The following is a 53973-nucleotide window of genomic DNA, read 5'->3' on the forward strand; positions in this document are numbered from 1 at the left end:
CGGGGTGCAGCGGCAGGGCCAGCTTCCAGTCCACCGCCATCTTGTAGACGGGGGATTTCTGCGCGGCCTCGATCACCGACATCGGCACGCCATCGTTGAGCGCCTGCTCGATGACCTTCGGATCGAAGGGGTCGAGGAACATCTCCAGCTGTTTTTCGTAGAGGTCCTGCTCGTTCGGCGTGCTGGCCACCTCGGCGATGCGATCGGCGTCGTAGAGCAGCACGCCGAGATAGCGGATACGTCCCACGCAGGTTTCCGCACAGACGGTGGGCATGCCGGCCTCGATCCGTGGGAAGCAGAAGATGCACTTCTCGGATTTGCCGCTCTTCCAGTTGAAGTAGATCTTCTTGTACGGGCAGCCGCTGATGCACATGCGCCAGCCGCGGCATTTTTCCTGGTCGATGAGGACGATGCCGTCTTCCTCGCGCTTGTAGATCGCCCCGCTCGGGCAGGAGGCCGCGCACGCCGGATTCAGGCAGTGCTCGCACAGGCGCGGCAGGTACATCATGAAGGTGTTTTCGTACTGGCCGTAGATATCGGCCTGGATCTTGTCGAAGTTCTTGTCCTTGCGCCGCTTGGCGAATTCGGTGCCGAGGATTTCCTCCCAGTTCGGCCCCCACTCGATCTTCTCCATGCGCTGGCCGGAGATCAGCGAGCGCGGTCGCGCCACCGGCTGGTGCTTGCCCAGCGGTGCGGTGTGCAACTGCTGGTAGTCGAAGTCGAACGGCTCGTAGTAGTCGTCGATGCTCGGCAGGTCGGGGTTGGCGAAGATATTCGCCAGCACCCGGAACTTGCCGCCGATGCGCGGGTTGATCGAGCCGTCAGAGTTGCGCACCCAGCCGCCCTTCCACTTGTCCTGGTTCTCCCACTCCTTGGGGTAACCAATGCCGGGTTTGGTCTCGACGTTGTTGAACCAGGCGTATTCCATGCCTTCGCGGCTGGTCCAGACGTTCTTGCAGGTGATCGAGCAGGTGTGGCAACCGATGCACTTGTCCAGGTTCAGGACCATCCCCACTTGTGAACGAATCTTCATGGCATCAAATCCTCAGATATCTTGCGGCAGGGGTTGCGGCAGCTCGTTGCCATGGGGCGCGTCCAGCCAGTCGACCTTGTTCATCTTGCGCACCACGACGAACTCGTCGCGGTTGCAGCCCACCGTGCCGTAGTAGTTGAAGCCGTAGGCCAGCTGCGCGTAGCCGCCGATCATGTGCGTGGGCTTGAGGACCACGCGGGTCACCGAGTTGTGGTGGCCGCCGCGGGTCTTGGTGCTCTCGGCGCCCGGCACGTTCACGATGCGTTCCTGGGCGTGGTACATCATCACCATGCCTTCCATCACGCGCTGGCTGACCACCGCGCGGGCGGTCAGCGCGCCATTGGCGTTGAAGCACTCGATCCAGTCGTTGTCCTCGATGCCGACCTTCTTCGCATCGATCTCGCTCATCCACACGATCGGCCCGCCACGGCTCAGGGTGAGCATGATCAGGTTGTCGGTGTAGGTGCTGTGGATGCCCCACTTCTGGTGCGGGGTGATCCAGTTCAGGCAGATTTCCGGGTTGCCGTTGCCCATCTTGCCCGCCACGTAGCCGGTGGAACGGGTGTTGATCGGTGGTCGGTAGCTCTGCATGTGTTCGCCGAAGGCCAGCATCCACGGGTGGTCCTGGTAGAACTGCTGGCGCCCGGTGAGGGTGCGCCACGGGATGTACTCGTGGACGTTGGTGTAGCCGGCGTTGTAGCTGACGTGCTCGTCTTCCAGGCCGGACCAGGTCGGGCTGGAGATGATCTTGCGCGGCTGCGCCTGGATGTCGCGGAAGCGGATCGCCTCATGCTCCTTGGGCAACGCCAGGTGGCTGTGGTCGCGCCCGGTGAACTGCGACAGCGCGGCCCAGGCCTTGACCGCGACGTGGCCGTTGGTTTCCGGCGCCAGGGTCAGGATGACCTCGGCGGCGTCGATGGCCGTCTCGATCTTCGGTCGGCCCAGGCTGACGCCTTCCTCGCGCACCACATAGTTGAGTTCGCCGAGGAAATCGACCTCGTCGTCGGTGTTCCAGTTGATGCCCTTGCCGCCGTTGCCGAGCTTGTCGAGCAACGGGCCGAGGGAGGTGAACTTCTTGTAGGTGCTGGGATAGTCGCGCTCGACCACGGCCATGTTCGGGCAGTTCTTGCCCGGCAGCGGCGCCTGGCCGGCGGTCTTCCAGTCGCTGCCACCGAACGGCTGCGCCAGCTCGCCGGGGCTGTCGTGCAGCAGCGGCACGGTGACCAGATCCTTCTCCACACCCAGCTGACCTTCAGCCATCTTCGAGAAGGCCTTGGCGATGCCCTTGTAGATCTCCCAGTCGGACCGGGCTTCCCAGGCCGGGTCGATGGCTGCCGACAGCGGGTGGATGAAGGGGTGCATGTCCGAGGTGTTCATGTCGTCCTTCTCGTACCAGGTGGCGGTCGGCAGGACGATGTCCGAATACACGCAGGTGGAGGACATGCGGAAGTCCAGGGTGGTGACTAGGTCGAGCTTGCCGATGGCGCCCTCGTCGACCCACTCGGCCTCGGTCGGCTTGAAGCCGTCGCGCTTGCCGAGGTCCTCGTTCATCACGCCGTTACGGGTCCCCAGCAGGTACTTGAGCATGTACTCGTGGCCCTTGCCGGAGCTGCCCAGCAGGTTGGAGCGCCAGACGAACAGGTTGCGCGGGAAGTTGGCCGGGTTGTCCGGCTGCTCGCAGGCGAACTTCAGCGAGCCGTCCTGCAATGAGCGGGTGACGTAGTCCACCGGCGACAGACCGGCGGCCTCGGCGTCGCGGCAGATCTGCAGCGGGTTGCGGTTGAGCTGCGGCGCGCTCGGCAGCCAGCCGGCGCGCTCGGCGCGGATGTTGTAGTCGAGCATATGCTCGGGGAATTGCGACTTGTCCGCCAGCGGCGAGAGCACCTCGTGGATGCTCATTTTTTCATGACGCCATTGGGATGAGTGGTTGTAGAAGAAGCTGGTGCCGTTCATCTGCCGTGGCGGACGGTGCCAGTCCAGGCCGAAGGCCAGCGGCAGCCAGCCGCACTGCGGACGCAGCTTCTCCTGGCCGACGTAGTGCGCCCAGCCGCCACCGGTCTGGCCGACGCAACCGCAGAGCATGAGCATGTTGATCAGCCCGCGGTAGTTCATGTCCATGTGATACCAGTGGTTCATCGCCGCGCCGACGATGATCATGGAACGGCCACGGGTCTTGTCGGCGTTGTCGGCGAATTCGCGGGCGATCTGGATTGCCTTCTCGCGCGCCACGCCGGTGATCTTCTCCTGCCAGGCCGGCGTGCCCGGCACGCTGGCATCGTCGTAGCTGGCGGCGACGTTGCCGCCACCCAGGCCACGGTCGATGCCGAGGTTGGCGGCCATCAGGTCGAACACGGTGGCGACCTTGACGGTGCTGCCATCGGCCAGGGTGATCGAGCGCACCGGCACGCGGCGCAGCTGGATGGCCTCGCCCTCGGCGTGCTGGAAATGCTCGTGCAGCGTGCCGCCGAAATAGGGGAAGGCGACCTCGGCGGTTTCGCCGCTGTCGATCTGGCTCAGGGCCAGGTCGACCTCGCGCCCGTCCTTGCCTTCACGGGCCTCGATGTTCCACTTGCCCTTCTCGCCCCAGCGGTAGCCGATCGCCCCCAGCGGGGAGACCAGTTCACCTGTGCTGCCGTCGACGGCGATGGTCTTCCACTCCGGATTGTTCTCCTGGCCGAGGTTGTCGGTCAGGTCCGAGGCGCGCAGGAAGCGGTCGGCGATGTGGCTGCTGTCCTTCTCGTTGAGGCGCACCAGCACCGGCAAGTCGGTATAGCGCCTGGCGTAGTCGCGGAAATAGGCGCTCGGTTTCTCCAGGTGGAATTCCTTGAAGATGACGTGGGCGAAGGCCTGGGCCAGCGCCGCGTCGGTGCCCTGCTTGGGGTTGAGCCAGAGGTCGGTGAGCTTGGCGACTTCGGCGTAGTCCGGGGTGATCGCCACGGTCTTGGTGCCCTTGTAGCGCACCTCGGTGAAGAAGTGCGCGTCCGGGGTGCGCGTCTGCGGCACGTTGGAGCCCCAGGCGATGATGTAGTTGGAGTTGTACCAGTCGGCCGATTCCGGCACGTCGGTCTGCTCGCCCCAGACCTGCGGCGAGGCCGGCGGCAGGTCGCAGTACCAGTCGTAGAAGCTCAGGCACACGCCGCCGATCAGCGACAGGTAGCGGCTGCCGGCGGCATAGCTGACCATGGACATCGCCGGGATCGGCGAGAAGCCGATCACCCGGTCCGGGCCGTACTGCTTGACGGTGTAGACGTTGGCCGCGGCGATGATCTCGTTGACCTCGTCCCAGCTGGAACGGATGAAGCCGCCCATGCCGCGCTTGCTCTTGTAGGACTCGGCCTTGCCCTTGTCCTCGACGATGCTGGCCCAGGCCTCGACCGGGGTCATGTTGCGCCGCGCCTCGCGCCAGAGCTTGAGCAGCGGTTTGCGCACCTTGGGGTATTTCAGCCGGTTGGCGCTGTAGATGTACCAGCTGTAGCTGGCGCCGCGCGGGCAGCCGCGCGGCTCGTGGTTGGGCAGGTCGTTGCGGGTGCGCGGGTAGTCGGTCTGCTGGGTTTCCCAGGTGATCAGACCGTTCTTCACATAGATCTTCCAGGAGCACGATCCGGTGCAGTTCACCCCGTGGGTGGAACGCACGATCTTGTCGTACTGCCAGCGCGAGCGGTAGACGTTCTCCCAGTCGCGGGACTCGATACGGGTCTCGCCATGACCGTCGGCGAACTCTCCTTGCTTGCGATTGAAAAAACGCAGCTGGTCGAGCAGATGGCTCATCTTTCTCTCCTTTGCGGGCGCCAGCGGCTGGCGTCCGCGTTACGAATCAGGCATTGCCGGCGAGCGGGCCGCGCCGGCGATGATTGGCTACTTGCTGACGGCGGTCTGTTCGGCGATTGCCAGGTCGACGGATGACACGAAGTACTCTTCGGCGAAGGCGCCTTCGGGCTCCTTCAGCCAGAAGAAGCAGATGACGAAACTGAGCAATGCGCCGGCGGCGATGATCAGGAAGAACTGCGAGGGCGTGACGAAGGTGTAGAGGGTCAGGTAGAACACCGCGCCGACGTTGCCATAGGCACCGGCCATGCCCGAGATCTGCCCGGTGATACGGCGCTTGATCGAGGGGATGATGCCGAAGGTGGCGCCTTCCGCACCCTGCACGAAAACCGAGCAGAAAATGGTGATGACCACGGCAATGAACAGCGGCCAGCTGGAGCCCATCAGCCCCATCAGCAGAAAGCCCAGGGCGATGCCGAGCATGTAGGCCAGCATCACGAAACGGCGGTTGCCGAAGCGATCGGAGACCAGGCCGCCGATGGGCCGCGCCAGCAGATTCACGAAAGCGAAGGAGGCGGCAATGATGCCCGCCGCCGTGGCCGACAGCCCCCAGGTCAGCTCGAAGAACATGGGCAGCATCGACACCACCGCCAGTTCCGCGCCGAAGTTGGCGAAGTAGGTGGAGTTCAGCGCCGCCACCGAGTTGAACGGGTACTTGTCGTCCTCCGGCACGCCCTTGCGCAGGATCGGCACGTTGACCCGCAGGATCTGCGCGATCTGGTAGAGCACCACCAGCACGATCACGCCATGGCAGACCCAGGCCCAGCCCGCATCCATGTAGCCCATGTTCTCGATGCGCCAGACCAGCACCGAGAGGATGCCGACCATGGGAATGGTCCAGATGATCAGCTTGAACATGTCGCCCCAGCTGCTGACTTCCATGGCCGCGACCTTGCGTGGCTTGTGCTGCACGGTGCCCGCCGGGCCATCGGTGATGGCGAACCAGTAGAACACTCCGTAGGCCGCCATCATCAGTGCCGTCGTGGCAATCGCGTAGCGCCAGCCGTCATCCCCGCCGAACGCGTGCAGGGCGATGGCCGGCAGCGTCATGGCCGCCGCCGCCGAACCGAAGTTGCCCCAGCCGGCATAGAAACCTTCGGCAAAGCCGATGTCCTTGGGCTTGAACCACATGGCGGTCATATGGATGCCGACCACGAAGCTGGCACCGATCGAACTCAGCACCAGTCGCGAGATCAGCAGTTGCACCCGCGTGTCGCCCATGGCGAAGGTGATCGCCGGCACCGCCATGGTCACCATCAGCACGGAAAACACCCGCCGTGGACCCCATTTGTCCAGCGCCATGCCCACCAGAATCCGCGCGGGAATGGTCAGCGCCACGTTGGCGATGGCAAACAGGCGCAAATCGTCGCCGGTCAGCCAGTTCGCACTCTTGAGCATGCTGGTGGCCAGCGGCGCCATATTGAACCAGACGAAGAAACAGATATAGAAGGCGATCCAGGTCAGATGCAGCGCTCTTATTTCCGGTTGCCGGTATTTGAACAGGTCCGAGACTTTCATTTATTCGTCTCCTGCGTCCAACCCGGACAGGCCTGTATAAGTACCGGGCACGGTGCGCGCCTGACCAGAAAGGAACTGACGCTGCCAAAGGTCATGTAATTGAATTCATCGACCAGTGCATCTATCGAGTGCGCGATGAAACCTCCACCCAACTCTTCGCAGTGCCTGGAGACAACCAGCAGATCGGGCTTCAGACTATCAACTGCCTTGAGAATGACTTTCCTTGCATCACCCTGACCAATGACGACTTCAACATTCAACCCACGACTACCCACCTTCTCTGCAGCCTCTCTTATCTTTGTGGAAAACTCTTCCTTGGCTTTCAGGTAGTTGCTTTCACTGGAACTGCTGGTATCCAGACTTTCTTCGGCGACGCCAATCAGGATGATCATCGGCTCCAGTCGGGCGAACATTTCCAGGGTGCGTTCAAGCGCATGTCGCGCATTGGGCGAATCGTCATAGGCAATCATGATATTCATGGCGTAAAACTCCGCTTCGCTGCTCTGCTTGAATGATTCAGGGGTTCTTCACGTAGGCGTTGGGCCGCAGGTAGAACCACCAGTTGAGAACCAGGCACAGCGCGCAGAAGCCGGCGAAGCCGTACATCGCCACCTCCGGCGTTCCGGCCTTGATCTGGCCGCCAATGACCATGGGCGCGACGAAGGAGCCATAGGCCGCCACCGCCGAGGTCCAGCCCAGAACCGGGCCGGCCTGCTCGCGGTCGTAGATCACGCCGATGGTGCGGAAGGTCGAGCCGTTACCGATCCCCGAGGCGGCGAACAGCACCAGAAAGAGGATGATGAAGGCGAAGAAGAAGGTTTCCGGCTGAGTGGAGCCATAGGCCTGCTTGAGCACGTAGCCCAGCGCCACCGCGGCGGCGAGCATCACCACCGAGATCACCTGGGTGACGATCGAGCCGCCGAGCTTGTCGGAGATCCAGCCGCCGAAGGGGCGTGTCAGGGCGCCGATGAAAGGGCCGATCCAGGCATAGGTCAGGGCGCTGGGCGCATTGGGGTTGACCACCCGCGTGATGCTGCCGTCCGCCGCGATCTCGTTCATGTAGCCGAAGATCACCGTGATCGACAGCGGCAGCGCCATGGAGAAGCCGATGAAGGAGCCGAAGGTCAGGATGTAGAGCACGCTCATCGACCAGGTGTGCTTGTCGCGGAAGATCCCGAACTGGCGCTTGATGCTCGGTTTGATGCTGCCCGGAATCATCCGCAGCAGGCCCAGGGTGCTGAGCATGATCAGCGCGATGGCCAGCCACATGTTCAATACGCCGAGGCCGAAGGGCTGCGGCAGATAGAGGTACAGGCCCACCACGGACGTCAGGAAGCCGACCCCGTAGAGCCCGATGATCTTGCCGAACGCGCCCAGCGTATGCCCCGGATTGGGCGTGATCGGCAGCAGGTTGTTCATGCCGAACCAGCCGATGAAGGCCAGCGGGACCAGCGCCAGCATCCATACCCAGCCTGAATTCTGAATCCAGGTGTCCGAGCCGGCAGGTATCCGCCCGATCAGTGTGCCGCTGTCCTTGACCAGCACCATCGGATCACCAGCCAGGGCACCGAAGAGACCGGCGGTCATGACCAGCGGAATCACGATCTGCATGGTGGTCACGCCGAAGTTTCCCAGCCCGGCATTCAGCCCCAGCGCCAGCCCCTGCTGGTTCTTCGGAAAGAAGCCACTGATGTTGCTCATCGAACAGGCGAAGTTGCCGCCACCGATCCCTGACAGCAGGGCCAGCAGCTGAAAGACCCAGAGCGGCGTGGTGGTGTCCTGCAAGGCAATGCCGGCGCCCACGGCAGGAATCATCAACAGGGCGGTGGTCAGAACGATGGTGTTGCGTCCGCCGGCGATGCGGATCATGAATGACGCCGGGATGCGCAGCGTCGCCCCGGCCAGGCCGGAAATAGCGGTCAGGGTGAACAGCTGCGCCGGTTCGAAAGGAAACCCGAGGTTGAGCATCTGTACCGTGATGATGCCCCACATCAGCCATACGGCGAATCCCAGCAGCAGGCTTGGAATGGATATCCAGAGGTTCCGTGTCGCGATCCGTTTGCCTGTTGATTGCCAGAAACCGGCAACTTCCACATCCCATTTAGCAATATTCGTCATGGCCGCTCCGCTCCATTAATGCAATCTGGAGCGGAGGCTACGAGCAGTAACTAGGCTGAAACTTGACCATGATCATCAATCATTGGCTCGAACTTTTCCGCAATACCCTTTCTACCTCTTTCGATATACCTATTTAGCGCCTGAATAATTTCAATTGTTTCAAGCATATAGCGCTGTAGCAAAAACAACTTTTCAGACATGCAGCGTCAATTTAACGCGCATGGAGTATATCGATGATCATAGGCAAAGCGATGAACAGCGGGTAACGTGGCACAACTTTGCCAGGCGAGACGCCGCCATGAGTCATTTCGATATAACTCAATCGCCCTTGCGCCATTCCATTATTCAGCACACCACCCTCGCCTTTATTCTGGTTATCGGGGTAACACTGGCGAGCATGCTCGGCGGCATGTATCTCGCGGATTCCATACAGGGCGATGCGGAGGCCCTGAACAAGGCCGGCAGTCTGCGCATGCAGTCCTACCGGCTGGCCCTGCTGGCGCTGGAAGATGAAAGCCAGCTGCTGTCCGAACACATGGAAGAGTTCGAACGCACGCTGCAGACCTACTCCCTGCAACGGGCAATCGGCCACAACCCCAACAGTCCGCTGCACCTGCTGTACAGCCGAGCGGTCACGCGCTGGAACGAATCCATGCTGCCGCTGCTGACGACCTATCCGCCTCAGAAACGCGCGTTCCGTGCCGAAGTCCCGAAATTCGTTGCCGAACTCGACGGCTTCGTCAAAGCCTTGCAGACCAAGTCCGAAGACAAACTCGCCGTCATTCGCGGCCTGCAAATAGGCACGCTGCTGTTCACTGTGCTGATGGCTTTTCTGGTGCTGCTGGGCGTCTACAGCAACCTGATCACGCCGCTGCGCGAACTGACGCGACTGGCCCGGCAGATCGGTCGTGGCGACTTTCGCAGCAAGGCCTATTACGACGCCCGCAACGAGCTGGGACTGCTGGCCAACGCCTTCAACCAGATGAGCGATGAGCTGGCCGATCTCTACGACCACCTGGAACGCAAGGTCGATGAGAAAACCGCCCAGCTGCAGCGCAGCAACAACTCACTGGAGCTGCTGTTCAACAGTGCCCGCAGCCTGTATCAGTCTTCAGCCGACCCCGTGCCGGAACTCGCGAGCCTGCTGCTGCCCGTGCAGCGCTCACTGGGTTCGGGGCCGGTCTCACTGTGCCTGCATCACACCGAGGAGAAAAATTGCTTCCGCGCCCATACCGCCATTACCTCGGAACGCCAGCCCCCCGAATACTGCCGTCTACCCGATTGCGCGCAATGCCCGGTCCATACCGGTAATGGCAAGCTGGCCGGCGGTACCGAGCTGATCAGCTTCGCTCTGCGTTCGGGCACTCGCGAGCTGGGCGCCCTGCGCATCGAGCAAGCGCAGGGCGTGGCCCTGGAAGCCTGGCAGGAGCAATTGCTCGGCGCCGTGGCAGAACTCTTCGCCGCCTCCCTGGGCCTGAGTCAGCTCGCCCAACAGCAGGCACGCCTGGCCCTGATGGAAGAGCGCGCGGTGATCGCCCGCGAACTGCATGACTCGCTGGCGCAGGCGCTTTCCTATCAGAAGCTGCAACTGAGCCGCTACAAGAAACAGATCGCCAATGGTCACCCGCAGGAGGAACTGGATGCCACCCTTGGCGCGATTCAGGACGGGCTCAACGCGGCCTACCGGCAATTGCGCGAATTGCTCACGACCTTTCGCATCAAGCTCGACGTACCCGGTCTGGCAGCCGCCGTGCACGCCACGGTACTCGAATTCAGCAGCCATTCCGGGGTGAGCATTGGCCTGCACTACGGCCTCGAGCATTGCCCGCTGACGCCCAACGAGGAGCTCCATTGCCTGCAGATCATCCGCGAGGCGCTGAGCAACGTGATCAAGCATGCCCAGGCCCGCCAGTGCGATCTGCGCCTGCATCAGGACGAACAGGGCCTGGTGCATATTCGCGTGGATGACGACGGCATTGGCATCGAGGTGAACGACAGCCCCAGCGGTCATTACGGCCTGAGCATCCTTGCCGAGCGGGCCGGCAGCCTGCACGGGCACCTGCGCATCGGCAAACGCAGCGAAGGCGGCACGCGTGTCCACCTGAGTTTCCTCCCGGCCTATCGCCGCATACCCCTGCAATCGGAGACCGACATACCGTGAACGCCCACGACAAGATTCGTATTCTGCTGGTCGACGACCACCCGATGATGCGCAGCGGCATGCGTGCACTGCTGTCCATGGAGGACGATCTGCTGCCCGCCGCCGAAGCCGGAAACGGTGCAGAGGCGGTGCGCCTGGCCAGCGAACTGGATCTGGACCTGATCCTGCTCGACATGAACATGCCCGGCATGGACGGACTGGAAACCATCCGCCAGATGCGCGCGAACGGAATCGATGCGCGCATCGTCATCTTCAGCGTCTCCGACGACCACACCAATGTGCTCGCCGCCTTGCGCGCTGGCGCGGACGGCTACCTGCTCAAGGATATCGAGCCGGAAGACCTGATCAGCCAGATTCGCCTGGCCGCGCAGGGCCGGCTGGCTCTGAGCCCCGAGTTGACCCAGGTGCTGGCCGAAGCCATTCGCGAACGTCCCAAACCGGGCCACGGCAGCCAGGCATCAACCCTGACCAAGCGCGAGAAGGATGTCCTGCGGCTCATCGCCAAGGGCCAGACCAACAAGATGATCGCGCGCAAGCTGGCCATCAGCGAAGGCACGGTCAAGGTGCATGTGAAAAACCTGCTGCACAAACTCGGCCTGCGCTCGCGCGTCGAAGCCGCCGTCTGGTCACTGGAGCATGACCAGGCCAGGGCCTGAGCAGCCCAGAACCAGGATGGCAAAGTGCATTTCAGGCACGGATGCGCGCTCTTCCAAACGTTCCGAGTTTGTCTGGGATCAAGGGCGAAATGTCGTAAAAGCCCCATTCCAGACAGCTTTTTAAGCACCTTGACGGCAATCAATGGCAAAGATCGTAAGCAGCCTATCTTTCGCCCCAACGCCAACAAGGAGCATCACGATGAGCAGCATCCAACCCTCACGTCTGGCCCTCGCCCTGCTCGCCGCAGGCCTGGCCGTCAACACTGCCGCAAGCGCGGAAGAAAACTTCAGCAATCTGTTCACTGAGGCGAAACCGATCTTCGATCTGCGCTATCGCTACGAGCATGTCGATCAGGACAACGCACTCAGGCATGCCAACGCACAGACGCTGCGCACCCGCATCGGCGTGCAGACCGGCTCCTGGTACGGCCTCTCGGCGCTGGTCGAAGCGGACAACCTCAGCCGCCTGGGGAAAGCGGCCTACAACAACACCCGCAACGGCCAGACCGACTACTCGGCGGTGCCCGATCCGGATGGCAGCGAGATCAACCAGGCGCTGCTGCGCTATGACCATGCCCAGGGCAGCGCCGTGGTCGGTCGCCAGCGGATCAACCTGGACAACCAGCGCTTCGTCGGCGGCGTCGGCTGGCGGCAGAACGAGCAGACCTACGACGGCCTGCTCGGCCAGCTCAAGCCCATCGACGGCCTGGCCCTGACCTATGCCTATATCGACAACATCAACAGCATCTTCGGCCCAGAAGACAACCGCTTCGACAACTTCACCAACCCGGCCAATATCGAAGGCCACAGCCACCTGATCAATGCTCGCTACCAGGCCATGCCGGAGCTGACGGTAACGGCCTACAGCTATCTGCTGGGGCTGGACAATATCGCCAGCGTCAACAGTGCCGCCATGCTCGGCAGCCTCTCCAGCAAGACCACGGGTGTACGCCTGAACGGTGCCGTCCAGGGCGTCAGCTACGTGCTCGAATACGCCCGGCAGAAGGACTACGCCGACAACCCGCTGGAACTGAGCAGCGAGTACTACCTGGCCGAACTGGGCTACACGATCAAGGGCGTGGCGCTCAAAGGCGGCATGGAAGTCCTTGGCGGCGACAGCAGCGGCGCCGGCAACCGCGCCTTCCAGACACCGCTGGCCACCAAGCATGCCTTTCAGGGCTGGGCCGACACCTTCCTGCTGACCCCGGCTGACGGCGTGCAGGACGTCTACGTCGGCGGCAGCCTGCCACTGTTCGGCGGCACCCTGCAGCTCTGGTACCACGACTTCCGCGCCGAACGCGGCAGCCAGCAATACGGCGAGGAACTGGATATTTCCTACAGCCGCGCCATTCCGCTGGTGAAGGGCCTGGTCGCCACCGTCAAATACGCCGGCTATGACGCGGACGATTTCTCGGTCGATACCGAGAAGCTCTGGGCACAGCTCCAATACAGCTACTGAGACGCACCGGCAGCGTCGGGGCCGGAACCACCGGCCCCGACAGCGTCGTTTCAGGACTCGCGCTGTACCGACAGCATGCAACCGAACAAGGATCCCATCATGTTCCAGCACCTTTCGCGGCTCTTGCTGGCTACAGCCCTTCTTCTCGGCAGCCTTCCCGCTCACGCCGCCATCAGCGACGCCGAGGCCGTGAACCGCGCCGGCATGCAGCGCATGCTCAGCCAGCGTATCGCCAAGAGCTACCTGATGATCGGCACCGAGACCCGCGCCGAACTGGCCATCAAGCAACTCGATCTGAGCGTCGCCACGCTTGAGGAAAATACCCAGCTGCTCGCCGAATACGCCCCGACGCCTGCAATACGCGCCGCACTGAACGAAGCACAGGAAACCTGGCAGCACTTTCGTGAAGCCGCACTTTCCAGTCCGAGCAAGAGCGGATCGCTGGAGACGCTCAGGCTCAGCGACACCTTTCTAGCCCAGAGCGAGAAGCTGGTGGGATTGATCGAGCAGCACAGCGGCAGTCAGGTCGCCGGGCTGGTCAACCGCAGCGGTCGCCAGCGCATGCTCAGCCAGCGCATCGCCAAGCTGTACCTGGCCCTGAGCTGGCGGCTGCCGGATGACCGGCTGCACAACGACTTTCAAACGGCGGTGAAGGAATTCGATACGGGGCTGCAGACGCTGCGCCAGGCGTTGCAGAATACACCCGAGATCAATCAGGAACTGGAGCGGATCGCAACACAATGGCGATTCGCCCAAGCCGGTTTCAGCCTCGCCGACGACTCCCGTTACGTGCCGACGGTCATCGTCACCACCACTGAAACCCTGCTGTGGAAGTTCGACGCGCTTACCCAGCGCTACGAACGCCTCGCCCAGAGCAATAAGCCCTGACGTAACGCACCGACTACGGAGACGGCGTGCCTTTGCGGAAGGGGGCAGGCGACTGTTCCGGCGCGGCCTGGACAGAGGTCGGCTCATCACCCAGGCGAAACGGCTTCGGTGCCTCGTCAGGCAGCCGCCGGGTCGGCGGTTCGATCCGCTCGGGTTCAGGCTCGGGCCTTTCGCGAATCGCCAGCCAGGCCGCGGCGGCCAGTGCAGCGGCCAGTACCCGATAGATCAGCGAGGCGAGATCGAAGCCGATCAACGCGCCACCATCGAGCCACAGCGAAACCAGCCGCCCCAGCACCAGCGCCAGCAGAGTGATCATCAGCATTACCAGCGCCGGTCGTGCCCGCTCGGGCGCACGCGCGGCCCAAAGCAGGAACAGCGCCAGCCCCAGTTGCAAGCCACCGTAATAGACACGCATATGGCTGACCGAAGCGCTTTCCATGAGCAGCATGCCGTTGAGATTGGCCATTTCGTAGGGCCGCACCCAATAAGCCAGACTGAGGCCCGCCATGAGCACGGCCTGTACGATCAGCACGAAGCGGGCAAAACGCATCGAAAACTCCCTTGATGACTCTCGCACCCCGAGCCCTATCCGACCCGCTCCGCCGGTGTTTGGTTCGCGGCAAACGACGGCATGGCGCGCCGCCAGCTGCGACATTCGCTCACAGTCAACCCCTTGGGCAAGTCATGAGCAGGGCGTATCCTTCCCCTATTCTGTTCGGAGGATTCCCCATGCGTCGTCTGCTGCTCGCCACCGTTCTTTTCGCCGGTCTCGCCCAGGCCGCCGAGCCCATCGCCATCGACGTACACCGCGATGCCAACTGCGGCTGCTGCAAGGACTGGATCAAGCATCTGGAAGACAACGGCTTTGCCGTGACCGATCACGTCGAACCAAACATGTCTGCAGTCAAGGCCAAGCTCGGCGTGCCGCATCGTCTGGGCTCCTGCCACACCGGCGTGATCGACGGCAAGTTCGTCGAAGGCCACGTACCCGCCGCCGACATCCTCAAGCTGCGTGCCCAGCCCGACCTGATCGGCGCGGCGGTTCCGGGCATGCCGATGGGCTCGCCGGGCATGGAAATGGGCGATCGCAAGGACGCCTATCAGGTCATCGGCCTGAACAAGCAGGGTCGCGAGTCGGTACTTAACAGCTACCCCGGTAACTAAGCTGGAAGACGAAGCATCCCCCACGCGGAATTTGCGTGTGGCGAAGCAGGTCCAAGGGTCTGTTGCGGTTTCTGAAACGGCAACGGACCCTTTTCGTTTGCGCCCTGTCGCGCCAGCGATGCAGAAGCACGTCACGAACCCTGGCCAGCGAGCCATTTGCGAAGGATGCGAACATGCGTTGGAAAAAGGCGCGGCGCAGCGACAACGTAGTGGATGCCAGGGGCGGCAGTCGTGGCGGTCGGCTGAGCCTCGCCGGTATCGCCGTGGTCGTGGTGATCGGCCTGCTGTCCGGCCAGGACCCGCTGCAGATCCTCGGCCAACTGGCCAACCAGAGCGGTTCGCTCCCTACCCAGCAGGACAGCCCGGCAGCCAATGGCGATGATCCTCAGATAGCCTTTGTCCAGGCCATCCTCGGCGATACCGAAGACACCTGGCGCGCGCTGTTCCGGCAATCCGGCGGGCAGTATCGCGATCCGACGCTGGTGCTGTTTCGCGGCGGCGTCAACTCGGCCTGCGGTTTCGCCAGTTCCGCCGTGGGTCCTTTCTACTGCCCCGGCGACCAGCAGGTTTACCTGGACCTGCAGTTCTTCGACGAAATGGCCTCGCGCTTCGCAGTGGCCGGCGATTTCGCCCAGGCCTACGTAATCGCCCACGAAGTCGGCCATCACGTGCAGACCCTGCTGGGCATATCCCGGCAGATGCAGGCGGCGCGTCAGCGCGGCGCACGGATGGAAGGCGACAACGGCCTGCTGGTGCGCCAGGAGTTGCAGGCCGACTGCTTCGCCGGCGTCTGGGCCTATCACGCCCAGCAACGCCATGACTGGCTCGAAGAAGGCGATCTGGAGGATGCACTGAACGCCGCCAGTGCCATCGGTGACGACCGCCTGCAGCAGCAGAGCCAGGGCCGGGTCGTCCCCGATGCCTTCACCCACGGCACCTCGGCGCAGCGGATGAAATGGTTTCGGACCGGTTTTGACAGCGGCGAACCGGCGCGCTGCGATACCTTCCAGACATCGCGCCTGTAGCTCGCCTCAACCGATCCAGCTGAACACGGGCGCATCCGCGCCACTCTGTACCCGCACCTGCGCGCTGTGACGCAAACGCACCAGCAGGCGCTTGCCGGCCTGGGCGCTACCGGCCATGGCTTCGAGCTGCGCCAGCAACTGCGGACCATCCACCTGCCCCGCTTCGCGCACCAGCTGCAACGCGGCAAGCCAGAGGTCGTCCGACTCTGTGGCGCGCGCGGGCTGTCCACCCCGGACAAGATCCGGCAACTGCTGCGCCAGTTGCGCCCAGTCCTGATCATCCATCTCGATGCTGAGATCCACTGATAGCTCGCCGATATGGCCGCGAATTCGAATCACCTGCGTGTCTCCTGGAAAAATCAGCGGAATGCTCCCATGCCACGCCAGGGCTGGCCAGCCGCACCTTCTTGTTATAATGTAACGATAACTTCAAGGAGACCGACATGCGCCACCTGCTGCTTGCCCTTCCCTTCGCCCTGCTGCCAGCCATCACACATGCCGGCGAGCATCATCACCACGACCATCATCACGACGAGCATGCCAGCCTCGGCACCCACGAACACGGCGTCGCCCAGCTTGACGCGGCGCTGGAGGGCACGCGCCTGGAAATCGAACTGCGCAGCCCGGCGGTGAACCTGCTGGGCTTCGAGCATGCTCCCAACAATGCCGCAGACAAGCACAAGGTGGCAGACACGCGCGCGCAACTGGAGCAGCCGGACAGACTGTTCGGTCTGTCGACCGAAGCCGGCTGCAGACTCGATGAAACCAGCCTGGAAAGCCCGCTGTTCGCAGAAGGCGGCCATGATCATGCACAGCATGACGCCGGCATGCACAGCGATATCCATGCTCGATATCGCTATAGCTGCAGCGCGCCGGATGCGTTACCCGGTCTGGACCTTCAGGAATTGTTCGAGGCCTTTCCCGGCACCGAGAAGATCCAGGCGCAGGTCATCGGGCCGAACGGGCAGCAGGGCAAGCTACTGCGCGCCGAGAAGGCGCGGATAACGTTCTGATACAGGATGCCCGCCTGGCCTCTGCCCAAGGCAGTACACTCCGGCTTGCCGGCCACATCCAGATTCTGCCCATGACTGCGCTGCTAGAACTTCATCAACTCGGTTTCGCCTGGCCTGGCCAGGCGGAGCTGCTGGACATCCCCACGTTCGTACTGGAACGCAACCAGAGCCTGTTCCTCAGAGGCCCCTCCGGCAGTGGCAAGACTACCCTGCTCGGGTTGATTGGCGGCGTGCAGAAAGCCGGGCGCGGAACAGTCCGCCTGCTGGACGAGGATCTCGGCGCGCTTTCGGCAAGCGCGCGGGATAGCTTTCGGGTCGATCACACCGGCTATATCTTCCAGCAGTTCAACCTGCTGCCCTTTCTTTCCGTGGCTGAGAACGTCGCGCTGCCCTGCCATTTCTCGCACCTGCGCAGCGAGCGGGCACGCGAGCGCTACGGCAGCGTCGAGCAGGCCGCTACCAGCCTGCTCACCCACCTTGGCCTGCCGGTCGAATTGTCCGGACGCCGCGCCGAGTCGCTTTCCATCGGCCAGCAGCAACGCGTCGCTGCGGCGCGCGCACTGATCGGTCAGCCCGAACTGGTGATCGCCGACGAGCCCACCTCGGCGCTGGATGCCGACAACCGCGAAGCCTTCCTGCAACTGCTGTTCGCTGAATGCCAGGCCGCCGGGTCGAGCCTGCTGTTCGTCAGTCATGACCAGAGCCTGGCCCCCCTGTTCGACCGCAACCTGTCGCTGGCCGAGCTCAACCGCGCCGCGCACCCTGCGGAGGCATGACGATGTTCCTGTTGCGCCTGGCGCTGGCGAGCCTGAACAACCGCCGCTTCACCGCCCTGCTCACGGTATTCGCCATCGCACTGTCGGTGTGCCTGCTGCTCGCCGTCGAGCGGGTGCGCAATGAAACCCGCGCCAGTTTCGCCAGTACCATCAGCGGCACCGACCTTGTCGTCGGCGCCCGCTCCGGCTCGGTGAACCTGCTGCTCTATTCGGTGTTCCGCATCGGCAATGCCACCAACAATATTCGCTGGGAGAGCTTCGAGCATTTCGCCAATCATCCACGCACGAGCTGGGCGATCCCCATTTCTCTCGGCGACTCCCATCGCGGTTATCGGGTAATGGGCACCAGCGAAGCCTATTTCGAGCACTACCGCTACGGTCGCAAACAGGCCCTGCAACTGGCCGAAGGCCGCCCCTTCGGCGAAGATCCTTTCGAGGTGGTGCTGGGCGCCGAAGTGGCCAAGGCGCTGAATTACAGGCTCGATGATCAGCTGGTGCTGGCTCATGGCGTCGCCGCGGTCAGCCTGGTCCGGCATGACGACAAGCCCTTTCGCGTGGCAGGCATCCTGCAACGCACCGGCACTCCGGTCGACCGCACGTTGCATATCAGCCTGGCCGGCATGGAGGCGCTGCATATTGACTGGCAGCACGGCATGCCGGCGCGCGGCGCGGCGCGCATCGATGCCGAGCAGGCCCGCCAGCTGGACCTGCAGCCGCAACAGATCACCGCCTTCCTGCTCGGTCTGGACAGCCGCATCGCCACCTTCACCCTGCAGCGCGAGATCAATCAGCATCCTGGCGAGCCGCTGCTGGCAGTGCTGCCCGGCGTAGCCCTGCAGGAACTCTGGAGCCTGATGGGTACGGCGGAAAAGGCGCTGTTCGTGGTTTCGCTGTTCGTCGTCTTCACCGGGCTGATCGGCATGCTCACGGCAATTCTCACCAGTCTCAACGAACGGCGTCGGGAAATGGCCATTCTGCGTTCGGTCGGCGCCCGCCCCTGGCATATCGCCGGGCTGCTGCTGGCCGAGGCTTTCAGCCTGGCGCTGGCCGGCGTGCTGTTCGGCCTGCTGCTTCTTTATCTGGCCATTGCGGTTGCCCAGTCGCCGTTGCAAAGTCATTACGGGCTCTACCTGCCGCTGGCCTGGCCGAGCGCCTACGAATGGTCGCTGCTGGGCGGCATCCTGCTGGCCGGGCTGCTGGTAGGCAGCGTGCCGGCCTGGCAGGCATACCGGCAATCCCTGGCCGACGGTCTGTCGATCCGCTCATGAGAAAAGCCATGCCACGCCTGCTGCTTGCCGCACTCTTCGCCCTTGTCGCTTCCCTTGCCTCAGCCGAGGTGCGCGAACTGCAATGGGCTGATCTGATCCCCGAGGGCGCCCCGCCGCCGCCCCCACCCCTGGCGCTACATGACCTGTCGCAACTGGCCGATGCCCTGGCCGCCGAAAGCGGACCTGCCGCGCCGCAGCAGTCCCCGGCGGAGCCGGTGGTCGAAGCGCTGGACGGCATCCGTGCCCGGCTACCGGGTTATATCGTGCCACTGGAAATCAGCGAGGAAGGACGGGTAACGGAGTTTCTTCTGGTGCCCTACTTCGGCGCCTGCATCCATGTACCGCCACCGCCGTCGAACCAGATCGTACACGCGACCAGCGAACTGGGGGTGAAGATGGATGCGCTCTATCAGCCCTTCTGGATCGAGGGGCCGCTCAGGGTCGAACACGCCAGCAGCGAACTGGCCGAAGCCGGCTATCGCATGGACGCTCAGAAAATCAGGATCTACGAGCTGGAATAGGCGTCGGGCAGGAACGGGCCATGCCCGTGAAGCAAATCATGCCAGCAGGCTGGCCATGTTCGTGGGAATGGCCCACTCCTACGGCAGCCTTGCCTGGAGGTACGCAGGGCATTCGTGGCCGCTAAATCGTTCAGTTGACGCTGGCGATCTGCCGCTCGCGCTGGAAGCTCAGTTCGCCCTCGGCCCACTCGCGCCAGACGCGCACCTTGCTTCGCTCGGCGCCCGCCCGTTCGGCCTGTTTCAAGGCATCGAGACCGGCTTGCCAGTGTGCCTGCTCAAGCTCCAGTTGCGCGACGTTCAGCCAGAACTTGGCGCTACCGGACTGCTCGGCCAGCTCACGGTAGATGCGCGCCGCCGGCGAGCGCTCACGAGCCTGCCACCAGAGCATGCCAAGCCGCTCACGGCGCGCTGCATTGCTCGCCAGCAGGCCCGACTCCAGCATGCCCTGGAGCAGCTTCGCCCCCTGCCAGGGCTGTTCCGCCGCGCTGGCCAGCAGCACCAGATTGTCCAGCTCCGACTCACTGAAACGCACACCCTTGGCATGGGCGGCGCGCAAGGTGGCCAGGGCCTTGCCCTCGGCACCGGCCAGCTGTTGCAAGCCAGCCAGTTGCCGCCAGCCTCTGGCTTCATCGGGATGACGTACCAGCAGACGCCGCTGCCAGCGCTCTGCGGCTTCATAGCGTTTCAGCTCGGCATTGACTGCCACCAGAAACTGCAACCAGGTATCGGCAGCTTTGGGATTGGCCTGCACATAACGTTCGGCAAGGGGCAGCGCCTTGGCGTGCTGCCCCAGCCCCTGATAGGCCTGCACCAGCATCTGCAAGACATCCTCACTGGCCTGGGCAGGCGAGCCAAGCAGGCTGACAACCTTCGCGTAACGCCCCTGCAGCAGGTTCAGCCGGGCCAGATTCAGGCGTTCGCCGGCCACTTGCTCCTCATCCAGCTTGCCGCTGGCGACGGCCTTCTCCAACAGCTCCAGTGCCTGCTTGCCGTTACCTTCGGCCCAGGCGAGATAGGCCTGGCTGCGCCACAGCAGAGCCTGTTCAAGACTGTCCGGCTTGGCCTCGGCCTGATCCAGAGCCTTGCGTGCCGCGCTGTAGTCGCCCTTTTCCTGGGCAGTCTGGGCACGCTCCAGCGCTCTGAACACGGCAGGATCGATACTTTGCGCGGCCTGTGTACTGGCCACGAACAACAGTGAAATCAACAGCAGGAAACGTGGCATGTCAGCGTTCTCCTTGCAGGCGGAAATGCAGGGTCTTGACGGCTTCACGGGAGACCGCGACACCATTTTCAGTACGCGGCGCAAAGCGCCAGCGTGCCGCGGCACGGCGTGCTTCACGGTCGAAGATATTGCGTGGCGAGGCTTCGAGTACGCGGATGTTCTCCACCCGGCCCGCCGGATTGATGGTGAAGGCGAGCTTGATATGCCCCTCGATGCCCTGCTGCCGCGCACGGTAGGGATATTCCGGGCGCACATCATTGAGCGGCATCACTTCATTTTCCGGCCCGCCCGGCTGGCTGGTCGCCGCCCCTGCGTTTGCCGGTGGCGCGGCGGCAGGCGGAGCGGCTCCCGCCGTAAGGCCGGCGAGGCTCGGCGAGGGCGCTGCTGCAATGGAGAGTCCGGTGTCGATGCTCGGCAGATCGAGATCGAGCTTGGGCAAACTGGCGTCCGGTGTGCTCATATTCTGGGTCGGCGTCGGCTGCTGCGGCGTTTTCGGCTGCGGTGGCTGTGGCGCCTGCTGTCGGGAACGGGTTGCACTCTCCTCGTTGCGCCCATCCATACGGACGAAATTGGCGATGGGTACCCGCTCATCATCGATCTGACTCCGTGGCGGGCTGACCATGCTCAACATCAGCGCGAACAGCAGCAGCGCCACTACACAGGCGATGACGAAAGACAGTCCCAGGCGAGCCAGCGCTGGACGCATCAGCCCTCTCCTGTGCTGGCCGCCAGCGCCACGTCACGCACACCGGCCTGACGCGCCTGGTCCATGACCTGCACCACCAGCCCGGTACGCGCATCCCGATCGGCCTGCACCACCACCGCACCATCGGGCTGATCGACCCGCATGCGCTCGACGTGGGCGCGCACACTGCGCACATCGATTGCCTGCTTGTCGATCCAGACCTGACCATCGGCGGTGACCGCGATAAAGATATTGCCCTTGTCCTGAGTGCTGGCGGTATCGGCCTGGGGACGCTGCACCTCGACACCCGACTCGCTGATGAAGGAGCTGGTGACGATAAAGAAGATCAACATGATGAAGACCACATCGAGCATCGGCGTCAGATCGATGCCGGTGTCTTCTTCCTGCTGATGATGGCGACGCATACGCATCCGGTATTCCTCAATCGTGACGCAGCTGGTCGGCCAGCCGGTCGAGCGCCAGGCGGGCGATACGCTCAAGGCGCGCCTGACTGAACAGTCCAGTGATGGCCAGCACCATGCCGGCCATGGTCGGCAGGGTCGCCTGCCAGACGCCGGCGGCCATGCCGCGCGGGTTGCCGGTACCACTGAGGGCCAGCACATCGAATACCGCAATCATGCCGCTGACGGTGCCCAGCAGGCCCAGCAGCGGATACAGCGCCACCATGGTCTTGCCCAGGCGCAAGGGGCCTGACAGCTGTTGCTGTGCCTGCGCCAGCCAGGAACCACGCACGGCACGCTGCCAGTTGCCGGGCTCGCCGCTCAGCTGGCTCCAGGCCTCCCGACGTGACTCTACCCAGCGCGGGAAGACGCGGCGGATAAACCACAGTCGCTCGAACACCAGCGTCCAATACAGTACGCAGAGCCCCGCCAGTGCCCACATCACCACGCCGCCGGATGCCATGAAATCAAGCAGCGCATAAGCACTGTCGATCAGACGCAACCAGAGTGCGGGGGTATCAATCACGACGCGGCGCTCCGGACAGATGCAACGCAATCAGCCCGGCGCTCTGCTGTTCCAGCAACTGCACCAGCCCCTTGCTGCGACTGGCCAGCAGGCTGTGCAGGAACAGCAGCGGGATCGCCACCACCAGCCCCAGCACGGTAGTCACCAGCGCCTGGGAAATCCCATCGGCCATCAGTCGCGAATCGCCGCCACCACCCTGGGTGATGGCCTGGAAAGTGACGATCATGCCGGTCACCGTGCCCAGCAGGCCCAGCAGTGGCGCTACCGCACTGAGCAGCTTGAGCAACGGCAATCCACGCTCCAGCGGTGGCGTTTCCTGCAGGATCGCCTCGTCGAGCTTGAGTTCCAGGGTTTCCAGATCAGACAGCTGCGGTTTTGGCCCGAGCACGCCGATGATCCGGCCCAGCGGGTTATCAGCGCGCGGATCGGTCAGGTCGCGCATCTGTTGGCCAACGGCACGGGAGACACCGGCCAGCCAGAGCATGCGCCAGAACGCCAGGCACAGTCCGAGAAACCCAAGCGCCACGATCACCCAGCCAACCACTCCACCCTGCTGCAAACGAGCCCAGAGATCCGGTTGCAGTTGCAATTGCGCCAGCAGCGTTCCACGACTCGGGTCCACCGGCAAACTGGCAAGCGCATCGCGGCTGCTCAGATAATCATCGACCAGCCCCATGCCGGCTGGCTGGCGTGGCAGGGCCAGCAGCTCACCGGCACCGGCGTCGTAACGCAGAAAGGCATCGGGACTGAACGCGGAGAAACTGCCGACCCGCAGCACCGGCAACACATTGCGCTGCCCATCGACACCGACCACCGGCAATTCGAGGCGCTCGACCCGGCCACTGGCGGCCAGGTCCTCCAGCAAGGTCATCCAGAAGCCATCGAGATCTTCCGCCGAAGGCAAGGCCCGGCTCTCCGCCAGTGCCTTCAAGCGCTGCACTCGCTCGGGATACTGCATGTTGAGCAGGCTATCCTGCCACTGGCCGCCAATATCTCCGGCGCTCTGGCGTACCACGCCGAAGAGTTCGCCCAAATGACCGACCCGCTGGGCCAGCAACTTCTCCTGCTCGGCAAGCTCGGCTTCCTGGCGATCGAACTCGGCCTTGAGCCGCTCGGCTTCGGCCTTCTGGGTATTCAGCGCAGCCTGAGCACGCGACAGCAGCTGCGCCTGCTCGCTGCGGTCACGGATAAAGGCCTGCTCGCGCGCCTGCATCGCCTCGACCTCGGCAGCACGCTCGCTGCGAATGCGCTGCAGCAACTGATCGGGCGTCAGCGGTTCGGCTGCCTGGGCCAGCGCCGGCAACAGGCCGGCAAAAATCATTATTAGCAGACGGCTCATTGCGTAGCCTCCCTGGCCAGGGTCTTGACGGGCAACACGAGATAATCGGGTGCCTGCTGCTGACGAGCGATGGCAATGGCCTGAGTGACGGGCCGGCGAGCGTTGCCGTCAAGCACCTCCCAGTTGCCGCTTTGCGGATTCCACCAGCCGCTCTCATGCGCATCGAGGGTCTGGTAATAGAGCATCACCCGCCCCAGACGCAGGAACTCGACGCTGCGCGTACCGCCGTCTACCGGCAGCTCGCCGCGCCAGGCTTCCAGGGTGCGGCCATAGTCGCTCTCGACCTGATAAGCCTCAAGAATGCGCCGATATTTCTCCGCCAGGCTGATATCGGCGCGCGGCAGCAGATCCTGCAACTGCGCCAGCCGGTCAGCACGCTCATCCGGCAGGAATGGCAGGTCGGCGGCGATGAATTCGCCCAAGACCTCGACCATCTGCACCATCTGCGGCGTTACCGCCTCCTGGGTACGCTCGATACTGTCGAGCTGGCGCTGAAAGCTTTCGAGTTCCTTGCGCTGCGCCGCGGTGAGTTCGACCAGCTGCTTGTTGTACGCCTTCAGTGCCTCGGCCTGCTGCAACGCATTGCGATAATCGTTGAGCATTTGCCGGGTGGCATCGTCGAGCTGCTCGATGCGTGCCTGGGACGCTTTGGCTTCGGCGGCCAGACGCTGGCTCTCCTCCAGCGCTGCATCCAGCGGAGCTGCATGCAGCTGCACGCAGCACGGCAACAGGGCGACCGCCAGAAGGCGGGGTATAAGAGCTTGCATTGATTAAGGGTCCTTGCAGACGAAGGTCAAACTCGAAAGAGAAACATTATCATCTAGATGAAGAAGCGAAGGCAACCCGGACATTAGGTCGCAGCCCCGGTAAAGCCGAACCTTTTATTGAGCTGGATCAAAAACAGCCACACGGCGCGCCCTACCATTGCCCCCACTCGCAACGCACCATGTCTCGATGGAGTTTCAATATGCGCAAGACCCTGTTTACCGCTTCCGTGCTGGCCGTGGCTCTCGCCGCTCCCGTCGCCCAGGCCCATCAGGCCGGTGACATCATCGTTCGCGCTGGTGCGATTACTGTTGATCCGCGTGAGGATAGCGGCAACATCTATGTCGGCGCGCTCGGAACCAGCGTCGCCGGCACTAAAGCCACACTGGATAGCAATACGCAGCTGGGTCTTAACTTCGCCTATATGGTGACCGACAAGATCGGCATCGAACTGCTGGCAGCCAGCCCGTTCAGCCATGACGTCGGCGTAAAAGGAATGCCCGGCCCCTATGCCGGCCTGAATGGGAAACTGGGCGAGCTCAAGCATCTGCCGCCGACCCTGAGCGTGGTCTACTACCCACTCGACAGCAAGGCCGCCTTTCAACCCTATGTTGGTGCCGGCATCAACTACACCTGGTTCTTCGATGACAAACTGTCCAGCGAAGCCGAAGGTAAAGGCTTCAACGGCCTGGATATCAAAGACTCCTGGGGCCTGGCCTTTCAGGTTGGCGCTGATTACATGCTGACCGACAACCTGATGATCAACGCCCAGGTCCGTTATATCGACATCGACACCACCGGAACCACCAGCATTCTCGGAGACAAGGTCAAAGTCGACGTGGACGTAGACCCGATGGTCTACATGGTCGGCCTCGGCTACAAGTTCTGACGAAACGGCAATCGCCGAATCGCAGACCAGACAAAGGCGCCCTCGGGCGCCTTTGTTGTTTTCGACGCCTCACCAACCCAATGGGCAGAACCAAGGTCTGCCTTCGAAGCTTCGGATTGTGCCTGCGAATTGTCGGATTACGCCTTCGGAAACCCGGATTACGCCTTCGGCTAATCCAGGCTACGGCCTCTAACCTGCTAGCGATTCAGGAGTCTCGCCAGTCCACTGCGCATATCGGTCGCCGGCTCGGGCAACCGAAAGCGCTGCAGCAGTCGCGCATTGTTTGCCCGCGAATGGCGAATATCTCCACTGCGCGCCGCCTGGTAGCTGACCGGCGGCAGCCCGCCAAGCACATCGCCAATCGCCGCCAGCAGCTGATTCAACGACGTGGCGTGATTGAGCCCGACATTGATCGCGCCTTCCTGGGTTTCATTGCACTCCAGCGCCTGCACCAGCAACTCGACCAGATCGCCGACATAGAGAAAATCACGGGTCTGCTCGCCATCGCCGAATACGGTGATGGGTAATCCCTGCTGGGCACGTTCGGTAAAGATGCTGATCACACCGGAGTACGGCGAAGAGGGGTCCTGACGCGGACCGTAGATATTGAAGAAGCGGAACACCACCGGCTCCAGCCCGTGCTGACGCCGATAGAAATCGAGATAGTGCTCGCTGGCGAGCTTGTCCGCCGCATAGGGGGTCAGAGGGGACTTTGGCGTGTCTTCATCGATGGCCTGGCCTTCACCATTATTGCCGTAGACCGCCGCGCTCGACGCGAAGACCACACGACGCACACCCGCCTCGCGCATCGCTTCGCACAGGTTGAGAGTGCCAATCAGGTTGCTGCGATGGGTACCGAGCGGATCATCCACCGAAGCCTGCACCGAGGCCACCGCCGCCAGGTGCACCACAACCGCACAGCCCTGCAAGGCGCTACGCACCACCTGCGCATCAGCCACATCGCCTTCGATCAGCTCGACCCGATCATCAGCTGGCAGGTTGCTGCGCTTGCCGGTGGACAGATTGTCCAGCACCCGCACCGAATAGCCACGGACCAGCAGTGCATCGACCAGATTGGAGCCGATGAAGCCAGCCCCCCCGGTCACCAGGATCGGGGACTCAGCCATGACGGTAGTAATGCTCCAGCAGACTCGGCAACCCCGTGCGCCAGGCACGCGGCTTGATACCGAAGGTATTGAAGATCTTCTTGCAGGCCAGCACGCCATGCTGTGGCTCGTCCGCCGCATCGTCACAGTCGGCGTGAGCGATCGGCGTCAGGCTTTCGACCCTCAAGGGCCGATGCTGGCTGGCCTCGGTGTACAGCGCCTGGGCCACCACCAGCGGCGTCGATGCCTCATGCCCGCCATAGTGGTAGGTACCCCAGAGCGGGGCCTGGCAGTCGAGCTGCTTGATGACGGCCAGCATGACCCGCGCGGCATCATCCACCGGCGTAGGGTTGCCGCGCCGGTCGTCGGCGAGTACCAGCTGCTCGTCCTGTTCGAGACGCTGCAGGAAACGCCCCAGCAAACCATGCGGGCTGTCATCGAGCAACCAGCCGAAACGCAGCAGAACATGCCGGGGACAGAGCGCCCGTACAGTCTGCTCGACACGCCAGAGCGCGCGACTACGGGCATCCAGCGGAGCAACTTCGTCCTTCTCGCTGTAGGCCGTGGTGCGCGCACCATCGAAAACCCTGTAGCTGGACGGCTGTAGCAGCACGAGCTGATGGTGCTGGCAGAGTTCTGCCAGACGCTCCACGGCGCGCTCCTGGCTGGCCAGCACGGTCTCGTCGACCTTCCCGCTCTGGAACCAGTCGAAATAATAGGCAAGGTTGATCACGACGTCCGGGCGGTTGTCGTCGAGCAATTCGGTCAGGCTGGACGCATCCCAGCCCCTGTCGGGCGGGCACGGCGCGAGGAAATTGATATCCTCCTCGGCGCCAAGGCGGATGAGCGCCTGGCCCAGGGCATTGCCGCCGCCCAACAGCATCAGGCGCATTCGCATGGAGTGAACTCTAGAACGGAATATCGTCGTCGAAGCTGTCGTAGTCGGCTGCCGGCTGCTGGGCGACCGGCTTCGGCTGGGACTGCTGAGGGCGTGCCGCCTGCTGCGGTTCACGCTGCGGGCGCGGCTGCGACTGGCGTGGCGCATCGTCGGAGCTGCCACCACGGCCACCGAGCAGCTGCATGGTACCGCCCATGTCGACCACGATTTCCGTGGTGTAGCGCTTGACGCCGTCCTTCTCCCACTCGCGGGTCTGCAGACGCCCTTCGATATAGCACTGCGAGCCCTTGCGCAGGTACTCACCGGCAATCTCTGCAACCTTGCCGAACAGCACCACGCGGTGCCATTCGGTGCGCTCCTGAAGCTGGCCGGTCTGCTTGTCCTTCCAGCTGTCGGTGGTCGCCAGCGTGATGTTGGTCACCGCATTGCCATTGGGCATGTAGCGGGTTTCCGGATCGCCGCCGACATTGCCGATCAAGATGACTTTATTCACCCCTCTGGCCATGGGTAACTCCTTATCTGGAACATGAATTGGGCTGGCTGGGCAAAACTTCCTGCGAACAGGAAAAAGCCAATGACCGCGAATCTTACCTCAGCCATCCGGACCATCCAACAGGACATGAGCGCGAGTTGCAGGCCAGCGGTATTTTTGCCAGCCATGTCGCATCAGTGCCGGTGCGGTGCCACAAAGGCGGTAAAACCGCCGCAGCCATGTGGCTCGGCGAACGGCAACGGAGCTAACAGGCTGTTGAAAATACTACCTATGCTTTTCAAAGACCTGCTATGCGACCAGTCGATCCAGCTCGGCCCTGTCGATCACCTGCGCATCCACCTTGACATAGGCGGCCCCCTCATCGGCCAGCACGACCGCATCCGACACGCCGGGCACGGCCAGCAACTGCGCCGTAAGATCCGGATTGGCCCGCGCCGCTTCCGACAGCGGCAGCCGCAGACCGCTGACATAAGGTGGCTCGCGCATGCTCCGCACGACCAACAGCCACACCCCGGCAAGCGCCGCGCAAATGACGAACACCAGATCGAGCCCACCCAGCTGGTAGAGCCAGCCACCGAGAATCCCGCCCAGCCCCGCACCGAGGAACTGGCTGGTGGAATACACCCCCATCGCCGTGCCCTTGCCGCCCGCTGGCGCGACCTTGCTGATCAGCGACGGCAAGGAGGCTTCCAGCAGATTGAAGGCCGTGAAGAAGATCACCATGCCGAACACCAGAGCCCACAGGCCATGCCCGAACAGCCAGAAGAACAGCTCGCACAGCAGCAGCACCCCAACCGCACCCAGCAGCACCCGCCGCATCTGGCGCTTCTTCTCGCCATAGATGATGAACGGAATCATCCCCAGGAAACCGACCAGCAGCGCCGTCAGGTAAACCCACCAGTGATCTTCCTTGGGCAGCGCGCCCTCATCCACCAGCGCCAGCGGCAACGCGACGAAACTGGCCATGAGAATGGCATGCAGGGCCAGAATGCTGAAATCCAGACGCAGCAGATCCGGATGGCGCAAGGTCTTACCCAGCGCCTGCTTCGCCAGCCCCGATTCACGATGCTGCAGATGCTGCTGAGCGCGTGGCAGGGTCGCGACGATCACGCCACCCAGCAGTGCCAGCGCCGCCGTTATCCAGAACAGACCGGAAAGCCCGAATGCCTGTGTCAGCAACGGCCCGATGACCATGGCTACCGCAAAGGATACGCCGATGCTCATGCCGATCATGGCCATGGCCTTGGTCCGATGTTGCTCGCGGGTCAGGTCGGAAAGCAGCGCCATTACCGCAGCCGAGATCGCCCCGGCGCCCTGCAGTACCCGCCCGGCGATCACTCCCCAGATAGAGTCGGCCATGGCCGCGAGCCCGGCACCCAGCGCGAACAGCAAGAGACCGAAGTAGATCACCGGCAGACGGCCAATGCGATCAGACAACATGCCAAAGGGAATTTGCAGCACCGCCTGGGTCAAACCATAAGCACCGATGGCAAGACCGATCAGCGCCGGTGTGGCGCCCTGCAGGTCCATGCCATAGGTCGCCAGCACCGGCAGCACCATGAACATGCCAAGCATGCGAAACGCGAAGACCATGGCCAGCCCGGAAGCTGCGCGGGTTTCGCTGGCATTCATGCGTTCGCTGTAGGGGTCCTGCATTTGTGGGGGTCTCGCTCGAATGAACCGGCGGCGATTCTAGCAGTCATCCTCTACCTGGCACAGGCGCGTAATTTTGCCGCGCCGCCGTCCGGGCCGTATAATTTCCGGTTTTCGCCCGCCACGCGAGGCTGTTTTGGACAAGATTCTGATCCGTGGGGCTCGCACCCACAACCTGAAGAACATCGACCTGACCCTGCCGCGCGACAAGTTGATCGTGATCACCGGCCTGTCCGGCTCAGGCAAGTCCTCATTGGCCTTCGATACCCTTTACGCAGAAGGCCAGCGCCGCTACGTGGAATCGCTGTCGGCCTACGCCCGGCAGTTCCTGTCGATGATGGAAAAGCCCGACGTGGACACCATCGAAGGCCTGTCGCCGGCCATTTCAATCGAGCAGAAGTCCACCTCGCACAACCCGCGCTCCACCGTGGGCACCATCACCGAGATCTACGATTACCTGCGCCTGCTCTATGCGCGAGTCGGCACGCCACGCTGCCCGGATCACGATGAGCCGCTGGAAGCGCAGACCGTCAGCCAGATGGTCGATCAGGTGCTGGCCCTGCCCGAAGGCAGCAAGTTGATGCTGCTGGCCCCGGTGATCCGCGAGCGCAAGGGCGAGCACCTGGCGGTCTTCGACGAGTTGCGCGCCCAAGGCTTCGTCCGCGCGCGGGTCAATGGCAAGCTGTACGAACTCGATGAACTGCCGAAACTGGACAAGCAGAAGAAACATTCCATCGATGTCGTGGTGGACCGCTTCAAGGTACGCGGCGACCTGCAGCAACGCCTGGCCGAGTCCTTCGAGACCGCGCTCAAGCTGGCCGACGGCATTGCCCTGGCCGCCCCCATGGACGAAGACGACGACCGTGAGGAAATGATCTTCTCGGCGCGCTTCGCCTGCCCGATCTGCGGCCACTCGATCAGCGAGCTGGAGCCCAAGCTGTTCTCCTTCAACAACCCCGCCGGCGCCTGCCCGACCTGTGATGGCCTGGGTGCCAAGCAGTTCTTCGACGCCAAACGCCTGGTCAACGGCGAGCTGACGCTGGCCGAGGGTGCGATTCGCGGCTGGGACAGGCGCAACGTCTATTATTTCCAGATGCTCGGCTCGCTGGCCGCACATTATGGTTTCAGCCTCGACGAGCCATTCGGCTCGCTATCCGAAACCCATCAGCAATACATCCTGCGCGGCAGCGGCAAGGAGAACGTTGATTTCCGCTATCTGAACGATCGGGGCGATATCGTCAAGCGCTCGCACCCGTTCGAGGGGATCATCCCCAATCTCGAACGCCGCTACCGCGAAACCGAATCCAACAGCGTCCGCGAAGAACTGGCCAAATATCTCAGCACCCAGCCCTGCCCCGAATGCCGCGGCACCCGCCTGCGTCGCGAGGCTCGCCATGTCTGGGTTGGCGACAAGACGCTGCCAGCCGTCACCCGTCTGCCGATTGGCGATGCCGCCGAATATTTTGCAGGCTTGACGCTGAGCGGGCGGCGCGGCGAGATCGCCGACAAGATCCTCAAGGAAATCTGCCAGCGCCTGCAGTTTCTGGTCAACGTCGGCCTCGATTACCTGACCCTGGATCGCAGCGCCGACACGCTTTCCGGCGGTGAAGCCCAGCGCATCCGCCTGGCCAGCCAGATTGGCGCAGGTCTGGTCGGCGTCATGTACATCCTGGACGAGCCTTCCATTGGCCTGCACCAGCGCGACAATGAGCGCCTGCTCGGCACCCTGCGTCACCTGCGCGACATCGGCAACACGGTGATCGTCGTCGAGCATGACGAAGATGCGATCCGCATGGCTGATTATGTAGTCGATATCGGCCCCGGCGCTGGCGTGCATGGCGGTCGTATCGTCGCCGAAGGCACTCCCGACGAGGTGATGACGCACCCCGATTCGCTGACCGGCAAATACCTGTCTGGTCGTGTGCAAATCAGCTATCCGCCCGAACGCACCCTGCGCGACCCGAAGAAGCTGCTCAAGCTCAAGGGCGCGCGCGGCAATAACCTGCGCAACGTCGATCTGGAAATCCCGGTGGGCCTGCTGACCTGCATTACCGGCGTGTCCGGCTCTGGCAAGTCGACGCTGATCAACAACACTCTTTTTCCCATCACCGCCACGGCGCTCAATGGCGCCACCACACTGGAAGTGGCGCCCCACGACTCCTTCGATGGCCTGCAATACCTGGACAAGGTGGTCGATATCGACCAGAGCCCCATTGGCCGCACGCCACGCTCTAACCCGGCCACCTACACCGGCCTGTTCACGCCCATCCGCGAACTGTTCGCCGGCGTTCCGGAAGCGCGCTCGCGCGGTTACGGCCCAGGACGCTTCTCCTTCAACGTCAAGGGCGGACGTTGCGAAGCCTGCCAGGGCGACGGCGTGATCAAGGTGGAAATGCACTTCCTGCCGGATATCTACGTTCCCTGTGACGTGTGCAAGGGCAAGCGCTACAACCGCGAAACCCTGGAAGTGAAGTATAAAGGCAAGAGCATCACCGAAGTGCTCGACATGACTATCGAGGAAGCGCGGGAGTTCTTCGACCCGGTGCCGGCGGTTGCGCGCAAGTTGCAGACGCTGATGGATGTGGGCCTGTCCTATATCAAGCTGGGGCAGAGCGCGACCACCCTCTCCGGCGGTGAAGCGCAGCGGGTCAAGCTGTCGCGCGAGCTGTCCAAGCGCGACACCGGCAAGACCCTCTATATTCTTGACGAGCCCACTACCGGCCTGCACTTCGCTGACATCCAGCAACTACTCGATGTGCTGCACCGACTGCGTGACCACGGGAATACCGTGGTGATCATCGAGCACAACCTGGATGTAATCCGCACGGCGGACTGGCTGGTCGACCTGGGCCCCGAAGGCGGCTCCAAGGGCGGGCAGATCATCGCCAGTGGAACACCGGAAGAAGTGGCCGAGATGCCGCAGTCGCACACCGGGCACTTCCTCAAGCCCTTGCTGGAGCGAAACCGAGCCTGAATAGTCCGGCAGCCTGAAAACCAAAAGCCCGCAGCACTGCTGCGGGCTTTTTCATTCAGCGCAGGGATCAGGCCAGGGCTTCCTCAACCGGAAGATCCAGCGCCTTTGCCACACCCGCGCCGTAAGCAGGGTCGGCCAGGTAGCAATGCCTGATGTGACGCAGCTTGATATGCCGCGCCGCATCACCCATGGCCCGCGCCGTATTCCCGAACAGGCGTTCCTGCTCATCGGCCTCCATCAAACGGAAGAGATCCCCCGGCTGAGTGAAGTAATCGGCATCGTCCGCACGGAAATCGTAACGGTCAGCCGCCCCACCCAGAGCCAGCGGCGGCTCGCTGAAATCGGGCTGCTCCCGCCACTCGCCATAGGTGTTCGGCTCATAGTGCAGACGCCCGCCGTGGTTGCCATCCACCCGCATGGCGCCATCGCGGTGGAAACTGTGCACCGGGCAACGCGGCGCATTCACCGGAATCTGGTGGTGATTGACGCCCAGACGATAGCGCTGCGCATCACCGTAGGAGAACAGACGCCCCTGCAGCATGCGGTCCGGCGAGAAGCTGATGCCGGGCACCACGTTGGCCGGGGTGAAGGCTGCCTGTTCGACGTCCTGGAAATAGTTGTCGGCGTTGCGGTTCAGCTCGTAGTAACCCACTTCGATCAGCGGATAATCCTTCTTCGACCAGACCTTGGTCAGGTCGAATGGATGGAAGCGATAGCTTGCAGCCTCGGCTTCGGGCATCACCTGGACATACATGGTCCAGCGCGGGAATTCTCCCCGCTCAATGGCTTCGAACAGGTCACGCTGCGAACTTTCCCGATCACCCGCGACGATGGCCGCCGCTTCCGCATCGGTCAGGTTCTTGATGCCCTGCTGGGTCTTGAAATGGAACTTGACCCAGTAGCGCTGGTTATCGGCGCTGATGAAGCTGTAAGTATGCGAGCCAAAACCATGCATGTGTCGATACGAGGCGGGAATGCCCCGATCGCCCATCACATAGGTGATCTGGTGCAGCGCTTCGGGCAGGCCGGTCCAGAAGTCCCAGTTATTGTTGGCGCTGCGCATGTTGGTGCGCGGGTCGCGCTTGACCGCATGGTTCAGATCGGGAAATTTCAGCGGATCGCGGAAGAAGAATACCGGCGTGTTGTTGCCGACCATGTCCCAGTTGCCCTGCTCGGTATAGAACTTCAGGGCGTAGCCGCGAATATCGCGCTCGGCATCAGCCGCACCACGCTCACCGGCCACTGTAGAAAAACGGGCAAACATCGGGGTTTTCTTGCCGATCTCGGAAAAGATCGCCGCCTTGGTATAGCGGGTAATATCGTGGGTAACCACGAACTCGCCAAAAGCGCCAGAGCCTTTGGCGTGCATACGGCGCTCGGGAATGACTTCACGATCGAAATGCGCCAACTTTTCCAGGAACCAGACGTCCTGCAACAACATCGGCCCACGCGGACCGGCGCTCATAACGTTCTGGTTTTCGGCTACCGGGGCGCCGGCGACGGTTGTGAGTCTTGGCTTGTCAGTCATGGCTGCATCTCCTTGGCGTGCATCAGAAATCTCGTGCGGCGCGCTCAGAAGCGCGGGTTGTGTGGCTCTCATCATAGAGAGCAAGCGCAACGCCGACTAATGATGAAGGTCAACGCCCTCGATAGAGGAAATCTTTCAGCCATAAAAAAACCGAGCCAAGGCTCGGTTTTTTTGAACGCAGCGAACTTACTCCGCAGCCTCCACTTCACCGGTAACCGGACGGTCAACCAGCTCGACGTAAGCCATTGGCGCATTGTCACCAGCGCGGAAGCCGCACTTGAGAATACGCAGGTAGCCGCCCTGACGGGTGGCATAACGCGGGCCCAGATCGTTGAACAGCTTGCCAACGATGGCCTTCGAGCGGGTACGGTCGAAAGCCAGACGACGGTTGGCGACGCTGTCTTCCTTGGCCAGGGTGATCAGCGGCTCGGCGACGCGACGCAGTTCCTTGGCCTTGGGCAGGGTGGTCTTGATCAGTTCGTGCTCGAACAGCGACACCGCCATGTTCTGGAACATGGCCTTGCGGTGTGCGCTGGTGCGGCTCAGATGACGGCCACTTTTACGATGACGCATGATTGAAATTCCTTACCAAACGATCAGTTCGGTGACTAGGGACGATCAGGCCGTAGCCTTATCGTCCTTCTTGAGACTTGCCGGCGGCCAGTTATCGAGGCGCATGCCGAGGGACAGACCACGAGAAGCCAGAACGTCTTTGATTTCGGTCAGAGACTTCTTGCCCAGGTTCGGCGTTTTCAACAGTTCCACTTCGGTGCGCTGAATCAGATCACCGATGTAGTAGATGTTTTCTGCCTTGAGGCAGTTCGCCGAACGCACGGTCAGTTCCAGGTCATCAACCGGACGCAGCAGAATCGGATCGATCTCGTCTTCCTGCTCCACCACAACCGGTTCGTTATCGCCCTTGAGGTCGACAAACGCAGCCAGTTGCTGTTGCAGGATAGTCGCAGCACGACGGATCGCCTCTTCGGGATCCAGGGTGCCGTTGGTTTCCAGATCGATGATCAGCTTGTCCAGGTTGGTACGCTGTTCAACACGGGCGTTCTCGACCACATAAGCCACGCGACGAACCGGGCTGAAGGTGGCATCGAGCTGAAGACGGCCAATACTGCGGCTTTCATCTTCATCGCTCTGACGCGCATCAGCAGGCTCGTAACCACGGCCGCGAGCGACCTTGAGCTTCATGTTGATCGAACCATTGGCCGCCAGGTTGGCGATCAGGTGATCGCCATTGACGATTTCGACATCGTGATCCAGCTGGATATCGGCAGCGGTAACAGCGCCCGCGCCCTTCTTCACCAGGCTCAAGGTCACTTCATCACGGCCGTGCAGCTTGATGGCGATACCTTTGAGGTTGAGCAGGATTTCGATGACATCTTCCTGCACGCCCTCGATGGCGCTGTACTCGTGGAGCACGCCGTCGATCTCAGCCTCGACCACTGCGCAGCCTGGCATTGAGGACAACAGAATACGACGCAGCGCGTTGCCCAGGGTGTGGCCGAAACCACGCTCGAGAGGCTCGAGCGTGATCTTGGCACGGGTCGGACTGACCACCTGCACATCGATATGGCGGGGGGTCAGGAACTCATTTACCGAACTCTGCATGGATACACCTATTTTCTAGCCCTTACTTGGAGTAGAGCTCGACAATCAGGTTTTCGTTGATGTCGGCGGACAGATCACTGCGAGCCGGAACACTCTTGAAAACACCGGTTTTCTTGTCGGTATCTACTTCGACCCACTCAACACGACCGCGCTGTGCGCACAGTTCCAGGGCCTGGGCGATACGCAACTGGTTACGGCACTTCTCGCGCACTTCCACCACGTCACCCGCTTTGACCTGGTAGGAAGGAACGTTCACGGTCTTGCCGTTGACGCTGATTGCCTTGTGGGAAACCAGCTGGCGCGATTCGGCACGCGTGGAGCCGAAGCCCATGCGGTAAACGACGTTATCCAGACGGCATTCGAGCAGCTGCAGCAGGTTCTCGCCGGTAGCGCCCTTGCGGCTGGCAGCCTCCTTGTAGTAACCGCTGAACTGACGCTCGAGCACACCGTAGATACGGCGAACTTTCTGCTTCTCGCGCAGCTGGGTACCGTAGTCGGAGAGGCGACCACGACGTTGACCATGAACACCCGGTGGGGTTTCGATGTTGCACTTCGATTCGAGCGCGCGCGCACCACTCTTCAGAAAGAGATCGGTGCCTTCACGACGAGACAGTTTGCACTTGGGACCAATATAACGAGCCATTCTTCACTGTCTCCTGATTACACGCGGCGCTTCTTCGGCGGACGGCACCCGTTGTGCGGGATTGGCGTCACGTCGGTGATGCTGGCGATTTTATAACCACAGCCATTCAGAGCACGAACGGCAGATTCACGACCCGGACCTGGACCTTTGACGTTGACGTCGAGGTTCTTCAAGCCATATTCCAGAGCCGCCTGACCAGCACGCTCGGCAGCTACCTGAGCAGCGAACGGGGTGCTTTTACGCGAACCACGGAAACCGGAACCACCGGAAGTAGCCCAGGACAACGCGTTGCCCTGACGATCGGTGATGGTGATGATGGTGTTGTTGAAAGAGGCATGGATGTGGGCGATGCCATCAACCACTGTCTTTTTGATTTTCTTACGAGGACGAGCAGCAGGTTTTGCCATTACTTAAATTCCTACGCGATTACTTGCGGATCGGCTTGCGCGGGCCCTTGCGGGTGCGGGCGTTGGTCTTGGTACGCTGACCGCGCACCGGCAGACCACGACGATGACGCAGGCCGCGGTAGCAACCCAGGTCCATCAAGCGCTTGATCTTCATGTTGACTTCGCGACGCAGATCACCTTCAACGATGAACTTGGCCACTTCGCCGCGCAGCAGTTCGACCTGCTCGTCGGAGAGATCCTTGATTTTCGCTGCCGGATTTACGCCGGTAGCTGCGCAGATGGTCTGCGCACGAGTGCGACCGACACCATAGATGTAGGTCAGCGAGATAACAGTGTGCTTGTTATCCGGAATGTTTACGCCTGCAATACGGGCCATTCAGTGAAACTCCAATTGACAGCTACCCAACGCCCCGGAAGCCAAGAAAAGGGCGCGAGATACTAACGCTGTAATAACAAATAATCAACCCGGCAGCGCACTAGCTACCGGGTTCTAGCTTTAGCTCACAATCAGCCTTGGCGCTGTTTGTGACGCGGTTCTGCACTGCAGATGACTCGTACGACGCCTTCGCGACGGACGATCTTGCAGTTGCGGCACAGCTTCTTGACCGATGCACGAACTTTCATGACCAACTCCTCGAACCTTACGAACCAATCAGCGGAGCATTCCGCTGCCATAGCCCTTCAGGTTGGCTTTTTTCATCAGGGAATCATACTGGTGAGACATGAGGTGTGACTGCACTTGCGACATGAAGTCCATCACCACCACCACCACGATCAGCAACGAAGTCCCGCCAAGGTAGAACGGCACGTTTGCAGCCACCACAAGGAACTGGGGCAGCAGGCATACAGCCGTCATGTACAGGGCACCGAACATGGTCAAGCGGGTCAGTACGCCATCGATATAGCGTGCGGACTGCTCACCAGGCCGGATTCCAGGGATAAACGCACCGGACTTCTTCAGGTTTTCCGCAACGTCTTTCGGATTGAACATCAATGCCGTATAGAAGAAGCAGAAGAAGATGATACCGGCGCTGAACAACAGGATGTTCAACGGCTGGCCCGGAGCGATCGACTGGGAGATATCCGCCAGCCAGCTCATGCTCTCGGACTGACCGAACCACTGCCCCAGGGACGCCGGGAACAGCAGGATACTGCTGGCGAAGATCGCAGGGATGACGCCTGCCATATTGACCTTCAGCGGCAGGTGGCTCGTCTGCGCAGCGAAAACCTTGCGGCCCTGCTGACGCTTTGCATAGTGAACGGCGATCCGCCGCTGACCACGCTCGATGAACACCACGAAACCGATGATGGCAACGGCAACCAGGCCTACGGCAAGCAGCGCGATGATATTGATATCACCCTGCCGCGCAGACTCGAAAGACTGCCCCAGCGCGCCCGGCAAACCGGCAACGATGCCCGCGAAGATCAACATGGAGATGCCGTTACCGACACCCCGCTCGGTGATCTGCTCGCCCAGCCACATCATGAACATTGCACCCGCCACGAAGGTGGTGATGGCCACGAAGTAGAAGCCGAAGTCGTTGCTGAACGCGACACCCTGCCCCGCCAGACCGACCGACATGCCGATCGCCTGGACGATCGCCAGCACCAGCGTTCCGTAACGCGTGTACTGACTGATCTTGCGACGCCCGGCCTCGCCTTCCTTCTTCAACTGCTCCAGCTGCGGGCTGACAGCGGTCATGAGCTGCATGATGATCGACGCCGAAATGTACGGCATGATCCCCAGCGCGAAAATGCTCATCCGCTCCAGCGCGCCGCCGGAGAACATGTTGAACAGGCTAAGGATGGTCCCTTCGTTCTGACGGAACAGCTCGGCCAACCTGTCGGGGTTGATCCCCGGCACCGGGATGTGTGCGCCAATTCGATAGACGATGATCGCCATCAGCAGAAAACGCAGACGCGCCCAGAGCTCGGACAGCCCACCATTACTCAGCGCGGAGAGAGCACCTTGCTTAGCCATTTATTCCTCGAACTTGCCGCCAGCTGCTTCGATAGCCGCACGCGCACCCTTGGTGGCGGCGATGCCCTGGAGAGTCACCGCACGACCGACCTCGCCGGACAGCATGACTTTTACACGCTGAACGTTGTGGTTGATGATGTTGGCGTCTTTGAGGCTCTGCAGAGTTACAACATCGCCTTCAACCTTGGCCAGCTCGGAGGTACGCACTTCGGCGCGATCCATGGCTTTCAGAGAAACGAAGCCGAACTTCGGCAGACGGCGATGCAGAGGCTGCTGACCACCCTCGAAGCCGGGAGCGATCTTGCCGCCGGAGCGGGAAGTCTGACCCTTGTGACCACGGCCACCGGTCTTGCCGAGACCGCTGCCGATACCACGGCCCGGACGCAGCTTTTCGCGACGGGCGCCTGGCGCAGAACGCAGATCGTTCAGTTGCATGGCTTAGCCCTCCACACGGAGCATGTAGTAAGCCTTGTTGATCATGCCGCGATTCTCAGGAGTGTCCTGAACTTCGACGGTGTGACCAATGCGACGCAGGCCCAGACCCTTGACGCACAGCTTGTGATTGGGAATACGACCGCTGACGCTTTTGATCAGCGTGACCTTGACGGTTGCGTTAGCCATGATCAGGAAATCTCCTCAACGCTCTTGCCGCGCTTGGCAGCGATCGAGTCAGGTGACTGCATGGCCTTCAGACCCTTGAACGTAGCGTGAACCACGTTGACCGGGTTGGTAGAACCGTAGCACTTGGCCAGAACGTTCTGCACGCCAGCGACTTCCAGAATGGCGCGCATCGCGCCACCAGCGATCACACCGGTACCTTCCGAGGCAGGCTGCATGTAGACCTTGGAAGCGCCATGCGCAGCCTTGGTTGCGTACTGCAGGGTAGTGCCGTTCAGGTCGACCTGGATCATGTTGCGGCGAGCCGCTTCCATCGCCTTCTGAATGGCGGCAGGCACTTCGCGGGATTTGCCGCGACCGAAACCTACACGACCCTTGCCATCACCCACCACGGTCAACGCGGTGAAGGTGAAGATACGACCACCTTTTACTGTTTTGGCGACGCGGTTAACTTGAACCAGCTTCTCAATGTAGCCTTCGTCGCGCTTTTGCTCGTTATATGCCATAACTTAGAACTCCAGCCCGCCTTCACGAGCAGCATCAGCCAGTGCCTTCACACGACCGTGGTACTTGAAGCCAGAACGGTCGAACGCCACCTGGGTGACACCTGCGGCCTTAGCACGCTCAGCGACCAGCTGACCAACTTTCTTGGCAGCGTCGACGTTGCCTGTGGCACCGCCGCGCAGTTCTTTGTCGAGTGTCGAGGCGCTGGCCAGGACCTTGTCGCCACCGGCCGAGAGGACCTGGGCGTAGATGTGCTGGGAAGAGCGGTACACACACAGGCGTACGACTTCCAGCTCGCGCATCTTCAGGCGTGCCTTGCGAGCGCGACGCAGACGAGTAACTTTCTTTAGGCTCATTTGCTATGCCCTACTTCTTCTTAGCTTCTTTACGACGAACCACTTCGTCCGAGTAACGCACGCCTTTGCCCTTGTAAGGCTCAGGACGACGATAATCACGGATTTCAGCAGCCACCTGACCGACCAGTTGCTTATCGATACCCTTGATCAGGATATCGGTCTGGCTGGGGGTCTCAGCGGTAACGCCTTGCGGCAGTTCATATTCCACCGGGTGCGAGAAGCCGAGAGCCAGGGACAGCACTTGACCTTTGGCTTGCGCCTTGTAACCGACACCAACCAGCTGGAGCTTGCGCTCGAAGCCCTGGCTAACGCCGACGACCATATTGTTCACCAGCGCACGGGTGGTACCAGCCATGGCGCGAGTCTGCTGATCGCCATTGCGACCGGCAAAACGCAGCTCACCCGACTCCTGGATGACCTCAACTGACGAATGAACATTCAGCTCCAGAGCGCCCTTGGCACCCTTCACCGAAAGCTGCTGGCCAGTCATCTTGATTTCGACGCCAGCGGGCAGCTTGACGGGGTTTTTAGCAACGCGAGACATGCTTATTCCCCCTTAGAACACAGTGCAGAGCACTTCGCCGCCAACGCCAGCGGCGCGAGCAGCACGATCAGTCATCACACCCTTGTTGGTGGACACGATCGAAACGCCCAGACCGCCACGAACTTTCGGCAACTGGTCGACGGATTTGTACTGGCGAAGGCCAGGACGGCTTACACGCTTGAGCTCCTCGATGACCGGACGGCCCTCGAAGTACTTGAGCTCGATGGACAGCTGCGGCTTTGCATCGCCACTGACGTTGTATCCCGCGATATAGCCTTCACCCTGAAGAACGTTGGCTACTGCCACCTTCAGCGTGGAAGACGGCATGCTTACGACGGACTTTTCGGCCATCTGGGCATTACGGATACGAGTTAGCATGTCCGCTAACGGGTCCTGCATACTCATGGGCTCTTGGCTCCTAATACGAAAAAATAAGCCCGCAAGGGCTCGTGTCGCCTTCTAGATGAGACCGCGATAAATGCGAGGCTCGGGCGAGCCGGACATTCTAGAGACAGACCTGAAACGAATCAAGCCCCAGAGGGGCTTGATTCGACAACATCCAGTCCAGCCATGAGCCGGACCTTCATTTACCAGCTGGCTTTGACCAGACCCGGCACATCACCACGCATGGCAGCCTGGCGCAGCATGTTGCGCGCAAGACCGAACTTGCGATACACACCATGCGGACGACCAGTCAGACGGCAGCGGTTACGCAGGCGCGAAGCGCTGGCGTCACGTGGCTGCTTCTGCAGGGAAACCTGGGCTTCCCAACGAGCTTCCGGCGTGGAGTTCGGGTTGGCGATGACAGCCTTCAGCGCCGCACGCTTTGCAGCGTATTTGGCAACCGTCTGCTGACGCTTCAGCTCGCGGTTCTTCATGCTTTGCTTAGCCATGTACCTACTCCAATCAGTTGCGGAACGGGAAGTTGAAGGCGCGCAGCAGCGCACGACCTTCATCATCCGTCCGGGCGGTAGTGGTCAGGGTGATATCCAGACCACGCAGCGCATCGATCTTGTCGTAATCGATTTCCGGGAAGATGATCTGCTCTTTCACGCCCATGCTGTAGTTGCCACGACCATCGAAGGACTTGGCATTCAGGCCGCGGAAGTCGCGAACCCGAGGCAGGGAGATCGACAGCAGACGATCCAGGAATTCGTACATGCGATCGCCACGCAGCGTCACCTTGACGCCGATCGGCCAGCCTTCGCGGACCTTGAAGCCTGCGATGGAGTTCCGAGCATGGGTCACAACGACCTTCTGACCGGTGATCTTCTCCAGGTCGGCAACCGCATGATCGATGATCTTCTTGTCACCGATGGCTTCGCCGAGACCCATATTGAGGGTGATCTTGGTAATGCGTGGAACTTCCATCACGTTGCCGAGCTGAAGTTCTTCCTTCAGCTTGGGCGCGATTTGCTTCCGATAAACTTCTTTTAGTCGTGCCATGGTTATCTACCTAGCAGTCTCAAGCTTCAACCGGCTTTTGGGTCGACTTGAAGACACGAATTTTCTTGCCGTCTTCAACCGTGAACCCAACGCGATCAGCCTTGTTGGTTTCGCTGTTGAAGATAGCGACGTTAGAGACGTGCAGAGGCGCCTCTTTCTCGACGATACCGCCCTGAACGCCCGACATCGGGTTCGGCTTGGTATGACGCTTGACCAGGTTGATACCACCGACGACCAGACGGTCATCAGCGAGAACCCGAAGCACCTTACCGCGCTTGCCCTTGTCCTTGCCGGCGATGACGATGATCTCGTCGTTGCGACGAATCTTTTGCATGCGGCTACTCCTTAGAGCACTTCAGGCGCGAGGGAGACGATCTTCATGAACTTCTCGTTACGAAGTTCACGCGTCACCGGCCCGAAAATACGAGTACCGATAGGCTCCTGCTTGTTGTTCAGCAGAACAGCAGCGTTGCCATCGAAGCGGATAATGGAGCCGTCCGGACGACGAACACCGTGACGGGTGCGAACCACTACAGCGGTCATCACCTGGCCTTTCTTGACCTTGCCACGCGGAATCGCTTCCTTGACGGTAACCTTGATGATGTCGCCGATGCCGGCGTAACGGCGGTGCGAACCGCCGAGAACCTTGATGCACATAACGCGGCGCGCGCCACTGTTATCCGCCACATCGAGCATTGATTGAGTCTGAATCATATAATTTCTCCGACCCCTAGCCCTTAGACTTCGACGGCACGTTCGACGACATCAACCAGCATCCAGGACTTGGTCTTCGCCAGCGGACGAGTCTCGCGGATGGTGACCTTGTCGCCGATACGGCACTGGTTGGTTTCGTCGTGGGCGTGCAGCTTGGTCGAACGCTTCACGTATTTGCCGTAGATCGGGTGCTTGACGCGACGCTCGATCAATACGGTGATGGTTTTGTCCATTTTGTCGCTGACGACGCGGCCAGTCAGCGTGCGGACAGTCTTTTCAACTTCAGCCATGATCACTTACCTGCCTGCTGGTTGAGCACAGTCTTGACACGAGCGATGTCGCGCTTGACTTGCGAGAGCAGGTGAGACTGCCCCAACTGGCCAGTCGCTTTCTGCATACGCAGATTGAACTGGTCGCGCAGCAGCTCGAGCAGTTGCTCGTTCAGCTGCTGAGCGGATTTTTCACGAAGCTCATTCGCTTTCATCACATCACCGTCCGCTTAACAAAGGAGGTGGCGAGCGGCAGCTTTGCAGCAGCCAGGGCGAAAGCCTCACGCGCCAGCTCTTCGGAAACACCCTCGATCTCGTAGAGCACCTTGCCCGGTTGAATCTGGGCTACCCAGTACTCGACGTTACCCTTACCTTTACCCATCCGGACTTCCAGAGGCTTTTTGGTGACAGGCTTGTCGGGGAATACACGGATCCAGATCTTGCCGCCACGCTTCACGTGACGGGTCAGCGCACGACGCGCGGACTCGATCTGACGGGCCGTCAGACGACCACGGGATACAGACTTCAGAGCGAACTCGCCGAAGCTGACCTTGCTACCGCGCTGAGCCAGGCCACGGTTGTGACCGGTCATCTGCTTGCGGAATTTTGTACGCTTGGGTTGCAACATTTGGCGTACTCCTTACTTGGCAGCTTTTTTACGAGGCGCAGGCGCTTGGGGCTTGAGCTCTTCATGGCGACCACCAATCACTTCGCCTTTGAAGATCCAGACCTTGACACCGATCACACCGTAAGTGGTGTGCGCTTCGTAGGTGTTGTAGTCGATATCGGCACGCAGGGTGTGCAGCGGCACACGACCTTCCCGATACCATTCCGTACGGGCGATTTCAGCCCCACCCAGACGACCGCTCACCTGGATCTTGATGCCTTTGGCACCAATGCGGATTGCGTTCTGTACGGCGCGCTTCATGGCGCGACGGAACATCACGCGACGCTCCAGCTGCTGAGCAACGTTCTGTGCTACCAGCATTGCATCGAGTTCCGGCTTGCGGATTTCTTCGATGTTGATGTGCACAGGCACACCCATTTGCTTGGTCAGGTCCTGACGCAGCTTCTCAACATCTTCACCTTTCTTGCCGATCACGATGCCGGGACGAGCGGTGTGGATGGTGATGCGTGCGGTTTGAGCCGGGCGAGCGATGTCGATACGGCTTACGGACGCGCTTTTTAATTTGTCCTGGAGGTACTCACGCACGTTCAGATCTGCAAGCAGATAATCGGCGTACGTACGACCGTCTGCGTACCAGACGGAGGTGTGCTCCTTGACGATTCCCAGGCGAATGCCAGTGGGATGTACTTTCTGACCCATCTGATCGACTCCGTTACTTGTCCGCAACCTTGACAGTGATATGGCAAGACCGCTTGACGATGCGATCAGCGCGGCCCTTGGCACGCGGCATGATGCGCTTAAGCGAACGCCCCTCGTTGACGAAGACGGTGGAAACCTTCAGGTCATCCACGTCAGCGCCTTCGTTGTGCTCGGCGTTGGCTACGGCCGACTCCAGCACTTTCTTCATGATCTCGGCGGCTTTCTTGTTACTGAAAGCCAGCAGGTTGAGCGCTTCGCCCACCCCTTTCCCGCGGATCTGGTCGGCGACCAGGCGGGCTTTCTGGGCGGAGATGCGAGCGCCCGACAACTTAGCGGCTACTTCCATCTTCATTACCCCTTAGCGCTTGCCTTTCTTGTCGGCAACGTGACCACGATAGGTACGGGTGCCGGCAAATTCGCCGAGTTTGTGACCGACCATGTCTTCGCTCACGAGAACGGGAACATGTTGACGACCGTTATGCACAGCGATGGTCAGACCGACCATTTGCGGCAGGATCATGGAACGACGCGACCAGGTTTTCACCGGCTTGCGATCATTCTTTTCCATCGCCACTTCGACCTTCTTCAATAGGTGAAGATCGATAAAAGGACCTTTTTTCAGAGAACGCGGCACTGTCGTATCCCTCTAGTTACTTGCGACGACGGACGATCATGTTATCGGTGCGCTTGTTGGAACGAGTCTTCGCGCCCTTGGTCGGGAAGCCCCATGGCGACACCGGATGACGACCACCGGAGGTACGACCCTCACCACCACCATGGGGGTGATCGACCGGGTTCATGGCCACACCGCGAACGGTCGGACGGACACCACGCCAGCGCTTGGCACCTGCTTTACCCAGCGAACGCAGGCTATGCTCGGAGTTCGAGACTTCGCCCAGAGTCGCGCGGCATTCAGCCAGCACCTTGCGTGTTTCGCCGGAGCGAAGACGCAGCGTCACGTACGCACCTTCACGCGCAACCAGCTGAGCCGAAGCACCAGCGGAACGAGCGATCTGGGCACCTTTGCCCGGCTTCAGCTCCACACCATGAATGGTGGAACCCAGCGGGATGTTGCGCAGCGGCAGACTGTTACCAGCCTTGATCGGCGCATTGACGCCCGACAGCAACTGATCGCCAGCACTCACGCCCTTCGGCGCGATGATGTAGCGACGCTCGCCATCTGCATACTTCAGCAGCGCGATGTGCGCAGTACGGTTCGGGTCGTATTCGATGCGCTCGACGATGGCTGGAATGCCATCCTTGTTGCGACGAAAATCGACCAGACGGTAATGCTGCTTGTGACCACCGCCAACGTGACGAGTGGTGATGCGACCGTTGTTGTTACGGCCACCGGATTTCGACTTCTTCTCGAGCAGCGGAGCATAAGGAGCGCCTTTGTGCAGCTCCTGACCCACCACCTTGACCACAAAGCGGCGGCCCGCGGAAGTCGGTTTGCATTTAACGATTGCCATGATGCACCCCTTCCTTACTCAGCACTGCCGGAGAAATCGAGATCCTGGCCCGGCTGAAGCGCGATGTACGCTTTCTTCCAGTCGTTACGCTTGCCCAGACCGCGAGCGGTACGCTTGGTCTTGCCCTGAACATTCAGGGTGCTGACCTTGGCGACCTTCACGTTGAACAGGCTTTCGACGGCCTTCTTGATTTCCAGCTTGGTTGCGTCGGTCGCAACCTTGAAAACGAACTGGCTCTTGCTGTCGGCCAGCATGGTTGCCTTCTCGGAGACATGCGGACCAAGCAGGACTTTGAATACGCGTTCCTGGTTCATCCCAGCAGCTCCTCGAATTTCTTCACAGCCGACACGGTGATCAACACCTTGTCATAGGCGATCAGGCTGACGGGATCGGAACCCTGAACATCACGTACGTCGACGTGCGGCAGGTTGCGAGCAGCCAGATAAAGATTCTGATCGACCGCATCGGAAACGATCAGCACGTCATTCAGACCCATACCGTTCAGCTTGTTGGCAAGCAGCTTGGTCTTGGGGCTGTCGACGGCGAAGTCTTCGACCACGACCAGGCGCTCGGAACGAACCAGCTCGGCAAGAATGGAACGCATCGCGGCGCGATACATCTTCTTGTTGAGCTTCTGCTCGTGATTCTGCGGACGAGCAGCGAAAGTCACACCACCGCCACGCCAGATCGGCCCACGAGTGGTACCGGCACGCGCACGACCGGTGCCCTTCTGGCGCCAGGGACGCTTGCCGCCACCGGCGACATCGGAGCGAGTCTTCTGCTGCTTGCTGCCCTGACGACCGCCTGCCATGTAGGCGACGACTGCCTGGTGCACCAGCGTCTCGTTGAACTCAGCGCCAAAGGTACGCTCGGAGACTTCTATGGCTTGTGCGCCATTAACATTCAATTGCATGTGAACTCCCCCTTACCCGCGAGCCTTGGCGGCCGGACGCACGATCACGTCACCACCAGTGGCGCCGGGCACTGCACCCTTCACCAACAGCAGGTTACGCTCGGCATCGACACGCACGATTTCCAGAGACTGCACGGTTACGCGCTCGGCGCCCATGTGCCCGGACATCTTCTTGCCCTTGAAAACACGACCCGGAGTCTGGCACTGGCCAATCGAACCCGGTACGCGGTGGGATACGGAGTTACCGTGGGTATTGTCCTGACCACGGAAGTTCCAGCGCTTGATGGTACCGGCAAAGCCTTTACCCTTGGACTGACCGGTGACATCCACCATCTGTCCAGCCTGGAAAATCTCGGCCTTGATCTCGTCACCGGCCTGGAACTCCTCGCCCTCGAGGCGGAACTCCCAGACGCCACGACCGGCAGCTACATTCGCCTTGGCGAAATGACCGGCCTGAGCCTTGGTGACACGGGACGCACGACGCTCGCCAACAGTGACCTGTATGGCGCGATAACCATCGCTTTCTTCATTCTTGAACTGGGTGACACGATTCGGCTCGATCTCGATGACCGTAACCGGAATAGAGACACCATCCTCGGTGAAAACGCGGGTCATGCCGCATTTACGACCGACTACACCAATAGTCATATTGTAACCTCTTGAGTGTACGGGGCTTTCACCCGCTATGGCCGCCCATTTCAGAGCGTTACACGACTAAAACTCCAGGTTTTAGCCGAGGCTGATCTGCACTTCCACGCCAGCCGCAAGATCAAGCTTCATAAGCGCATCGACGGTCTTGTCGGTTGGCTGAACAATGTCCAGCACACGCTTATGAGTGCGGATTTCGTACTGATCGCGCGCGTCCTTGTTGACGTGCGGAGAGACCAGAACGGTAAACCGCTCTTTGCGGGTCGGCAGTGGAATCGGACCACGCACCTGAGCACCAGTACGTTTCGCGGTTTCCACGATTTCCTGGGTTGATTGATCGATCAGGCGATGGTCAAAAGCCTTCAACCGAATACGGATTTGTTGGTTTTGCATTTTGACCTCAGACTCCAATTAGCCATCCCTACCGAACGCAATACGCCCGATAAAAGGAGGCGCAATTGTACGGATGCGTCCAGGGGGTGTCAATAAATGATCAGCAATAGAAAAAGGCCCCCGAAGGAGCCCTTTTCCACATCGAATGATTATTCGATGATCTTGGCAACCACGCCGGCACCAACGGTACGGCCACCTTCGCGAATCGCGAAGCGCAGACCGTCTTCCATGGCGATCGGAGCGATCAGGGTGACAACCATTTTGATGTTGTCGCCCGGCATAACCATCTCAACGCCTTCCGGCAGTTCGCAGTTACCGGTCACGTCAGTGGTACGGAAGTAGAACTGCGGACGGTAGCCCTTGAAGAACGGAGTGTGACGACCGCCTTCTTCCTTGCTCAGGACGTAGACTTCGCCTTCGAACTTGGTGTGCGGCTTGATGGTGCCTGGCTTGGCCAGAACCTGACCACGCTCGACGTCATCACGCTTGGTACCGCGCAGCAGCACGCCAACGTTCTCACCGGCACGACCTTCGTCGAGCAGCTTGCGGAACATTTCGACACCGGTGCAGGTGGTCTTGGTGGTATCACGGATACCAACGATCTCGATCTCTTCCTGGATACGGACGATGCCACGCTCGACACGACCGGTTACCACGGTGCCGCGACCGGAGATGGAGAACACGTCTTCGATCGGCATCAGGAACGGCTTGTCGATAGCGCGCACAGGCTCGGGAATGTAGCTGTCGAGAGTTTCGACCAGCGTCTTCACGGCAGTGGTGCCCAGACCGTTTTCGTCTTCACCGTTGAGCGCCATCAGCGCGGAGCCGATGATGATCGGCGTGTCGTCGCCCGGGAAGTCGTAGGTCGACAGCAGGTCACGAACCTCCATCTCGACCAGTTCCAGCAGCTCGGCGTCATCTACCATGTCGGCCTTGTTCAGGAACACGACAATGTAGGGAACACCCACCTGACGGGACAGCAGGATGTGCTCGCGAGTCTGCGGCATGGGGCCGTCAGCAGCCGAGCAGACCAGGATCGCGCCGTCCATCTGGGCAGCACCGGTGATCATGTTCTTCACATAGTCGGCGTGACCGGGGCAGTCGACGTGCGCGTAGTGACGGATCGGGGAATCATATTCAACGTGGGAGGTGTTGATGGTGATACCACGAGCCTTCTCTTCCGGCGCGTTGTCGATCTGGTCGTAACCCTTGGAGACGCCACCCGAACCGAAGACTTCGGCACAGACGCGAGTCAGGGCTGCAGTCAGCGTGGTCTTGCCATGGTCGACGTGACCAATGGTGCCGACGTTGACGTGCGGTTTGTTACGTTCGAATTTTTCTTTAGCCACGACAGTAAACCTCTTACTTAAAGGGCTGAATCAACCTTGTTTTTTAACAATAGCTTCGACGATATTCGACGGAGCTTCGGAGTATTTCGAGAATTCCATGGAGTAGCTGGCACGACCCTGAGACATGGAACGTACATCAGTTGCGTAGCCGAACATTTCGCCCAGCGGCACCTCAGCACGGATGACCTTGCCAGTGACAGAGTCTTCCATCCCCTGAATCAGACCACGGCGACGGTTCAGGTCACCCATCACGTCACCCATGTAGTCCTCAGGCGTCACCACCTCGACCTTCATGACCGGCTCAAGCAGTACCGCACCGCCCTTCTGGGAAAGCTGCTTGGTCGCCATGGAAGCCGCGATCTTGAACGCCATCTCGTTGGAGTCGACGTCGTGGTAGGAACCATCGAACACGGTTGCCTTCAGGCCGAGCAACGGATAGCCGGCGAGAACACCGTTCTTCATCTGCTCCTCGATACCCTTCTGAATGGCCGGAATGTATTCCTTCGGAACCACACCACCGACAACCTCGTTCTTGAACTCCAGACCTTCCTGACCTTCGTCGGAGGGCTCGAAGCGAATCCAGCAGTGACCGAACTGGCCACGACCACCGGACTGGCGGACGAACTTGCCTTCGATCTCGCACTTGTTGCGGATCATTTCGCGATAGGCAACCTGCGGCTTGCCGATGTTGGCCTCGACGTTGAACTCGCGACGCATGCGGTCGACGATGATGTCCAGGTGCAACTCACCCATACCACCAATGATGGTCTGGCCGGTTTCTTCATCGGTACGCACGCGGAAGGACGGGTCTTCCTGAGCCAGACGACCCAGTGCGATACCCATTTTTTCCTGGTCAGCCTTGGTCTTCGGCTCGACGGCAACGTGAATCACCGGCTCCGGGAAGTCCATGCGCTCGAGGACGATCTGCTGGGTCAGGTCGCACAGGGTATCGCCCGTGGTCACATCCTTCATGCCGATCAGAGCAGCGATGTCGCCTGCACGTACTTCCTTGATCTCTTCACGCTGGTTGGCGTGCATCTGCACCATACGACCAACGCGCTCCTTCTTGCCCTTGACCGAGTTGATGACCGAGTCACCAGAGGCCAGGACGCCGGAGTAGACGCGAACGAAGGTCAGAGTCCCAACGAAGGGATCGGTTGCGATCTTGAAAGCCAGAGCAGAGAAAGGCGCTTCGTCCGAGGATTCACGCTCGTCGACCTTCTCTTCGTCATCCGGATGAACACCCTTGATGGCAGGGACTTCGTCCGGCGCCGGCAAGTATTCGATGACCGCATCGAGAACCAGGGGCACGCCCTTGTTCTTGAAGGAGGAACCCAGTACCGCCGGCACGATTTCACAAGCGATGGTGCGCAGACGCAGACCTTGCTTGATTTCCTCGACGGTAAGCTCGCCCTCTTCCAGATACTTGTTCATCAGCTCTTCATTGGCCTCGGCAGCTGCCTCGACCATGTTCGAGCGCCACTCTTCCGCCTGAGCCTGCAGCTCTGCAGGGATCTCTTCCTCGCGGAAGCTCATACCCTTGTCGTCTTCGTTCCAGTAGATCGCCTTCATCTTGATCAGGTCGACCTGACCAATGAAGTTCTCTTCCGAACCGATCTGCAGCTGCAGCGGAACAGGGGTATGCCCCAGACGCTTCTTGATCTGCTCGACGACACGCAGGAAGTTCGAACCCTGGCGGTCCATCTTGTTCACGTAGACGATACGTGGAACACCGTACTTGTTGGCTTGACGCCATACGGTTTCGGACTGCGGCTCGACACCGGAAGTACCACAGAACACGACGACCGCACCGTCGAGGACGCGCAGGGAGCGCTCCACTTCAATGGTGAAATCCACGTGACCGGGAGTATCGATGACGTTGACGCGATGGTTCTTGAACTGCTTGGCGGAACCCTGCCAGAAGGCGGTGACCGCAGCAGAGGTAATGGTGATACCGCGCTCCTGCTCCTGAACCATCCAGTCGGTGGTCGAGGCGCCGTCATGGGTTTCACCCATCTTGTGGTTAACACCGGTATAGAACAGTACGCGCTCTGTGGTGGTGGTTTTACCCGCATCCACATGGGCACAGATACCGATGTTACGGTAGAGGTTGATCGGTGTAGTACGAGCCATAAAGCCCTCGCGAGTTGTTGACGCTGAAAATTAGAAGCGGTAGTGCGAGAAAGCCTTGTTGGCTTCGGCCATACGGTGCACGTCTTCACGCTTCTTGACCGCAGCGCCTTTACCCTCAAACGCATCCCCCAGCTCACCTGCAAGACGCAGAGCCATGGACTTCTCGCCGCGCTTGCGTGCGGCATCCACCAGCCAGCGCATGGCCAGTGCGTTACGACGGGACGGACGAACTTCGACCGGAACCTGGTAAGTCGCACCACCTACGCGGCGGGACTTCACTTCGACCAGCGGAGCGATGGCGTCGAGTGCTTTTTCGAAGATTTCCAGGGGGTCGCTGTTCTTGCGCTCTTTGACCTTTTCCAGAGCACCATAAACGATACGCTCGGCAACGGCTTTCTTGCCGCTTTCCATCACGTGGTTCATGAATTTGGCAAGAATCAGACTTCCGTATTTCGGATCGTCAAGGATCTCGCGCTTGGCTGCTACACGACGTCTTGGCATTGATAAGCCCTCAAACGGTCTTCAGGTTAGCTCGGGACAATAACGATTGGTTACGCCCGACCTTACTCTTATCGACTCAGATAAATAAAAATTGCTGCTTACTTCGGACGCTTGGTGCCGTACTTCGAACGGCCCTGCTTGCGGTCCTTGACGCCGGAGGTATCCAGCGAGCCGCGCACGGTGTGGTAGCGAACACCCGGAAGGTCTTTTACACGACCGCCACGGATCAGCACTACGCTGTGCTCTTGCAGGTTATGACCTTCACCACCAATGTAGGAAGCGACTTCAAAACCGTTGGTCAGACGAACACGGCATACCTTACGCAGTGCAGAGTTCGGTTTCTTTGGCGTGGTGGTGTACACACGGGTGCACACGCCACGGCGTTGCGGGCAGTTCTGCAGCGCAGGGACGTCGCTTTTCTCGACGACCCGCTTGCGCGGCTGACGTACCAGCTGGTTGATCGTTGCCATCTACTAGCTCCACTGTTGTCTTTCGACACAAACGAAAAATGGCAGGGCACAAAGCCCCGCCAAATTAGGGGTACAAGAGTCTAAAGAGCTTCTTGCACACCGTCAAGGCAGACCCCGGCTTGCGCCGGGGCCTTCTTTCAATTGCCGCTGGAGTTCAGCGCCTCGGTCAGAGCCGCTTCGACTTCATCAGCACTGACTCGTACCGGCTTGTCGGCATCACGCTTGCGCTTGCGCTCGCTGTGATACTGCAGACCGGTACCGGCCGGGATCAGACGACCGACCACCACGTTCTCCTTCAGACCGCGCAGGTAGTCGCGCTTGCCGGTAACCGCCGCCTCGGTAAGGACGCGAGTGGTTTCCTGGAAGGATGCCGCCGAGATGAACGACTCGGTGGACAGCGATGCCTTGGTGATACCCAGCAATACACGCACGTATTTGGAGACGAACTTGTCGCCTTCGCTCAGGCGCTCGTTCTCTTCCAGAACCTGGGTCAGCTCCATCTGGTCGCCCTTGATGAAGGTTGAATCTCCAGACTCGGCGATCTCGACCTTGCGCAGCATCTGACGAAGAATCGTCTCGATGTGCTTGTCGTTGATCTTCACGCCCTGCAGGCGGTACACGTCCTGGATCTCGTTGACGATGTACTTGGCCAGCGCGCTGACACCCAACAGACGCAGGATGTCGTGCGGGTTGCTCGGACCGTCGGAGATCACTTCACCCTTGTTCACCTGTTCGCCTTCGAAGACGTTCAGATGGCGCCACTTCGGAATCAGCTCCTCGTACGGATCGGTACCATCGGTCGGCGTGATCACCAGGCGACGCTTGCCTTTGGTTTCCTTGCCGAAGGAGATGGTGCCGCTGATTTCCGCAAGGATCGACGGCTCTTTCGGACGACGCGCCTCGAACAGGTCGGCAACGCGCGGCAGACCACCGGTGATGTCGCGGGTCTTCGAAGTTTCCTGCGGGATACGCGCGATGACGTCACCCACATTGATCTCCGCGCCATCGGCAACACCCACCAGAGCGTTGGCCGGCAGGAAGTACTGGGCCGGTACATCAGTACCCGGCAGCAGCAGCTCCTTGCCATTGGCATCGACCATCTTGATCGCCGGGCGGATGTCCTTGCCGGAAGCCGGACGATCCTTCGGATCCATCACCTCGATGTTGGTCAGGCCGGTCAGCTCGTCGGTCTGGCGCTTGATGGTGATGTTTTCTTCCATGCCAACGAAAGTCACGACACCCTTCATCTCGGTCACGATCGGGTGAGTGTGCGGATCCCATTTGGCAACGACAGTGCCGGCATCGACCTTGTCGCCTTCCTTGATGGAAATCACTGCGCCGTAGGGCAGCTTGTAACGCTCGCGCTCACGACCGAAGTCATCCGCAACCGCCAGCTCACCGGAACGCGACACAGCCACCAACGCACCATCCACGCGCTCGACGTACTTGAGGTTATGCAGGCGGATGGTACCGCCGTTCTTCACCAGCACGTTGTCGACCGCCGAGGTCCGACTCGCCGCACCACCGATGTGGAAGGTACGCATGGTCAGCTGGGTACCCGGCTCACCGATCGACTGGGCCGCGATGACACCGACTGCCTCGCCGATGTTGACCTGATGTCCACGCGCCAGGTCGCGACCGTAGCACTTGGCGCAGATGCCGTAGCGGGTCTCGCAGGAGATCGGCGAGCGTACGATCACT

65 protein-coding genes (2 of these 65 running past the window's edge) are annotated in these 53973 nt (G+C 61.0%); 13 read left to right on the forward strand and 52 right to left on the reverse strand.

The annotated features are described in order from the left end of the window. The 6 genes from narH to G7020_RS01080 form a co-directional block, all read right to left on the reverse strand. A protein-coding gene (gene narH / locus G7020_RS01055) for a nitrate reductase subunit beta (protein WP_181082202.1) crosses the window boundary here: on the reverse strand, positions 1–1033 show its 5' portion. The gene continues 506 nt to the left of window position 1, outside the view; the window shows 1033 of its 1539 coding nt (coding positions 1–1033); its start codon is at positions 1031–1033; its stop codon lies off the left edge, out of view. A gap of 12 nt (positions 1034–1045) precedes the next feature. Next, on the reverse strand, positions 1046–4801 hold the full coding sequence (locus G7020_RS01060; RefSeq protein ID WP_181082203.1) for a nitrate reductase subunit alpha: 3756 nt from the start codon (positions 4799–4801) through the stop codon (positions 1046–1048). Between the two features lie 87 nt (positions 4802–4888). Beyond that, complete coding sequence (locus G7020_RS01065) at positions 4889–6376, reverse strand: MFS transporter (protein ID WP_181082204.1); 1488 nt, start codon at positions 6374–6376, stop codon at positions 4889–4891. Beyond that, positions 6373–6855 carry a universal stress protein gene (locus G7020_RS01070; RefSeq protein WP_181082205.1) on the reverse strand — a complete coding sequence of 161 codons (483 nt, stop codon included), beginning with the start codon at positions 6853–6855 and terminating at the stop codon, positions 6373–6375. The genes G7020_RS01065 and G7020_RS01070 overlap by 4 nt, the downstream gene beginning before the upstream one ends. A gap of 37 nt (positions 6856–6892) precedes the next feature. Further along, a complete protein-coding gene (locus tag G7020_RS01075; protein WP_181082206.1) occupies positions 6893–8494 on the reverse strand; it encodes an antiporter in 1602 nt (533 codons plus the stop codon). A gap of 50 nt (positions 8495–8544) precedes the next feature. Then, positions 8545–8694 (reverse strand): hypothetical protein, encoded by a 150-nt coding sequence (locus G7020_RS01080; RefSeq protein ID WP_181082207.1) that lies wholly within the window; start codon positions 8692–8694, stop codon positions 8545–8547. A gap of 98 nt (positions 8695–8792) precedes the next feature. Here G7020_RS01080 and G7020_RS01085 point away from each other — a divergent pair, with 98 nt between their 5' ends. From G7020_RS01085 to G7020_RS01100, 4 genes are all read left to right on the forward strand, one after another. Beyond that, on the forward strand, positions 8793–10655 hold the full coding sequence (locus G7020_RS01085; RefSeq protein WP_258189215.1) for a histidine kinase: 1863 nt from the start codon (positions 8793–8795) through the stop codon (positions 10653–10655). A 44-nt stretch (positions 10656–10699) separates the two neighbouring features. Continuing rightward, positions 10700–11311: a two-component system response regulator NarL gene (narL, locus tag G7020_RS01090; RefSeq protein ID WP_219852534.1), complete on the forward strand. Its 612-nt coding sequence runs from the start codon at positions 10700–10702 to the stop codon at positions 11309–11311. 199 nt (positions 11312–11510) lie between these two features. Then, positions 11511–12770 (forward strand): alginate export family protein, encoded by a 1260-nt coding sequence (locus G7020_RS01095; RefSeq protein ID WP_181082209.1) that lies wholly within the window; start codon positions 11511–11513, stop codon positions 12768–12770. 99 nt (positions 12771–12869) lie between these two features. Further along, positions 12870–13658 (forward strand): type IV pili methyl-accepting chemotaxis transducer N-terminal domain-containing protein, encoded by a 789-nt coding sequence (locus tag G7020_RS01100; protein WP_181082210.1) that lies wholly within the window; start codon positions 12870–12872, stop codon positions 13656–13658. Between the two features lie 13 nt (positions 13659–13671). Here the strand turns inward: G7020_RS01100 and G7020_RS01105 are convergent, their stop codons facing one another. After that, positions 13672–14208 (reverse strand): DUF4345 domain-containing protein, encoded by a 537-nt coding sequence (locus G7020_RS01105; protein ID WP_181082211.1) that lies wholly within the window; start codon positions 14206–14208, stop codon positions 13672–13674. A 179-nt stretch (positions 14209–14387) separates the two neighbouring features. Between G7020_RS01105 and G7020_RS01110 the strand changes: the two genes are divergently transcribed. After that, positions 14388–14822, forward strand: a complete 435-nt coding sequence (locus tag G7020_RS01110; RefSeq protein ID WP_181082212.1) for a DUF411 domain-containing protein — start codon at positions 14388–14390, stop codon at positions 14820–14822. 173 nt (positions 14823–14995) lie between these two features. Further along, positions 14996–15847, forward strand: a complete 852-nt coding sequence (ypfJ, locus tag G7020_RS01115) for a KPN_02809 family neutral zinc metallopeptidase (RefSeq protein ID WP_181082213.1) — start codon at positions 14996–14998, stop codon at positions 15845–15847. Between the two features lie 6 nt (positions 15848–15853). Here the strand turns inward: ypfJ and G7020_RS01120 are convergent, their stop codons facing one another. Continuing rightward, positions 15854–16186 carry a hypothetical protein gene (locus G7020_RS01120; RefSeq protein ID WP_181082214.1) on the reverse strand — a complete coding sequence of 111 codons (333 nt, stop codon included), beginning with the start codon at positions 16184–16186 and terminating at the stop codon, positions 15854–15856. A 104-nt stretch (positions 16187–16290) separates the two neighbouring features. Between G7020_RS01120 and G7020_RS01125 the strand changes: the two genes are divergently transcribed. The 4 genes from G7020_RS01125 (at position 16291) to G7020_RS01140 (ending at position 19425) form a co-directional block, all read left to right on the forward strand. Further along, positions 16291–16860, forward strand: coding sequence for a DUF2796 domain-containing protein (locus tag G7020_RS01125; protein WP_181082215.1), 570 nt, complete (start codon positions 16291–16293; stop codon positions 16858–16860). A gap of 71 nt (positions 16861–16931) precedes the next feature. Beyond that, positions 16932–17636: an ABC transporter ATP-binding protein gene (locus G7020_RS01130; RefSeq protein ID WP_181082216.1), complete on the forward strand. Its 705-nt coding sequence runs from the start codon at positions 16932–16934 to the stop codon at positions 17634–17636. Between the two features lie 2 nt (positions 17637–17638). Further along, a complete protein-coding gene (locus G7020_RS01135; protein WP_181082217.1) occupies positions 17639–18904 on the forward strand; it encodes an ABC transporter permease in 1266 nt (421 codons plus the stop codon). A gap of 8 nt (positions 18905–18912) precedes the next feature. Then, positions 18913–19425 carry a DUF3299 domain-containing protein gene (locus G7020_RS01140; protein ID WP_181082218.1) on the forward strand — a complete coding sequence of 171 codons (513 nt, stop codon included), beginning with the start codon at positions 18913–18915 and terminating at the stop codon, positions 19423–19425. Positions 19426–19555: 130 nt separating this feature from the next. On the opposite strand, the gene G7020_RS01145 is transcribed toward G7020_RS01140, so the two are convergent. Genes G7020_RS01145 through G7020_RS01170 form a run of 6 tightly spaced genes read right to left on the reverse strand, consistent with a single transcriptional unit; the run spans position 19556 to position 24425 of the window. Further along, positions 19556–20647, reverse strand: coding sequence for a tetratricopeptide repeat protein (locus G7020_RS01145; protein ID WP_181082219.1), 1092 nt, complete (start codon positions 20645–20647; stop codon positions 19556–19558). A gap of 1 nt (position 20648) precedes the next feature. Continuing rightward, positions 20649–21353 carry an energy transducer TonB gene (locus tag G7020_RS01150; protein WP_181082220.1) on the reverse strand — a complete coding sequence of 235 codons (705 nt, stop codon included), beginning with the start codon at positions 21351–21353 and terminating at the stop codon, positions 20649–20651. After that, the gene (locus G7020_RS01155) at positions 21353–21763 is read right to left on the reverse strand and encodes an ExbD/TolR family protein (RefSeq protein WP_181082221.1); all 411 of its coding nucleotides are present in this window, start codon (positions 21761–21763) and stop codon (positions 21353–21355) included. Before G7020_RS01155 ends, G7020_RS01150 begins: the two co-directional genes overlap by 1 nt. 10 nt (positions 21764–21773) lie before the next feature. Next, complete coding sequence (locus G7020_RS01160; protein ID WP_181082264.1) at positions 21774–22256, reverse strand: MotA/TolQ/ExbB proton channel family protein; 483 nt, start codon at positions 22254–22256, stop codon at positions 21774–21776. 55 nt (positions 22257–22311) lie between these two features. Continuing rightward, positions 22312–23658 carry a MotA/TolQ/ExbB proton channel family protein gene (locus G7020_RS01165; protein ID WP_181082222.1) on the reverse strand — a complete coding sequence of 449 codons (1347 nt, stop codon included), beginning with the start codon at positions 23656–23658 and terminating at the stop codon, positions 22312–22314. After that, complete coding sequence (locus G7020_RS01170) at positions 23655–24425, reverse strand: DUF3450 domain-containing protein (protein ID WP_181082223.1); 771 nt, start codon at positions 24423–24425, stop codon at positions 23655–23657. The genes G7020_RS01165 and G7020_RS01170 overlap by 4 nt, the downstream gene beginning before the upstream one ends. 200 nt (positions 24426–24625) lie before the next feature. Between G7020_RS01170 and G7020_RS01175 the strand changes: the two genes are divergently transcribed. Next, on the forward strand, positions 24626–25312 hold the full coding sequence (locus G7020_RS01175) for an OmpW/AlkL family protein (RefSeq protein WP_181082224.1): 687 nt from the start codon (positions 24626–24628) through the stop codon (positions 25310–25312). Between the two features lie 197 nt (positions 25313–25509). On the opposite strand, the gene G7020_RS01180 is transcribed toward G7020_RS01175, so the two are convergent. The 3 genes from G7020_RS01180 to G7020_RS01190 are packed head-to-tail and all read right to left on the reverse strand — an operon-like array spanning position 25510 to position 27821. After that, positions 25510–26439 (reverse strand): NAD-dependent epimerase/dehydratase family protein, encoded by a 930-nt coding sequence (locus tag G7020_RS01180; protein WP_181082225.1) that lies wholly within the window; start codon positions 26437–26439, stop codon positions 25510–25512. Beyond that, positions 26432–27316 (reverse strand): sugar nucleotide-binding protein, encoded by an 885-nt coding sequence (locus tag G7020_RS01185; RefSeq protein WP_181082226.1) that lies wholly within the window; start codon positions 27314–27316, stop codon positions 26432–26434. The genes G7020_RS01180 and G7020_RS01185 overlap by 8 nt, the downstream gene beginning before the upstream one ends. Positions 27317–27326: 10 nt before the next feature. Further along, positions 27327–27821: a single-stranded DNA-binding protein gene (locus G7020_RS01190; protein ID WP_181082227.1), complete on the reverse strand. Its 495-nt coding sequence runs from the start codon at positions 27819–27821 to the stop codon at positions 27327–27329. A gap of 26 nt (positions 27822–27847) precedes the next feature. On the opposite strand from G7020_RS01190, the gene G7020_RS01195 reads away from it, so the two are divergent. Then, the gene (locus tag G7020_RS01195; protein WP_181082228.1) at positions 27848–28057 is read left to right on the forward strand and encodes a hypothetical protein; all 210 of its coding nucleotides are present in this window, start codon (positions 27848–27850) and stop codon (positions 28055–28057) included. A gap of 40 nt (positions 28058–28097) precedes the next feature. Here the strand turns inward: G7020_RS01195 and G7020_RS01200 are convergent, their stop codons facing one another. Further along, positions 28098–29465 carry an MFS transporter gene (locus G7020_RS01200; protein ID WP_181082229.1) on the reverse strand — a complete coding sequence of 456 codons (1368 nt, stop codon included), beginning with the start codon at positions 29463–29465 and terminating at the stop codon, positions 28098–28100. A gap of 133 nt (positions 29466–29598) precedes the next feature. On the opposite strand from G7020_RS01200, the gene uvrA reads away from it, so the two are divergent. Next, positions 29599–32436, forward strand: coding sequence for an excinuclease ABC subunit UvrA (gene uvrA / locus G7020_RS01205; protein ID WP_181082230.1), 2838 nt, complete (start codon positions 29599–29601; stop codon positions 32434–32436). Positions 32437–32503: 67 nt separating this feature from the next. Here the strand turns inward: uvrA and G7020_RS01210 are convergent, their stop codons facing one another. The 34 genes from G7020_RS01210 to rpoC form a co-directional block, all read right to left on the reverse strand. Further along, positions 32504–33964: a catalase gene (locus tag G7020_RS01210; protein ID WP_181082231.1), complete on the reverse strand. Its 1461-nt coding sequence runs from the start codon at positions 33962–33964 to the stop codon at positions 32504–32506. 186 nt (positions 33965–34150) lie between these two features. Further along, on the reverse strand, positions 34151–34537 hold the full coding sequence (gene rplQ / locus G7020_RS01215) for a 50S ribosomal protein L17 (protein ID WP_019339959.1): 387 nt from the start codon (positions 34535–34537) through the stop codon (positions 34151–34153). Between the two features lie 45 nt (positions 34538–34582). Further along, positions 34583–35584 (reverse strand): DNA-directed RNA polymerase subunit alpha, encoded by a 1002-nt coding sequence (locus G7020_RS01220; protein ID WP_181082232.1) that lies wholly within the window; start codon positions 35582–35584, stop codon positions 34583–34585. 22 nt (positions 35585–35606) lie between these two features. Next, positions 35607–36227 (reverse strand): 30S ribosomal protein S4, encoded by a 621-nt coding sequence (rpsD, locus tag G7020_RS01225; RefSeq protein WP_181082233.1) that lies wholly within the window; start codon positions 36225–36227, stop codon positions 35607–35609. A 17-nt stretch (positions 36228–36244) separates the two neighbouring features. Then, entirely contained in the window at positions 36245–36634 is a 390-nt protein-coding gene (rpsK, locus tag G7020_RS01230) for a 30S ribosomal protein S11 (RefSeq protein WP_019339962.1), read from the reverse strand. 19 nt (positions 36635–36653) lie between these two features. Beyond that, positions 36654–37010, reverse strand: coding sequence for a 30S ribosomal protein S13 (rpsM, locus tag G7020_RS01235; RefSeq protein ID WP_014854208.1), 357 nt, complete (start codon positions 37008–37010; stop codon positions 36654–36656). A gap of 131 nt (positions 37011–37141) precedes the next feature. Beyond that, entirely contained in the window at positions 37142–37258 is a 117-nt protein-coding gene (gene rpmJ / locus G7020_RS01240) for a 50S ribosomal protein L36 (RefSeq protein WP_014854209.1), read from the reverse strand. 28 nt (positions 37259–37286) lie between these two features. Further along, positions 37287–38615: a preprotein translocase subunit SecY gene (gene secY, locus G7020_RS01245; protein ID WP_181082234.1), complete on the reverse strand. Its 1329-nt coding sequence runs from the start codon at positions 38613–38615 to the stop codon at positions 37287–37289. Then, entirely contained in the window at positions 38616–39050 is a 435-nt protein-coding gene (gene rplO, locus G7020_RS01250; protein ID WP_181082235.1) for a 50S ribosomal protein L15, read from the reverse strand. A 3-nt stretch (positions 39051–39053) separates the two neighbouring features. Beyond that, a complete protein-coding gene (rpmD, locus tag G7020_RS01255) occupies positions 39054–39236 on the reverse strand; it encodes a 50S ribosomal protein L30 (protein WP_014854212.1) in 183 nt (60 codons plus the stop codon). A gap of 2 nt (positions 39237–39238) precedes the next feature. Next, a complete protein-coding gene (rpsE, locus tag G7020_RS01260) occupies positions 39239–39739 on the reverse strand; it encodes a 30S ribosomal protein S5 (RefSeq protein WP_181082236.1) in 501 nt (166 codons plus the stop codon). Between the two features lie 3 nt (positions 39740–39742). Beyond that, a complete protein-coding gene (gene rplR / locus G7020_RS01265; protein WP_181082237.1) occupies positions 39743–40093 on the reverse strand; it encodes a 50S ribosomal protein L18 in 351 nt (116 codons plus the stop codon). Positions 40094–40103: 10 nt separating this feature from the next. Next, on the reverse strand, positions 40104–40637 hold the full coding sequence (gene rplF / locus G7020_RS01270) for a 50S ribosomal protein L6 (RefSeq protein WP_181082238.1): 534 nt from the start codon (positions 40635–40637) through the stop codon (positions 40104–40106). 12 nt (positions 40638–40649) lie between these two features. Beyond that, positions 40650–41042, reverse strand: coding sequence for a 30S ribosomal protein S8 (gene rpsH, locus G7020_RS01275; RefSeq protein WP_014854216.1), 393 nt, complete (start codon positions 41040–41042; stop codon positions 40650–40652). A 182-nt stretch (positions 41043–41224) separates the two neighbouring features. Further along, entirely contained in the window at positions 41225–41530 is a 306-nt protein-coding gene (gene rpsN / locus G7020_RS01280) for a 30S ribosomal protein S14 (protein WP_181082239.1), read from the reverse strand. A 13-nt stretch (positions 41531–41543) separates the two neighbouring features. Next, entirely contained in the window at positions 41544–42083 is a 540-nt protein-coding gene (gene rplE, locus G7020_RS01285) for a 50S ribosomal protein L5 (RefSeq protein WP_037025754.1), read from the reverse strand. A 19-nt stretch (positions 42084–42102) separates the two neighbouring features. Continuing rightward, a complete protein-coding gene (gene rplX, locus G7020_RS01290) occupies positions 42103–42417 on the reverse strand; it encodes a 50S ribosomal protein L24 (RefSeq protein WP_181082240.1) in 315 nt (104 codons plus the stop codon). 11 nt (positions 42418–42428) lie between these two features. Next, complete coding sequence (gene rplN / locus G7020_RS01295; protein ID WP_014854220.1) at positions 42429–42797, reverse strand: 50S ribosomal protein L14; 369 nt, start codon at positions 42795–42797, stop codon at positions 42429–42431. A gap of 23 nt (positions 42798–42820) precedes the next feature. Further along, on the reverse strand, positions 42821–43087 hold the full coding sequence (gene rpsQ, locus G7020_RS01300; RefSeq protein WP_037025751.1) for a 30S ribosomal protein S17: 267 nt from the start codon (positions 43085–43087) through the stop codon (positions 42821–42823). Between the two features lie 2 nt (positions 43088–43089). After that, the gene (gene rpmC / locus G7020_RS01305) at positions 43090–43281 is read right to left on the reverse strand and encodes a 50S ribosomal protein L29 (RefSeq protein ID WP_003289209.1); all 192 of its coding nucleotides are present in this window, start codon (positions 43279–43281) and stop codon (positions 43090–43092) included. After that, on the reverse strand, positions 43281–43694 hold the full coding sequence (rplP, locus tag G7020_RS01310; protein ID WP_014854222.1) for a 50S ribosomal protein L16: 414 nt from the start codon (positions 43692–43694) through the stop codon (positions 43281–43283). Before rplP ends, rpmC begins: the two co-directional genes overlap by 1 nt. Before the next feature lie 12 nt (positions 43695–43706). Further along, positions 43707–44393, reverse strand: a complete 687-nt coding sequence (gene rpsC / locus G7020_RS01315; RefSeq protein WP_181082241.1) for a 30S ribosomal protein S3 — start codon at positions 44391–44393, stop codon at positions 43707–43709. Positions 44394–44406: 13 nt separating this feature from the next. Beyond that, the gene (gene rplV / locus G7020_RS01320; protein WP_181082242.1) at positions 44407–44739 is read right to left on the reverse strand and encodes a 50S ribosomal protein L22; all 333 of its coding nucleotides are present in this window, start codon (positions 44737–44739) and stop codon (positions 44407–44409) included. Positions 44740–44751: 12 nt separating this feature from the next. Further along, complete coding sequence (rpsS, locus tag G7020_RS01325; RefSeq protein ID WP_021209376.1) at positions 44752–45027, reverse strand: 30S ribosomal protein S19; 276 nt, start codon at positions 45025–45027, stop codon at positions 44752–44754. Between the two features lie 16 nt (positions 45028–45043). Further along, the gene (gene rplB / locus G7020_RS01330) at positions 45044–45865 is read right to left on the reverse strand and encodes a 50S ribosomal protein L2 (RefSeq protein WP_181082243.1); all 822 of its coding nucleotides are present in this window, start codon (positions 45863–45865) and stop codon (positions 45044–45046) included. A 14-nt stretch (positions 45866–45879) separates the two neighbouring features. Beyond that, a complete protein-coding gene (gene rplW, locus G7020_RS01335) occupies positions 45880–46179 on the reverse strand; it encodes a 50S ribosomal protein L23 (RefSeq protein WP_037025744.1) in 300 nt (99 codons plus the stop codon). Continuing rightward, the gene (gene rplD / locus G7020_RS01340; protein ID WP_181082244.1) at positions 46176–46778 is read right to left on the reverse strand and encodes a 50S ribosomal protein L4; all 603 of its coding nucleotides are present in this window, start codon (positions 46776–46778) and stop codon (positions 46176–46178) included. The genes rplW and rplD overlap by 4 nt, the downstream gene beginning before the upstream one ends. Before the next feature lie 12 nt (positions 46779–46790). Beyond that, entirely contained in the window at positions 46791–47426 is a 636-nt protein-coding gene (gene rplC, locus G7020_RS01345; protein ID WP_181082245.1) for a 50S ribosomal protein L3, read from the reverse strand. 81 nt (positions 47427–47507) lie between these two features. Further along, entirely contained in the window at positions 47508–47819 is a 312-nt protein-coding gene (gene rpsJ / locus G7020_RS01350; protein ID WP_003186070.1) for a 30S ribosomal protein S10, read from the reverse strand. A 149-nt stretch (positions 47820–47968) separates the two neighbouring features. Continuing rightward, entirely contained in the window at positions 47969–49168 is a 1200-nt protein-coding gene (gene tuf, locus G7020_RS01355; RefSeq protein WP_181082246.1) for an elongation factor Tu, read from the reverse strand. Positions 49169–49198: 30 nt separating this feature from the next. Then, positions 49199–51301, reverse strand: a complete 2103-nt coding sequence (fusA, locus tag G7020_RS01360) for an elongation factor G (protein ID WP_181082247.1) — start codon at positions 51299–51301, stop codon at positions 49199–49201. 30 nt (positions 51302–51331) lie between these two features. After that, positions 51332–51802 carry a 30S ribosomal protein S7 gene (rpsG, locus tag G7020_RS01365; protein ID WP_181082248.1) on the reverse strand — a complete coding sequence of 157 codons (471 nt, stop codon included), beginning with the start codon at positions 51800–51802 and terminating at the stop codon, positions 51332–51334. 98 nt (positions 51803–51900) lie between these two features. Continuing rightward, positions 51901–52272: a 30S ribosomal protein S12 gene (gene rpsL, locus G7020_RS01370; RefSeq protein ID WP_025240342.1), complete on the reverse strand. Its 372-nt coding sequence runs from the start codon at positions 52270–52272 to the stop codon at positions 51901–51903. A gap of 137 nt (positions 52273–52409) precedes the next feature. Beyond that, a protein-coding gene (gene rpoC / locus G7020_RS01375) for a DNA-directed RNA polymerase subunit beta' (RefSeq protein WP_181082249.1) crosses the window boundary here: on the reverse strand, positions 52410–53973 show its end. Its footprint extends 2636 nt past the window's final position; 1564 of the gene's 4200 nt are visible here — the last part of the coding sequence; its start codon lies off the right edge, out of view — the gene reads right to left on this strand; its stop codon occupies positions 52410–52412.

This window comes from Stutzerimonas stutzeri, from assembly GCF_013522825.1.
GTDB classification, from domain to species: domain Bacteria; phylum Pseudomonadota; class Gammaproteobacteria; order Pseudomonadales; family Pseudomonadaceae; genus Stutzerimonas; species Stutzerimonas stutzeri_AK.

What these genes read in the sequence shown, in the direction of transcription:
- G7020_RS01060 (WP_181082203.1), bottom strand. Translation starts at nt 4,801, where the DNA reads ATGAGCCATCTGCTCGACCAGCTGCGTTTTTTCAATCGCAAGCAAGGA.
- G7020_RS01065 (WP_181082204.1), bottom strand. Translation starts at nt 6,376, where the DNA reads ATGAAAGTCTCGGACCTGTTCAAATACCGGCAACCGGAAATAAGAGCG.
- G7020_RS01070 (WP_181082205.1), bottom strand. Translation starts at nt 6,855, where the DNA reads ATGAATATCATGATTGCCTATGACGATTCGCCCAATGCGCGACATGCG.
- G7020_RS01075 (WP_181082206.1), bottom strand. Translation starts at nt 8,494, where the DNA reads ATGACGAATATTGCTAAATGGGATGTGGAAGTTGCCGGTTTCTGGCAA.
- G7020_RS01080 (WP_181082207.1), bottom strand. Translation starts at nt 8,694, where the DNA reads ATGTCTGAAAAGTTGTTTTTGCTACAGCGCTATATGCTTGAAACAATT.
- G7020_RS01085 (WP_258189215.1), top strand. Translation starts at nt 8,793, where the DNA reads ATGAGTCATTTCGATATAACTCAATCGCCCTTGCGCCATTCCATTATT.
- narL (WP_219852534.1), top strand. Translation starts at nt 10,700, where the DNA reads ATGATGCGCAGCGGCATGCGTGCACTGCTGTCCATGGAGGACGATCTG.
- G7020_RS01095 (WP_181082209.1), top strand. Translation starts at nt 11,511, where the DNA reads ATGAGCAGCATCCAACCCTCACGTCTGGCCCTCGCCCTGCTCGCCGCA.
- G7020_RS01100 (WP_181082210.1), top strand. Translation starts at nt 12,870, where the DNA reads ATGTTCCAGCACCTTTCGCGGCTCTTGCTGGCTACAGCCCTTCTTCTC.
- G7020_RS01105 (WP_181082211.1), bottom strand. Translation starts at nt 14,208, where the DNA reads ATGCGTTTTGCCCGCTTCGTGCTGATCGTACAGGCCGTGCTCATGGCG.
- G7020_RS01110 (WP_181082212.1), top strand. Translation starts at nt 14,388, where the DNA reads ATGCGTCGTCTGCTGCTCGCCACCGTTCTTTTCGCCGGTCTCGCCCAG.
- ypfJ (WP_181082213.1), top strand. Translation starts at nt 14,996, where the DNA reads ATGCGTTGGAAAAAGGCGCGGCGCAGCGACAACGTAGTGGATGCCAGG.
- G7020_RS01125 (WP_181082215.1), top strand. Translation starts at nt 16,291, where the DNA reads ATGCGCCACCTGCTGCTTGCCCTTCCCTTCGCCCTGCTGCCAGCCATC.
- G7020_RS01130 (WP_181082216.1), top strand. Translation starts at nt 16,932, where the DNA reads ATGACTGCGCTGCTAGAACTTCATCAACTCGGTTTCGCCTGGCCTGGC.
- G7020_RS01135 (WP_181082217.1), top strand. Translation starts at nt 17,639, where the DNA reads ATGTTCCTGTTGCGCCTGGCGCTGGCGAGCCTGAACAACCGCCGCTTC.
- G7020_RS01140 (WP_181082218.1), top strand. Translation starts at nt 18,913, where the DNA reads ATGCCACGCCTGCTGCTTGCCGCACTCTTCGCCCTTGTCGCTTCCCTT.
- G7020_RS01145 (WP_181082219.1), bottom strand. Translation starts at nt 20,647, where the DNA reads ATGCCACGTTTCCTGCTGTTGATTTCACTGTTGTTCGTGGCCAGTACA.
- G7020_RS01150 (WP_181082220.1), bottom strand. Translation starts at nt 21,353, where the DNA reads ATGCGTCCAGCGCTGGCTCGCCTGGGACTGTCTTTCGTCATCGCCTGT.
- G7020_RS01155 (WP_181082221.1), bottom strand. Translation starts at nt 21,763, where the DNA reads ATGCGTATGCGTCGCCATCATCAGCAGGAAGAAGACACCGGCATCGAT.
- G7020_RS01160 (WP_181082264.1), bottom strand. Translation starts at nt 22,256, where the DNA reads ATGGCATCCGGCGGCGTGGTGATGTGGGCACTGGCGGGGCTCTGCGTA.
- G7020_RS01165 (WP_181082222.1), bottom strand. Translation starts at nt 23,658, where the DNA reads ATGAGCCGTCTGCTAATAATGATTTTTGCCGGCCTGTTGCCGGCGCTG.
- G7020_RS01170 (WP_181082223.1), bottom strand. Translation starts at nt 24,425, where the DNA reads ATGCAAGCTCTTATACCCCGCCTTCTGGCGGTCGCCCTGTTGCCGTGC.
- G7020_RS01175 (WP_181082224.1), top strand. Translation starts at nt 24,626, where the DNA reads ATGCGCAAGACCCTGTTTACCGCTTCCGTGCTGGCCGTGGCTCTCGCC.
- G7020_RS01180 (WP_181082225.1), bottom strand. Translation starts at nt 26,439, where the DNA reads ATGGCTGAGTCCCCGATCCTGGTGACCGGGGGGGCTGGCTTCATCGGC.
- G7020_RS01185 (WP_181082226.1), bottom strand. Translation starts at nt 27,316, where the DNA reads ATGCGAATGCGCCTGATGCTGTTGGGCGGCGGCAATGCCCTGGGCCAG.
- G7020_RS01190 (WP_181082227.1), bottom strand. Translation starts at nt 27,821, where the DNA reads ATGGCCAGAGGGGTGAATAAAGTCATCTTGATCGGCAATGTCGGCGGC.
- G7020_RS01200 (WP_181082229.1), bottom strand. Translation starts at nt 29,465, where the DNA reads ATGCAGGACCCCTACAGCGAACGCATGAATGCCAGCGAAACCCGCGCA.
- G7020_RS01210 (WP_181082231.1), bottom strand. Translation starts at nt 33,964, where the DNA reads ATGACTGACAAGCCAAGACTCACAACCGTCGCCGGCGCCCCGGTAGCC.
- rplQ (WP_019339959.1), bottom strand. Translation starts at nt 34,537, where the DNA reads ATGCGTCATCGTAAAAGTGGCCGTCATCTGAGCCGCACCAGCGCACAC.
- G7020_RS01220 (WP_181082232.1), bottom strand. Translation starts at nt 35,584, where the DNA reads ATGCAGAGTTCGGTAAATGAGTTCCTGACCCCCCGCCATATCGATGTG.
- rpsD (WP_181082233.1), bottom strand. Translation starts at nt 36,227, where the DNA reads ATGGCTCGTTATATTGGTCCCAAGTGCAAACTGTCTCGTCGTGAAGGC.
- rpsK (WP_019339962.1), bottom strand. Translation starts at nt 36,634, where the DNA reads ATGGCAAAACCTGCTGCTCGTCCTCGTAAGAAAATCAAAAAGACAGTG.
- rpsM (WP_014854208.1), bottom strand. Translation starts at nt 37,010, where the DNA reads ATGGCCCGTATTGCAGGCGTAAACATTCCGGATAACAAGCACACTGTT.
- rpmJ (WP_014854209.1), bottom strand. Translation starts at nt 37,258, where the DNA reads ATGAAAGTTCGTGCATCGGTCAAGAAGCTGTGCCGCAACTGCAAGATC.
- secY (WP_181082234.1), bottom strand. Translation starts at nt 38,615, where the DNA reads ATGGCTAAGCAAGGTGCTCTCTCCGCGCTGAGTAATGGTGGGCTGTCC.
- rplO (WP_181082235.1), bottom strand. Translation starts at nt 39,050, where the DNA reads ATGCAACTGAACGATCTGCGTTCTGCGCCAGGCGCCCGTCGCGAAAAG.
- rpmD (WP_014854212.1), bottom strand. Translation starts at nt 39,236, where the DNA reads ATGGCTAACGCAACCGTCAAGGTCACGCTGATCAAAAGCGTCAGCGGT.
- rpsE (WP_181082236.1), bottom strand. Translation starts at nt 39,739, where the DNA reads ATGGCATATAACGAGCAAAAGCGCGACGAAGGCTACATTGAGAAGCTG.
- rplR (WP_181082237.1), bottom strand. Translation starts at nt 40,093, where the DNA reads ATGAGCCTAAAGAAAGTTACTCGTCTGCGTCGCGCTCGCAAGGCACGC.
- rplF (WP_181082238.1), bottom strand. Translation starts at nt 40,637, where the DNA reads ATGTCTCGCGTTGCTAAAAACCCCGTCAAGCTGCCCGCTGGCGTCGAA.
- rpsH (WP_014854216.1), bottom strand. Translation starts at nt 41,042, where the DNA reads ATGAGTATGCAGGACCCGTTAGCGGACATGCTAACTCGTATCCGTAAT.
- rpsN (WP_181082239.1), bottom strand. Translation starts at nt 41,530, where the DNA reads ATGGCTAAGCAAAGCATGAAGAACCGCGAGCTGAAGCGTCAGCAGACG.
- rplE (WP_037025754.1), bottom strand. Translation starts at nt 42,083, where the DNA reads ATGGCACGACTAAAAGAAGTTTATCGGAAGCAAATCGCGCCCAAGCTG.
- rplX (WP_181082240.1), bottom strand. Translation starts at nt 42,417, where the DNA reads ATGCAAAAGATTCGTCGCAACGACGAGATCATCGTCATCGCCGGCAAG.
- rplN (WP_014854220.1), bottom strand. Translation starts at nt 42,797, where the DNA reads ATGATTCAGACTCAATCAATGCTCGATGTGGCGGATAACAGTGGCGCG.
- rpsQ (WP_037025751.1), bottom strand. Translation starts at nt 43,087, where the DNA reads ATGGCTGAAGTTGAAAAGACTGTCCGCACGCTGACTGGCCGCGTCGTC.
- rpmC (WP_003289209.1), bottom strand. Translation starts at nt 43,281, where the DNA reads ATGAAAGCGAATGAGCTTCGTGAAAAATCCGCTCAGCAGCTGAACGAG.
- rplP (WP_014854222.1), bottom strand. Translation starts at nt 43,694, where the DNA reads ATGTTGCAACCCAAGCGTACAAAATTCCGCAAGCAGATGACCGGTCAC.
- rpsC (WP_181082241.1), bottom strand. Translation starts at nt 44,393, where the DNA reads ATGGGTCAGAAAGTACATCCCACTGGCATTCGCCTGGGAATCGTCAAG.
- rplV (WP_181082242.1), bottom strand. Translation starts at nt 44,739, where the DNA reads ATGGAAGTAGCCGCTAAGTTGTCGGGCGCTCGCATCTCCGCCCAGAAA.
- rplB (WP_181082243.1), bottom strand. Translation starts at nt 45,865, where the DNA reads ATGGCAATCGTTAAATGCAAACCGACTTCCGCGGGCCGCCGCTTTGTG.
- rplW (WP_037025744.1), bottom strand. Translation starts at nt 46,179, where the DNA reads ATGAACCAGGAACGCGTATTCAAAGTCCTGCTTGGTCCGCATGTCTCC.
- rplD (WP_181082244.1), bottom strand. Translation starts at nt 46,778, where the DNA reads ATGCAATTGAATGTTAATGGCGCACAAGCCATAGAAGTCTCCGAGCGT.
- rplC (WP_181082245.1), bottom strand. Translation starts at nt 47,426, where the DNA reads ATGACTATTGGTGTAGTCGGTCGTAAATGCGGCATGACCCGCGTTTTC.
- rpsJ (WP_003186070.1), bottom strand. Translation starts at nt 47,819, where the DNA reads ATGCAAAACCAACAAATCCGTATTCGGTTGAAGGCTTTTGACCATCGC.
- fusA (WP_181082247.1), bottom strand. Translation starts at nt 51,301, where the DNA reads ATGGCTCGTACTACACCGATCAACCTCTACCGTAACATCGGTATCTGT.
- rpsG (WP_181082248.1), bottom strand. Translation starts at nt 51,802, where the DNA reads ATGCCAAGACGTCGTGTAGCAGCCAAGCGCGAGATCCTTGACGATCCG.
- rpsL (WP_025240342.1), bottom strand. Translation starts at nt 52,272, where the DNA reads ATGGCAACGATCAACCAGCTGGTACGTCAGCCGCGCAAGCGGGTCGTC.